This is a genomic window from Gemmatimonadota bacterium (assembly GCA_009838845.1).
Taxonomy (GTDB): Bacteria; Latescibacterota; UBA2968; order UBA2968; family UBA2968; genus VXRD01.
The window spans coordinates 1-55250 of record VXRD01000019.1; the positions used below are offsets into that span (position 1 = coordinate 1).

A 55250-nucleotide genomic window follows, 5' to 3' on the forward strand; every position below is an offset into this window, starting at 1 on the left:
TGTGGATAAGAGTCACATCTATTGAAGGTATATTTTAGTTGTCCCGAAATGAATAGAATTATTCCCGGTGAGGAGCGTATGGCGAGACCAAATGTTGTGCTGATTATGGCAGATGATATGGGGTTTGAGTGTTTGAGTTGTTATGGGAGTACGACGTATGAGACGCCGGTGTTGGACGATCTGGCAGCGCGGGGGATTCGCTTTTCGCATTGTTATTCGACGCCGCTGTGTACGCCTTCTCGTGTGGAGATTATGACGGGGCAGTACAATTTTCGGAATTACGACAGGTTCGCCTATTTGAATCCCAAAGAAAAGACGTTTGGCAATTTGTTAAAGGATGCGGGGTATGCTACGTGTGTTGCGGGCAAGTGGCAGTTGAGCAAGGATAATAAGATGCCGGCGCATTTTGGGTTTGACGAGCATTGTTTGTGGAATATGACGCCGCTTCCAGAAGATCCTGCACGCGTTGCAAAGGGGCGATATGCAAATCCGCAAATTGAACGCAATGGGGAATGGTTGCCAGACGATTATATCGAAGATCGGTATGGTCCCGATATTTGTTGTGATTATTTGCTGGATTTTATTGAGCGACATCGGGATGTGCCTTTTTTTGCTTATTATCCAATGATTCTGGTTCACGCGCCTTTTGTTCCCACGCCCGATAGTCCGGAGTGGCGGGATAGAACTCGCAGGGATGAGAGAGATACGCGCTATTTTGCCGATATGGTGGCGTATGCGGATACGCTGGTGGGACGGATTGTGGAGAAGCTCGAGGCGCTCGATTTGCTCGAGAATACACTGGTGATGTTCACGAGTGATAATGGTACGCATCGCACGATTACGTCTCAGCTTGAGGGTGGTGTTGAGATTGTGGGTGGTAAGGGTACGATGCCCGATGCGGGGACACATGTGCCTTTTATTGCTTTTTGGAGGGGTGTGGCGCCAGAGGGTGTGGTATTAGATGATCTGGTGGATTTTAGCGATTTTTTGCCGACGCTGATGGATTTGGCCGATGCGCCCATTCCAGAGGGGATGCCGTGTGACGGGCGCAGTTTTTTGCCTCAGTTGCGGGGCGAACAGGGCGATCCGAGGGATTGGATTTTTTGTCATTACAACCCGCGTTTTGGTTTTGGGCAAGATCACGCGGGACAGTTTGCGCGAGAACATCGGTTTAAAATTTATCACGATGGGCGGTTTTACGATGTGCCGGCAGATCGGCTGGAAGAGCACGATATTGTTTTGGGGCAAGGCGATGCCGATTCTGAAGAGGCGCGCGAACGCTTGCAAAAGGTGTTGGATATGATGCCGGAATTTATTGATGATTATGTTCCGGAGCGGTGATATTTTTTTTAAAGGAGGGTTTAATGTCTGATTCGCGTCCCAATATTCTCTACATTATGTCTGATGATCATACTGTGAATGCCATCAGTTGTTATAACGGATGGCTGAATGAGGTGGTGGATACACCGAATATTGACCGCATCGCTCGTGAGGGGATGCGGTTTGACAATTGTATTTGCAATAATGCGCTGTGTTCGCCGAGCAGGGCGAGTATTATTACGGGGCAATATAGCCATAAAAATGGGGTGTTGCGGTTGAATCAACCGCTGAGTGACGATCACCCCAATTTCGTGCGGCAGTTGCAGGCTTCTGGATATCAAACGGGTATTGCGGGTAAGTGGCATTTGGGGTCTGATCCGGATGGGTTTGATTATTGGGAGGTGTTGCCGGGGCAGGGGGCTTATTTTGATCCGTCGTTTACGCGCAATGGCGAGCCGACGCAGTACGAGGGGTACGCGACGGATATTATTACGGATTTATCGCTCAACTGGTTGAGGGCGCGCGATCCGGATAAGCCTTTTTTGATGCTGTGCCATCACAAAGCACCCCATGGTTTGTGGGAGTACGCGCCCCGTCATGCGGATTTGTTCACGGATGGGGATTTGCCCGAGCCGTCGAATTTGTATAAGCCGTTTGACAAGGTGTCCAGCGCGTTGGAGAATCACCACCGCACGATGCTCTCGCAGGCCGAGCGGATGGATGAGGGCGTCCGGGGAAGAGCGTGGCCTACGGGGCGGTTGGATACGACGGGGATGAATACGACGGAGAAGATTCAGGCGGCTTATCAGAAGTATGTGAAGGATTATTTGCGGTGTATTGTGGCGATTGATGAGGGTGTAGGGCGGTTGCTGGATTATCTGGATGAGGAGGGGTTGACGGAGAATACGATTGTGGTCTATACGTCTGACCAGGGTATGTTTTTGGGCGAGCATTCGTATTTTGATAAGCGGTTGATTCTGGAGGAGTCGCTTCTCATGCCTTATGTGATGCGGTATCCGAGAGCGATTGCACCGGGTTCGGTGAATGAGGATATTGTGGTGAATGTGGATTTTGGTGCGACGTATCTCGATTTTGCAGGGTTGCAACCCGATGCAGAAGTGCAGGGCAGAAGTTTTCGCGCGCTGTGCGAAGGGGATACGCCAGAAGATTGGCGGCAGTCGGCTTTTTATGCGTATTGGGATGGGCCGACCAAGCACTATGGCGTGCGTACGCAAGACTATACGCTCGCAGTACATCGAACCGGCGAGCGCGATTTGTTCGATTTGGAGAAGGATCCCTGGGAGATGACGAGTGTGTACGGCGATCCGGCGTATGCCGATGTGCAGGTAGAGGTAGAAGCAGATCTGGCGCGGTTGATCGCGGAGATCGATATCAGTGCCGAGGAATTGCCGCAGGAATGAAGGAAATGATGTCGGATGAACGGGATATTGTCGTATCAGATGAATGGGATGCGGGACACATGGGGTGCGGCTGGGGTTGCATATTTGCCGGGGCAATTGGACGCGGGATGAGTCAGCGGCGCTTTCCGGGGGGTATGGGTCGCTGATGGATGTGCTGAAGCGGGTGGATGTGGGGACGCTGTTTCTGGAGCTTTGCACCGAGCGGGCTGGTGATGTGGATGTGTTGAAAGCAGTTCCGGAAGATAAGCGCGTGGGTGTTGGTGTGGTGAATCAGAAGCTGGATTCGGTGGAGTTGATGGAAGATATTCAGCGGCGAATTTCAGCGGCGATCAATCTGTTTGGAGAAGCGCGCGTTTTGCTGACACCCGATTGCGGTTTTGCCACGTTCGCCGATAATCCCGTGGCTTCGGCAAATGTGGCGGAGGCAAAGTTGAAAGCTATTGTCGATGCGCGAGATTTGATTTGAGAGTGAAGCGGCGTATGATTTATACCACGATGGGGTAGCCAATGTCCTACCAAGATGCAATAACTATACTACTCTCTCTTTGAAGGAGAAAAATGTAATGCCAGCAACAATAGAAGCTACAGAACTACAATTATTGGACGTTTTCAGTGATAAGTACATCTTTAATATACCACCATATCAGCGTCCATATGCCTGGACGACTGAACAGACAGGCGAATTGCTTGACGACCTCTTGTATGCAATGGGTAGGATTGAACAGATGAATGAGGCTCCTCCCTATTTTTTGGGCAGCATCGTCATCATAAAAAAGGAAAAGGAAAACCCGTTAGCTGAAGTTATTGATGGGCAGCAGCGCTTGACTACACTTACCATATTACTCTGTGTGTTGCGTGAACTCTCAGATGAGAAGATAAAGAGGGATTTAGACGAGTTTATTTGGCAGGAAGGTAGCGAGATCAAAGGCACAAAAGACGTTTTTCGTGTTACTCCTCGAGAGCGCGATAGAGATTTTTTTCAAAAAAATGTGCAGAAGTCCGGTCAGCTTCGGAATTTTGTAAAAAAAGACACTACGAAACGGCCAGATAGTCAGCAGAGGATGTTTGAGAACGCCAGGCATCTATGGCAAGAACTACAGGATCTCGATAGTAAGCAACGTGACAGACTTGCACAGTTCATCAGCCAGCGGTGCTATCTCGTTGTCGTTTCGACATCTGACCAGAGCTCCGCCTACCGCATCTTTGCGGTAATGAATGACAGAGGCCTTGATTTATCTCCGACAGATATTCTGAAAGCGGAGATAATCGGGGCAATGGCTGAAAGCATCCGTCCTAAATATACAGAAGCGTGGGAAGATATTGAGGAGGATATTGGCCGCGATAATTTCAGAGATATCTTTACTCATATACGCATGATTTATATTCAAGACAAGGCCCGTGGAGAGTTAAGTGAGGAGTTTAGAGATGGCGTCATGAGTTGCCTAAAAAACAAAAACTTCATTGACGATGTGCTCACCCCTTTTGCCGACACTTATAAGAAAGTAACGAGAGCGGACTACAAAAGTGAATATGGGGCCAGTGCTGAGGAAATCAAACTTTCCCTTTATCTGAAACACTTGAGAAGACTCGACAACTCCGATTGGGTTCCGCCTGCTATGGCGTTCTTCAATAGCGGTCCAAATAATAATGATGCGTTGAAGTTTGTTCGTCGTTTGGAGCGACTGGCTTACGGAATGTTTATCATGCGGGTGAACATCAACGGGCGTATAAATCGATATGCGCAGGTTCTTCAAGCGATAGATACAGGGAATGACGAAAAACTTTTTGGGGAGGCACTTGAGCTTTCGCCTGAGGAGAAGGGGGAAATACTGAGGGTATTAGACGGCCCAATTTATTCTCTGCCACGAGTACCAAGGCCGCTTCTGCTACGGCTCGACAGCTTATTGGCCGGTGCAGGTGCAAGATATGATTATCCGACAATTTCTATCGAGCATGTACTTCCCCAGAATCCGGCCTTGAATTCGAGATGGGTTATGCAATTTCCCGATGAAGAAGAAAGGGCACAATGGACACACAGACTCGCAAACCTTGTACTGCTATCACGGCGAAAAAACTCACAAGCACAGAACTACGATTTCAAGCGGAAAAAGAACGAATATTTCCAGCAGGGCGATGTTACCCCCTTCGCTTTAACCACAGAAGTGGTAAATGAATTGGAATGGACTTCGCAGGTTTTGGATCAGCGCCAAAAAAGGCTAATTGACCGTTTGAAAAGTGAATGGCACTTGGATTGACATATAATTGAGGCACACTTTCCAAGAAGATAACCATGTCAAATGTTCTCAAGTTTATCACACAAGAAGACCTGCATGTGGATGAATTGCTTCGGGAACCGCCTGAGTGGATCAAGATTAGACGACGCACTGCGGAGATTCGTCTATGACGCTTGAGTATATCACATCTCTAATTGCAACTGGCGAGTCCGAGACGCTGGAGTTTAAGCAGACGACTGGACGCCGTCGCGAGGCTACTCAAACTGTTTGTGCTATGCTCAATCATCGGGGAGGACATGTGCTATTTGGCGTTACGCCGGGAGGAAAAGTGACTGGCCAGGAGGTGAGTGATCGCACGGTTGAGGATGTGAGTAGGGAGATCCAGCAACTCGACCCGCCAGCCTTTCCCGCAATTGAGCGAGTTCCTGTGGAAGGAGGTCGGGAGGTGATTGTGGTGAGCGTTAATCAAGGTCAGATGAAGCCTTACAGCTACAGAGGCATCGCCTACCGCCGGGTTGGAAATACCAATTTGACTATGTCGCGTGATGAGTACAATCAAATGTTGTTCGAACGGATGCACAGCGAACAACGTTGGGAGAATCAGCCTGCCACCGACTGGTCAGTTAATGATCTCGATATAGCTGAGATCCATCGCACGGTTGATGAAGCAATCCGCCGAGGACGCGCCGAGGATCCGGGGACACGCGATCCAGAGGCGTTGTTGCGGGGTCTTGGGCTAATCAAAGGCGGCGTATTATTGCGTGCCGCGGTTGTGCTGTTTGGGGCTACTGAGCGCATTGAGGCCGAAATGCCTCAGTGTCTGCTCCGGGTTGCCCGTTTTCGCGGCATTGATCGCACGGAATTTCTCGATAATCGACAGTTTCGCGGCAATGCTTTCACCTTGCTTACAAGAGCAGAGCGTTTTATGATCGAAAACTTGCCCATAGCGGGACGCATCATTCCAAATATCTTTGAGCGGGTGGATGAGCCGCTCTATCCACCGGTCGCGCTGCGCGAGGCATTGGCGAACGCGCTATGCCATCGGGATTACTCAATTGGCGGTGGCTCAGTGGCCGTGGCGATATACGATGACCGTCTTGAGGTGACTTCGTCTGGTTCGCTGCATTTTGGGTTGACTGCGGAGAAATTGTTTGAGACGCATGAGTCGCTGCCGTGGAATCCCTTGATCGCTGGTGTATTCTACCGACGTGGTATCATTGAGCAATGGGGACGCGGTACGCTCAAGATGGCGGAACTGACAACATCTGCCGGTCTGCCGCAACCCGAGATTGAGGATGTGTCCGGTTGCGTGACGGTGCGCTTTCGCCCCAGCCAATACGTGCCACCCCAGCGCGTGGGACGAGACTTGACCGAGCGACAACAGGCGATTCTCGCTCTGCTGGATCAGGCTGGTCAAGGTCTGGCACTGCGCGAGATATACGCCCAGATGAAGTTGCAGGCCAGCGAGCGGCAGGTGCGGAGAGATTTGAATACTTTGAGAATTCTCGAGCTGGTTGTGCCCAAGGGACATGGTCGCGGCGCACGGTGGAATCGTTTGTAATCCAAGTGTTTGCTAATGAACTGCTATCGTAGTTGTATTCTGTTCCGGTCTTATTCGGTCTTATTTGCAAGTTGATACGATATAAATATTTGTTAATAAAAGATTTGGCTTATTCGGTCTTATTCGGTCTTATTCGGTCTTATTTTCGAATTGATATGTATAATCATTTGTTAATAAAAGATTTGGCTCATTCTGGCTAATTTCAGTCTTATTAAGCGCGAGAAGGAGTGCGCGATGTCAAAATCCGATGTGCTCAGGTTTATCACAAAATCCGATGTGCAGGTGGAGGAATTGCCGTGGGGACCGCATGAGTGGATCAGTCGGGAGGGGTTGACCGAGGCGGATCATTTGTTGCTGGTGCGGGTGACGATGCCGCCGGGCAAGGCGCACGCGTTTCATCGCCATCCGTGTATGGAAGAGATTATTTATGTGATTGCGGGAACGGCGGAACAGTGGGTGGATAGGGGTTCGCGAATTCTGGGTCCGGGAGATGCGGCGCATATTCCGATGGATATGGTGCATGGGACGTATAATGCCGGGGATGAGGATCTGGTTTTTCTGGCGATTTTGTCTCCGGCTAAATTCGATGGTGAAGTGCTGGTCGATGTGTCGGGGGATGAACCGTGGATCAATATGAGAGGTTAGAGATGCCAAATACACGTCCGAATATTGTTTATATCCTCGCCGATGACATGGGCTATGGAGATGTGGGATGTTATAATCCGCATTCGAAGATCCCCACGCCGTATATGGATCGGTTGGCGCGCGAGGGGATGCGGTTTACGGATGCACATTCGCCTTCGGCGGTGTGTACGCCCACGCGATATGGGATTTTGACCGGGCGTTATTGTTGGCGCACAGAATTGGAGAGCCATGTGTTGTTCAATTACGAATTGCCGTTGATTGAACCCGAGCGTATGACGGTGGCTTCTTTGTTGAAGAATTGTGGATATCACACGGGGTGTTTTGGCAAGTGGCATTTGGGTTTGGGTTGGGGGGTGAAGGATGGTGAGGTGTTTGATTTTGATCAGCCCCTGCCGTGGCCGGGTGGATCACCCGATCCTGTGGAGGAAGATAAGATCGATTTTTCAAAGCCGATTGCGGGCGGTCCGATTGAGCTGGGGTTTGACAGGTTTTACGGGACATCGGGTTGTTCGACGGCGCAACCGCCTTATTGTTTTATCGATCAGGATCAGACGGTGGGTATTCCGAGTGTGCAAAAGCCGGTTGAGATGGCGGGTGGTCGGCGCGGTTTGATGGTTCCGGATTGGGACCACAAGGAAGCGGATCCGGCTTTTACGGAGAAGGCTGTGGCGTATATTGAGGAGCGGGCAGGGGATGAAGATACGCCCTTTTTTCTCTATCTGGCGGCTTCTGCGCCGCACGAACCGTGTACGGTCGCGTGTGTGCCGGAGTTTTTGCGCGGTGCGAGTGAGGCGGGTCCCCGGGGAGATATGGTCGCGCTGGTTGACTGGATGGTGGGGCAGGTGATGGATGCTCTGGATCGCTGTGGGTTGGCGGATGATACGCTGGTTATTGTGACGAGTGACAATGGGGCTTTGCCTGGCTGTAATGGTCGCACGTATGGTCACAAGTCCTGCGGTGATTGGCGCGGTTTTAAGGGGTTTATCTGGGAGGGGGGGCACAGAGAGCCGTTTATCGCGCGCTGGCCGGGTGTTGTTGCGCCCAATTCGGTTTGCGATGCGCTGGTCGGGTTGCAGGATTTTATGGCGACTGTGGCGGATATTGTGGGGGAGACGCTTCCAGAGGATGCGGGTGAAGATAGTGCGAGTTTTTTTCCCGCGTTGATGGGTGAGACTGAGCCAGTTCGAGATGATTTGATACACCATTCCTGCATGGGGGTGTTTTCGATTCGGCGAGGGGATTGGAAGTTGATTGTCGATTGTGATAATTCCGGAGATATGGGGCGCGGTGTGGATGGATGTGTGGGCACGGGTCCTGTGCCGGGGGCAAGGGGTCAGCTTTATCATATGGAAGATGATCCGTTTGAGTCGTATAATCAGTTTGGCAGAGAACCGGGTATTGTGCGCGAGTTCAGGGAGATGGTCGAGCGGTATATCGCCGATGGAAGGAGCGTGTGATGGCTTATTTGACGGTTGATGATAAAGAGGCGTTTCGAGAGAAGGGCTATGTGATTAAACGCGATGTGGTGACGCCCGAACAGATGGAAGCTGCGCGAGATGTGATCTGGGATCATTTGCCTGTGGATCGCAATGATCCTTCTACGTGGGTTGGGAAAGAGGGGTCTCAGGGGATGGATGGTCATGCGGCGTTTCACGCGTTGGTTTACGATTCGCCGTTGTACAGTATGGTTGAAGAGTTGGCTGGTAAGGGGCGTTTGGCGCCTTTGCATCCACCAGTTACGTCGGCAAATTTGCGGTTTCCGCAGGGTGGGGAGTGGGAAGAACCCAGGGGTAATCATATGGATGGGCACGGGCTTGGCAGCGGCGTTGTGAATAATTGGACGGTGGGTATTACGCTGTATCTCAATGATGTGAAGCCTCAGGGCGGGGGTACCTGCGTGTGGCCGGGGACGCATAAACACATGGCGGATTATTTTAAGACCCATTCGCGGGTGAGTCTGGGTAAGAAGTTTTACGATTTGCCGATTTACGAGGGCGAACCGCGTTCGACGAGGCCGCTGGAGATTCTCGATTGGGATGAGGAGGATTATGAGGAGATTTCTGGGCCAGCGGGGTCCGCGATGCTCTGGCATAGTCATTTGATTCACAGCGCGAGTATGAATTGTAGCGATGAGATTCGCATGGCGATTATTACGCGTTTTCGGTGGACGAATTGGGATGATCTCAAGTTTGAAGATCCGGATGATATGTGGGCGTATTGGGAGGGGATGTAGAAGTGTAAGGAGGTTTGTTTTGCGTTTGTGTTTTGATCCTGTTATGTGTCCAAAAGCCGTGTTGCCCGCTGCCTTGAAGATTGCGAAGGCAGCGGGTTTTGATGCTATGGTGTTGCATTGTGCGTTTACGGCGAGTTCGCCTTTTCATCCAGATGCGTCGGTGAGGATGATTCGCGATTATTTCGACGATGCGGATGTGGCGTTGATGGGGTTACATGTGCGCGATGATCCAGGTTCTAATTTTCGGCAGGTTGAGTGGGATGTTCATCTGGCGCGTGCGCTTCGCTTGCGGTGTGCGAGTTTTCTCTGTGGTGCGCGTTCCCGCGAGGCGCGCGAGGCTCTGGTGAGCGGTGTGCATGCGTTGCTTGAAAGTATTCCCGATGTGACGCTGAATATCGGGAATGGGGTGGATACGTGTTTGGAAAGTGCGGCGGATTTTGATGTTTTGATGCCCGATTTGCCCGCGCGCGCGCATGTCTGGCTCAATGCGATGGATGTTGATAACGCTGTTGGGATTGTGGATAAGTATGTGGAGCGCATGGGTGTGGTGACGGTTGGGGAGGATGATATGGATGTGGTCCTCGCGCTCAAGGCGAATGGGTATGCTGGTCCTGTGGTGCTCAATGCCGTGGGTGGTTCTGTGGCAGATCTGAGGATACGAGTAGAAGAGGTTTTGAATACATGAGTAGGGGCGACCCTCGTGGTCGCCCGTCACAACAAAATACATGAGGAGTTTTCTATGAATGTTATTCTGATTGTGCTGGATACCTGGCGCCGAGATCACGTGGGGTGTTATGACAATTCTCGAATTCACACGCCGAATATAGATCGTTTTGCCGAGCGGGGCGCGGTTTTTGAGAATGCGTATTTGGCTTCGTATCCCACGCTGCCGTGTCGGCGGGATATTGCGACGGGGCGATACGAGTTTCCGTGGCGGGGATGGGGCGGTATAGAGCCTGATGATGTGACGCTGGGTGGGACGGTGCATGAGGCGGGTAAGGTGTCTTATTTTTTTACGGATGTGTATCACCACTGGACGAGCAATCCGGGCAGTGGGTACTGGCGTCCGTTTTCGGGGTTTGATTTTGTGCGCGGGCAGGAGCGGGACCGGTATGTGACGGATTCGGATATTGTTTTTGAGAATCGGACGCTGGATTATCCGCCGCATAACAGGCCCGAGCAACCGCATTTTCGCAATGCGCAATATATCCGCAAGGAAGAGCGCGATTGGTTTTCGCCGCAGTTGTTTTCGAGGGCGGCGCGGTGGCTTCAGCACAATGCCGATCAGGAGTTCTTTTTGATGATTGATTCTTTTGATCCGCACGAGCCCTGGGATCCGCCACGCCACTATGTGAAGTTGTACGATGATTCTGAAGACGATGTGATGGAGTATCCGGTGGCGCCTTACGATTGGGTGGATGGCAATTTGACGGAGGCGGAGTTGAAGCGGGTGCAGGCGATTTATGCGGGTGAGGTGACGATGGTGGATCGCTGGGTGGGGCATTTTCTCGATCAGGTTGAGAGTATGGGGCTGATGAATAATACGATGATTATTCTCGCGTCGGATCACGGGACGCACAATGGCGATCACGGGCGTACGGGAAAGAACTGGGTGCTCTGGAATGAGATTACGCGGATTCCGATGATTGTCTGGCATCCCGAGTTTGGTCACGGGGCGCGTCCCGTGCAGTTTGTGCAGCCGGTTGATTATTTTCCGACTGTGGTGGAGGCGATGGGGTTGGCGGTGCCCGATGGGGTGAATTTGCACGGGCAGAGTTTGATTCCGTTTCTGCGGGATGAGGATGTGCCCGGGCGCGATGCGATTTTGTACGGTCAGTTTTCGGGGACGTGCAATATTACCGATGGGGAGTATGTGCTGTTGCAGGGGGTGGATGAGTCCAATCCGCCGGTGTATGCTTATTCGAGTATTATTGCGAATCGGAATCAGTTTGATTGGGGTGCCGATGTGCTTCGGAGCAAGCAGACGCCTGCGCGACATCCCGAGAAGCACAAGACGCGGTTGTATCACATGCCTTCGGACCCCGATCAGGAGAATGATCTTGCCGATAGTGATTCAGATGCGCTGGCTCGTATGCAGAGTTTGATGGTTGAGAAATTGCGCGCTATTGATGCGCCGTCAGAGTTGTTGGTACGGTTGGGGCTGCAAAAGGAGGGGTTATGGAACCGAATATTTTGATTATGATTGCAGATGATGCGACGTATCTCGATTTGTCGCTGTACGGGGGGCAGAATGTGGATACGCCGAATATTGATCGATTGGCGCAGGATGGTCTGGTTTTTAATCGGGCGTATTTGCCTATGGCGATGTGCAATCCGTGCCGCACGGCGCTTTATACGGGTTTGTATCCGGCACGCAATGGTTCGTGCTGGAATCATTCTGCCGCGCGTCCGGGAACGAGGAGTCTTCCGCATTTTCTGGGGGATCTGGGGTATCGCGTGGGGCTGTGTGGCAAGAAGCATGTGGGTCCCAATAAGAGTTTTCCTTTTGAATATGTGCCGGGTATTGAGGGGGGATGCACGCATCCCGATCCCGAGTTTGGCGTTGCGGGGATTCGCGCGTTTGTGGAGCAAGATCGGGATGCGCCTTTTTGTCTTGTGACCGGGCTTTTTGAGCCGCATGCGCCGTGGACGCTGGGCAATCCCGAGCATTTTGATCTGGATGCGTTGCAGTTGCCTCCGTATCTGGCAGATACAGAGGAGACGCGGGGTGATTATGCCAAGTATTTGGCGGAGATCGAGGTGCTGGATCAGGAGGTGGGTGAGATTCTGGCGGTGCTGGATGAGTCCGGGAAGGCGGATAATACGCTGGTGATTTTTACGTCTGAGCAGGGGTCGCAGTTTCCCGGGTGCAAGTGGACGAATTGGAATACGGGTGTTCATACGGGTTTTATTGTGCGCTGGCCCGGCGTGGTGAAGCCGGGATATACCGATGCGGTTATTCAGTATGAGGATGTCGCGCCTACGCTGATTGAGGCTGCGGGTGGTGATTCAGGTGCGATTGATTTTGATGGGTCGAGTTTTATGTCTGTGCTGTTGGGGGAGGCAGATGCGCATCGGGCGTTCGCGTATTTTATGCATAATAATATTCCCGAGGGTCCGCCCTATCCGATCCGCGCGGTGACGGATGGTACGTATCACTATATTCGCAATCTGACGCCCGAGGCGATCTATATTGAGAAGCATCTGATGGGGCAGTTTCGATGGCACCAGTACTGGCCGACGTGGGTTTTTGATACGACGTTTAATGAGCATACGCGGTTTTTGGTGGATCGGTACATGCGCCGCCCCCCCGAGCAGTTGTATCGCATGGATGAGGATCCCTGTGAGTTGAATAATCTGGCCGATGATTCCGCACACGTAGAGGCGCAAAAACGCCTGTCTGCCGAGCTCGATTGCTGGATGAAACAACAGGGCGACCCCGGTGCCGAGATTGACACAGAAGACCAATGGCAAGCGGCTAAAGAAGGTAGGCATTTTGAAATTCAGGAGAGATAACAATGTCTCGTCAACCAAATATTGTAGTTATTATTACAGATCAGCAGCGCACGGATACAATGGCGTGTTATGGCAATGAGTGGATTCAGTCGCCGCATCACGACGCGCTGGCTGCGCGGAGTTTTGTTTTTGAGAATGCCTATGTGACGCAGGCGGTTTGTACGCCGGCGCGGGGGTCGCTGATTACCGGGCTTTATCCGCATTCGCATGGGTGTGTGGTCAATGGGATTCCGCTGAGGGAGGAGACGTTGTCCATTGCGGAGATGATGCCCGATACGTACCGCAAGGGGTATGTGGGCAAGTGGCATTTGGGAGATGATGGCAACTGTCAGCACGGGTTTGACGAGTGGTGCAGTATTGCGGATGGGTGTGGGTATCACCAGTGGTTGCTGGATCAGGGCTTTGTGCCGGATGTGCCCAACAGGTTTACGCCCCAACAACGCGCGGAGATGCCGGCTTCCGCGCAGATTGGGGCTTATGTGGGCGCGGAGTCCGAGCGGTTTATTCGCGAGAATACGGAGCGGCCATGGCTGCTCGTTGCCAGTACGTTTGAGCCGCATCCGCCTTATCGGGGACCCTATGACGGGTTGTACGATCCGGAGGAGATTCCGGTGGGACCGACGTTTTTGAAGCATCCGGAAGGGCATTCGCTGTTTAATCGCGTGCGTTCGGATTTTTATCGCAATACCACGGATGCGCGGGTTGTGGCAGAAGATATGACGCGGGATGAGAATTGGCGGAAGTTGCGGGCGCAGTATTTGGGCAATGTGAAGATTGTGGATGATGCCATTGGGAAGATGGTGCAGGCACTGGATGAGACGGGTCAGATGGAGAATACGATTTTTGTGTTTACGAGCGATCACGGCGAGATGGCGGGCGATCACCGCATGTGGGAGAAGCGGGCGTTTTACGAGGAGTCGGCGCGGGTTCCGTTTTTGATGCATGTGCCGTGGTTGAGTGCGGAACAGACGCGGGTGGATGGGGTGTTTGGTCACGCGGATCTGGTTCCGACGCTTTTGGATCTGGCGAGTCTGCCGATTCCAGATCAGTGTCAGGGTGAGAGTGTGGCGGGTGCTTTGACGGGTGATCGCGATTTGAGGGAACACATGGCGTTTATGGAGTGGAATGGGATTGGCGACCGCAATTTGGGGAATCCGGATATCAATTTGGTGGCGACGCTGCCGTGGCGCTGTGTTGTGACGGGCGACCGGTGGAAGTTGAATTTGTGTGCGGGCGATCAGTGCGAGTTGTTCGATTTGAATACCGATCCTTTTGAGGAGAATAATTTGTTCGATGCGCCCGAGCACCGGGATCGCGTTCGCAATATGGCGGCGGCGATTCGCTTGTGGCAGCACGAGACGGGCGATACGGCACCTTTGCCGAGTATTTGAGGAGAATAAAAATGGGTTTTTCGTATTGTTTGAATACCAGCACGATTCGCAATGAGGGTGTTTCGGTGGTCGATGCCATCGATATTGCGGCGGATGCGGGTTATGAGGGGATTGAGCCGTGGGTGGCAGAAATTGATGCGTGGGTTGCAGGGGGTGGTTCGCTGTTTGAGATACGCGATAAGGCAGCGGATAGGGGGATTCAGATTGTCAATTTGATCGCGTTTTTTGAGTGGTCAGTGCCAGAGGATGAGGAGCGGGCAAAGGGGCTTGAAGAGGCGCATCGCTGTTTTGAGATGGCCGATGCGCTCAATTGCACGTATGTCGCGGCACCGCCTTTTGGGATTCGAGACCGGGATGTGGATTTGTTTTCTGTGGCGCGTCGCTACGGTGAGTTGGTGGATGAGGTTGCCGGGTTTCAGGCGAGACCCCTGCTGGAGTTTTGGGGTATTGCGCAGACTTTGGGTACTTTGGGCGAGGCTTTGCTGGTGGCGGCTGAATGCGGGCGGCCCGATACGGTGCTGCTGGCGGATGTTTATCATATGTATAAAGGGAGTGGACATTTTCACGGGCTGGAACATCTGGGTCCGGGCAAGTTGGGGTTGGTGCATGTGAATGATTATCCAGCGTCGCCCGGCAGGGATACCATAACAGATGCGGATCGGGTTTATCCGGGGGATGGTTTGGCGCCCTGGGCAGAGATTGTGGCGGGGTTTGAGAATGTGGGGTATGAGGGGATGTTGTCTCTGGAGTTGTTTAATCCGGGTTATTGGGAGAAGGGGTCTGTTGTGGTTGCTGAAGAGGGTCTGGCAAAGCTCAAGGCGTGTGTGGAATGAGTTCGAAAAATATTTTTGGCAATGCGCTGCCCGCGCGTGTGCCGTTTTATTACGGTTGGGTGGTTCTGATTTTTGCGGCGGTTGCGATGGTGGCGACGCTACCGGGCAGAAGTGTTGGTATTGGTTTGATTACGGAGCCTTTGATCGCGGATCTGGGTATTTCCCGGCTCGATTTTGCCAGGATGAATTTCTGGGCGACGATTTTTGGGGCGCTTTTCAATTTGATCTGTGGTGTAAGTATTGATCGCTTTGGGGTTCGCGCTGTTGTGACGTCGGTGTTATTTGTTCTGAGTCTGGTGGTTTTGGGTTTTAGCCAGATGACAGGTGCTGGTTTTTTGCTTTTGTTGCTGGTTTTGATGCGGGGTGTGGGGCAGAGCGCGCTGTCTGTGGTTAGTTTGACGATGGTTGGCAAGTGGTTTGTGCGGCGGTTGAGTGTTGCGATGGGTATTTTTGCCGTGCTTATGAGTCTGGGTTTTGCGGTTGCTATTGTTGTTGCTGGCGATGTTGTGCTCAAGCAGGGTTGGCGGGTTATGTGGTCGGGGCTGGGGTGGATTTTGATGGTTCTATCTGGTTTGTGTCTGCTATTTGTTCGTCGAGATCCGGAGGCGGTTGGGCTGGATACCGAGGTTGTAAAAGATGATGAGTCGGATGAGCCGGTGGTTGGTTTTACGCTCGTACAGGCATTGATGACACCGGCTTTTTATGTTTTTGCTATTGGGAGTGCGCTCTACAATCTGGTTATTGCGGGGGTGATGCTGTTCAATCAGTCTATATTGGGGGAGTTGGGGTTTGATGAGACGGTGTTTCAATATGCGATGGCGGTGTTTATGGCGACGGGGTTATTGGGGAATTTTACAGCGGGTTGGGCGGCGCGCCGATGGTCTTTGGGCAGGCTGATGACGATTGCGATGCTGGCGGTTGGCGTTTATTTGCTCGCGTTTCCGGAGCTTAAAACGCCGGGGCAAGCTCTGGTACATGCGGGGTTGTTGGGGTTTTCAGGCGGTGTGGTTTCGGTGATTTTTTTTACGGCGTGGGCAGATATTTTTGGCCGTCTTCATCTGGGTAAGATTCAGGGCGCGGCACAGGTGTTTGCGGTTTTGGCTTCTGCAACAGGTCCGTGGTTTATTGAATCTGTTTTTAGTTCTGCGGGGTCTTATGCACCCGCGTTTTACGCGCTGGCGCCAGCGGTGTTGCTGGTGGCTATTTTTGCCTGGTTTGTGAATATTCCCAGGCCAGAAGATGCGCCGGTATTAGGCCAGTAATTCAGAAGATTTTGGTTGTCATCGCGGCAGGGTTTTAGCCGCGATCCAGTCTCAAATAGTTTTTAGAGGGGTGTGTATGAAGTGGATCTTTATTTTTGTAGTTGGCCTGGCGAGTGCGGCGATGGCGCAGGATATGCCCTGGCGCTATGATTTTGAGGAGAGGTCTGGATCCTATCGGGCAGATGCGGGTAGCGAGGTGTCGCTTTCAGCGAGGCGTTATAAAGGGGGACAGCACTCCTTGAAGTGGTCATGGCAGAATAACGGGCGGCTTTTGTTCACGGATCCCGCGCCGGGACGCAATAAGGCACTGACCGGGTTTCGGGCGTGGGTGTATAACGAGGTGGCGCTCGATGAGGTGCTGACGTTTCGGTTTGGGACAGAGTCTGAATTGGCTGCAAATAATCCGCGCTATCAGTTTGAGTTTGGCTTGAATTTTACGGGCTGGCGGGCGATGTGGATCCATTTGCGGGATGATGCGCGGAACAGATCTTATGAGGGGTCGCGAAGTGGACGGGCGACGGCGTTTGAAATCAGGGCACCGAATAGCGGGGCTGTTTATCTGGATCTGGTGGAGTTGGTGGAGAGGATTCACCCCAGGCGGTCTCCAGATGCACAGGTTCCTTATGTCAATGCAGATAGAGCAGATAGGAGCCGCGAATATCGGTGGAGTCTGAATACATTGCCGGGTCCGCTTCCTACAGAGATAACTGATGATGAGAGACAGGCGTTTGAGACGATTGCGGCGCGATATGAGGCATGGGTTCTGGGTGATGGGGTGAAGGATGATGAGCGGGAGCCTGTGAGGATTCGGCTCAATGAACTTACAGCCTATATAAGGCGTGGGTATCGCAGTCTGGCGGATTACGAGATTCGACGCGAGGGTGATCGCATTCTGGGTAAACCCCTGTTTGCCGAGTTGTCGCCCTATGAACCCCTTTTTCAGAGTGTTTTTCAGGGTGTTTTGTTGCGTCTGGTGCTGGATTATCGGTTGAATGGCAATGAGGAGGCCAGAGATCGGACACTGGATGTGTTCGATTATTTGCACGATCAGGGTTGGGCAGATGGCAGTGGTGTTGGGGCGATGCATCACGAGTTTTTACGGGTTGCTGGCTATGCCCACGCGGTGTATTTGATGCGGGATGTTTTGCAGAGCAAAGGATTATTGGCGCGAGAGTTGGCGACGCTGAGATGGTTCAGTATGTTTGGCGAGTTGTATGAGGATCCGCAAGTGCTGGGCGCGAATGCGGATTTTATACGTTCGGTGGCGATGTATCGGCTGTTGTGCATTTTGATGATGGACGATTCGCCTGAGAAGGTGGCGAATATGCGTCGCTATATTGTATGGCTCAATAATGCACTATCTATTGCGCCTGGGTGGCTGGATACGATTAAGCCGGATTTTGTGGGTTTTCACCATCGAGGTATTTACGCGAGTGGGTATGCGCCAAATGCTTTTCACGTGGCTTCTGTGCTGGTGTATTTGTTGCACGATACGCCTTTTGCGGTTGCGGAGGAGAAGCGCGATAATTTGAAGCAGGCGCTGTTGACGTCCAGGATTATGGCGAATACGTACGATATTTCAATGGCTGTTAATGGTCGTTTTCCGCGGAATACAGCGGTGGCTACCAAACTTTTGCCAGCGTATATGTATGTGGCTTTGAGCTATTCTCCGGTGGATGCGGAATTATCGGGCGCGTTTATGCAGCTTTGGAAGCCGAAGTCGCAGTTGCTGATAGAAGATTTGTTTGAGCGGGTGGCTGTGCGGCTGATGTATTTACACACGCCGGGTGCGATGCAGATGATGGCGGATTTTGCAGAGGCGGGGTACGTACCTGCCGCTCCGCCGTCTGGGCACTGGACTCTGCCTTATGGCGCGCTGTCCATTCATCGGCGTGGGGACTGGATGGTGAGTATGAAGGGGTGGGGCAAGTACGTGTGGGATTACGAGTCGTCGGGGAGAAATAATCCGCTCGGTCGTTATTTGAGCTATGGTTCGATGCTGGTTTACGCGAATGGCGATCCTGTTGGCCGGGAGGCGAGTGGGATTGTTCGGGATGGGTGGGATTGGAGTATGTGGCCGGGTACGACGGTGATTCGCTTGAGTCATGAGCAGATCAAACACGAGGGGCGTGATCGCAATTTTTCGGATGAGACTTTTGTGGGTGGGGTGAATTTGGAGGGACAAAATGGTGTGTTCGCGTTGAAGTTGCACGATACGAGATTCAATACGAGTTTTCGGGCGGTTAAGACGGTGTTTTGTTTTGACGATTTATTGGTCTGCCTGGGGTCTGGTATTGAGAATGATGATGGCGGGCATGCGACTGTGACGCCGCTGTTTCAGGCGGCTATTTCTGAGGATCGTCCTACGGGGGTGAATGGAGCAAGTGTGGGTGCGATTCCTTATGCGTTTTCGGGGATGGCGGGGCAGACGACATGGCTGATGGATTCACGGGGCAATGGGTATGTGGTTCCAGATGGAGGCGAGTTGCGGGTGCAGCGTCAGGTGCAGATTTCTAAAAATTATGGCAGAGATAGCGGTGGTACAGGAACTTTTGAATTGGCGTATCTGGATCACGGTTCTATGCCTCAGGGTGCGTCCTATCACTATGCCGTGCTGGTTCAGAGGTCGCCGGATAAAGTAAGCGCGTTTGCGAATGCGCCTGAGTACGATGTGTGGCAGCGAGATCACGAGGCACATATTGTACATCACCGGGGGATGAAGGCGACGGGTTACGCGCTGTTCGATATTGCGACAAGGCCAGCGAATGGTCCGGTTGAGGCTGTTTCTTTGCCGAGTTTGGTGATGACCCGAGAAGTGGGTGATGGGTTATTGCTTTCGGTGGCTGATCCAGATTTTGGGTGGAGCTGGAAGATCCAGACGCCGCACCGTCAGGATGGTTCGTTGATTGTCAATCAGCCGAGTATGCCGCGGAAGGTAGAGGTGACAGTGCGCGGAAAATGGCGTTTGGATGGTGCGTATGATCTGGCGGACGCAATGGTTCAGTCGGATCAGACGGTTGTGTCGTTTATGTGTCAGGACGGCAAGAGCGTAGAGGTGAAGTTGGTGAGGGCAGATTAGGCGTTTGGAGATAAAAAATTAACCGCAAGGCTCTTGACTCAAATGGGGATATGGGATAAATTGGATCGTTCAATAAAACAAGCTATCAGCAAAAAAGCAGTGATGTTGTCTTGGGGTTGATGGACGAGGGATAAAAGCTGAAAGCTGATTGCTACCTGTTAGCCTTTTACTCTGTGTTTATCCGTGTTTATCTGTGGTTGCTTTTGACTCTTTTGTCGTTGTTTCTATTTTTTGGAGGACTGGATGATTTTTGAGGACGATGTGATCCTCGAGGATGAGGATAAAGAGGAAGACGGCGCGTCGAAGAACGGTATTTTGAACAAGGGACTGATAGATGCGCGTACGATTTTGATTTCCGATCCCGTGGATCACAAATTGACGGCTAAGGTGACGGCGCAGTTGCTGTTTTTGGATCATCAAGATTCGGAAGAGCCGATTAAAATTTTTATTAATTCGCCCGGCGGTAGCGTGTACGATGGGTTTGCGATTTACGATATGATCCGATTTATCCGCCCCAGGGTAAAGATTATCAGTGCGGGTCTGTCAGCCAGTGCAGCGACGGTAATTATGATGGCGGCAGATAAGGCAGATCGGCTGGCTTTGCCAAATTCGCGCCTTATGATTCATCAGCCTTCGATGCGGTTTCAAGGGGTGGCAGAAGATGTGCGGCGTACGGCTGAGGAGGTCGTGAAGATTAAGAAGAAGATTAACGAGATGTATGCCGATGAGACCGGTCAGCCACTTGAAAAGATTGAGGAAGATACGGATCGAGATTATTGGATGAGTCCCGATGAGGCTGTGGAATACGGGTTGATCAGCCGGGTTGTGAATGGGTTTGATGAGATAGATGAATGAAGTCAATTAAAAATTAGGAATTGATATGCACAGCGCGTAAGTCCGTCTCGCAGCGGACATTCTTATGGTATCCTAACTGTGCAGGCGACAGCATGGCGTATTACTATAGAAGCGATTTGCGCTGTGCCAGCCCCTCGGCGTCTGAGAGCGGCATTTTTTGCCTACTTTTTGTTGCTGGTGACAAAAAGTCGGTCGCCGAAGGCATGAAAAGCAATATATAGAAAAAAGCTATATACTTCGCTGTATCACAACAGTAGGAATTATGCACACTGCATCTATTTTTAAAAAGTCTCCTGAATTAGGAGACTTTTTCTTTTGTTTTGACTGAGATACTGATGAATACACTTAAAAACAAAAGTATTACTCCGCACTGGATGATGCGTCTTTTGGGCACGCGGAAGGCGACTATTTTAATTTCATCTGATGGTCTGATTTTGGAAAGAGCCGGTAAACGCTTTGCCGTATGCTCTGAAAATTTGACGCGAGAAGATGTATTACTTCGGGGGAGGCTGTTTTTTGAGCTGGTGTTGCCGACGGATCGCGGTGTGCAGCAGCTGAAGGGTTTGCGCAAGGCAGAGGTGGAGGGATTTTTCGACTGGTTGCAGGATTATTGGTATTGGTTGGCGGAGTCTCAAAAGTTCGCGTCAGAGGTGCGGCGGTGTGCCGCGGAGATTGATAGATTGCTGGATATGGGTTATTTGCGCAGTTCACGCTGGTTGAAGATAAAAGCGATGGCACGGGAAATGCTCGATCAGTTTCGCATGGTGCCGGCGGTGGGGTATTTGGATCGCGACCGCCATGCTGATTTCACGCTGGTGCAGGAGGTGGCACACTGGGGTGATCAAGAGGTGGAAGATTTTCGCGCGCAATATGTCAGTCGCCTCAAGGACCAGTTTTCGACCTTTTTTGATGGGGTGGAGAGCAATCCGCTGAGTGAGAACCAGCGCGATGCCTGTGTGATAGATGAGGACAATAATCTGGTGCTGGCTGGTGCGGGTACTGGCAAGACGAGTGCGATGGTGGGGCGCGCGGGTTTTTTGGTTGAGAGCGGGCAGGCACAGCCCGATGAGATTCTCATGCTGGCTTTTGCGAATAAGGCGGCACGAGAGATGCAGGAGCGGCTGGATGAGCGCGTGGACAAAAAAGGCGTTGTTGCGAGTACGTTTCACAAACTGGGCAAGGATATTATTGCTTCGGTCGAAAAAGCGCAGCCTTCGATTTCGCCTCTGGCAACAGATGGCGCGTTGCTGGAGAAGCATGTGGATCAGTGGTTTGAGAAGTTGCTTGAGATCTCGACCTATAGACAATGGGTTCTGGATTATCTGGGTTATTACAGGTATCAAGAGGTCAATCCCTTTGATTTTAAAACTCAGGGGGAGTACTTTGAATATATTTTTGCCAATGAGATTCGCACCTTAAAGGGGGAGATGGTAAAGGGTCTGGGCGAGTTGTGGATCGCCAATCATCTGTTTATGCTGGGTGTTGCGTATGAATACGAGGCGGATTATGAGCATGAGACGAGGGGACAGGATTATCGGCAATACCAACCCGATTTTTATCTTCCGGATTGCGGTATTTATCTGGAGCACTGGGGGATAGACCGCGATGGCAATACCGCACCCTTTGTGGGGAAGAAGAAGTATCACGCGGGGATGGATTGGAAGCGCAGAGTTCACGAGAAGTACGGGACGCGCTTGATTGAGACGTTTCACTACGAATATTCCGAAGGTTGCTTGCTGACGGGTTTGGGTAAAAAATTAACAGAGGCTGGGGTGCAATTTAATCCGCGTTCGCCAGATGAGATGCTGGATACGCTGAGGGAGTTTGGAGAGATTCGCGATTTGACACCGTTGCTCGCGGATTTGTTGAGGCGGTATAAGAGCCATTTGCCTCGTCCAGATCAACCGTGGAAGGAGATTGTCCAGGGTGGTCATTTGAGTTTGGTTCAGCAGCAGGCTTTGAAAATTGTGGTGCCGATTTATGAGAAGTATGAAGCGTTTTTGAAAGAAAATCGGCATATCGATTTTGACGATATGATTGGCAGGGCAATCGCGTATGTGAAATGTGGTCGTTTTGTTTCGCCCTGGCGATATATTCTGGTGGATGAGTTTCAGGATATATCCGAGCCGCGTGCGCGGTTGGTTAAGACTTTGAGAGAATCTGTTGATGTGTGTTCTCTGTTTTGCGTGGGGGATGATTGGCAGTCGATTTATCGCTTTACTGGTAGCGATATTCGGTTTACTACGGATTTTGAAGAGAGATTTGGGGCTACTAAAATTACGGTTCTGGATAAGACTTTTCGGTTCAATAATAGTATTTGCGATGTTGCATCCCTGTTTGTGACTGAGAATCCGGCGCAGGTTAAAAAGTCGTTGACTACACATGCGATGGTCAATCATTCCGCGGTTTCACTGTTGCGCGAGAAGAAGCGTCGCGGTTCAGAGGCGGATCTTGACGATCGGCTGAATCGTGTGCTGGCGCATGTCGCCGCGCGGGCGGAAGAGGGTAGTTCGGTTTATTTGTTGGGCAGGTTTCGTTTTAACTTGCCCAATGACACGCAGATGATGATGTTGAGGAAGCGGTTCCCCTCTTTGTCTATTGCGTGTAATACCGTTCACGGTGCGAAGGGTTTGGAGGCGGATTATGTGGTGGTGCTGGGGCTTGAACGCGGTCAGTACGGTTTTCCTTCGCAGAAGACGTCTCATTCTTTGCTCGAGGCGCTGTTGCCCGCGTTAGATCCCTTTCCATATTCGGAGGAGCGCCGTTTGTTTTATGTCGCGCTGACGCGCGCCAAACAGCGCGTGTATTTGATTGGGGATATGACGAATGCGTCTGAGTTTTTGGTCGAGTTGTTGAAGAATAAATATCCGCTGGCGCTGGACGATTTTGAGACCAGTTTGGAACAAGCGTCTTTTGAGCGTATTCGCTGTGTGAAGTGCAAGACGGGTACGCTTGTTGCCGTGCAGGGAAAGTCGTTTTACGGTTGTAGTAATTATCCGTTGTGCAATCATACTGAGAGCGGATGTCAAACGTGTGGCAATCCGATGCAGCGCGTTGGGCGATTTAAAATATGTCTGGATCCTGATTGTGATTCGTGGATGCCTGTTTGTCCAAGATGTGGCGCGGATATGGTTCAGCGCAAGGGGCGCTATGGGGCTTTCTGGGGGTGTAGGAATTTTCGCGGGGATGATGATATTTCTTGCCGGCATACGGAGAATAATATTTCTTTTTCTTCGTGAAAGGAGCGGGCGTGATGGTTTTGCCCAGTATGCGATTGGATGATAAGGTGGTGCTGGTGACGGGCGCGGGTTCGGGCATTGGGCGGGCGATTGCGCTGGCGGTGGCTGAGGTGGGTGCGGATGTGGCGGTGTGTGAGGTGCCACAGAAGGTTGATGCGCTGGATGTGGTGTGCAAAGCGGTTGGAGATTTGGGGCAACGGGCATTGCCATTGGCGTTGCAATTGCCGGATCAGGAGAGTATTGATGCGGCGGTGAGCCGGGTTATCGATACGTATGGCAGGGTTGATATTTTGGTGAATAATGCGGGTGTGAATATTCCCAGGGACGCGCTCGAGGTGACAGAGGCAGATTGGGATGGGGTGCTGGATGTGAATTTGAAGGGGTTGTTTTTTATGTCGCAGCGCGTGGCGCGGTCGATGGTTGAGACGGGTGGTGGCAAAATTGTCAATATTGCGTCGCAAAATGGGGTGGTGGGTTATTACAAGCGCGCGGCTTATTGTTCGAGTAAGGCCGGTGTGATAAATCTGACGCGGGTGTTGGCTGTGGAGTGGGCATCCCATCAGATTACGGTGAATGCCGTGGGTCCGACGTTTATTTTGACGCCGTTGACACAATCGACGTTTGACAATGAGGCGTTGCGCGAGGATTTGCTTTCTCGCATTCCTCTTGGGCGCGTGGGAAAGCCCGAAGATGTGGTGGGTGCGGTGGTGTTTTTGGCCAGTCCGGCTGCGGATCTTATTACGGGGCATACGCTGCTGGTGGATGGCGGCTGGACAGCGCTGTGAGGTGTGAAGTGAAAAGTGTGAAGGACCATACCTGTCATCGCGGCATGGTGTTGAGCCGCGATCCAGGAGGTTTTTAGTTGATGGTTAAAGGCGAATTGCTATGAAGAGTTCTAAAAATACAGGCCGGGGACCGCTGTTTACAGATCCCGATCCAGATGTTGCACGGGCGTTTTTTCGAGAGAAGAAGGGCGCGTTGACAGATAAGCTGATGTCTGTGTCTGATGCTGTTGCCGAGTTTGTGCACGATGGTGACTATTTGGCTTCTGGCGGGTTTGGTGGGAACAGGATTGCGACGGCTCTTTTGCACGAGGTTGTGCGGCAGGAGCGAACAAATCTGGGGTTTGCCGGTCATACGACGACGCACGATTTTCAGATTTTGGCAGCGGGTACGCGTACGGGGAAGCAGATTTTTTCGCGTTTGGATGCGGCATATATTTTGGGGTTGGAAGCGCGCGGTTTGTCGGCGCAGGCGCGGCGGTTGATGGAGAGCGGAGAGGTTGAGGTGTGTGAGTGGACAAATTACGCGCTGGCATGTCGGTTTCGAGCGGCGGCGACGGGTGTGCCTTTTGTGCCTGTTCGCAGTATGCTGGGGACCGATACGTTTAGAGAGAGTGCAGCTAAGGAGATCGCGTGTCCTTTTACGGGCAAACCGCTGACGGTTGTGCCGGCTCTGTTTCCCGATGTGGCGCTTATCCATGTGCACGAGAGTGATTTGTTCGGGAATTGTCGCATTCGGGGGATTACGGTGGCTGATTGGGATTTGTCGCGTGCATCCAAACATGTGATTGTGAGTGCGGAGCGCATTGTGAGTACAGATGAGATTCGCAGCGATCCAAATGCGACCGCGATTCCTGCTTTTTGTGTTGATGCGGTGTGTCATGTGCCTTATGGATCGTTTCCCGGCAATATGGCTGGGGAGTATTTCTCGGATGAAGAGCATCTCAAAGCGTGGTTGGACGCAGAGCGAGATGTGGAGGCATATCGCGCGTTTCTGGATAAGTATTTGTATGGTGTCGATTGTTTTGAGGACTATCTGGAGATTTGCGGTGGGGAAGAGCGGCTGGCGGAGTTGCGGCGGTTGGAGAATAGTGGTTAGCAGGCTGTAATACTGAGAGGGGAGGCCTATGTCTGATTATTATAACGCGATGGAACTGATGATTTGTGTGGCATCCCGATTGCTGGAGGATGAGGCGACTGTTGGGGTGGGCACGGGGGCGCCGTGTGCTGCGGCGATGCTGGCGCAAAAGACGCATGCGCCGGGGCTTTTGGTGGCTTTTGAAGCGGGTGGTTTGGCGCCGATGTTGCCCGCGATGCCCATTTCTGTGGGTGATTCGCGCACGACACACCGGGCACTTATGGCGACGAGTATGTGTGATATTATGGAGACCTGTCAACGGGGTGTGATGGATTACGCGTTTTTGGGTGGCGCTCAGATCGATGCGTATGGGAATTTAAATTCTACGGTTATTGGCGATTATAAAAAGCCGCGCGTGCGTTTTCCGGGTAGCGGAGGTGCCAATGATTTTGCGAGTTTTTGCTGGCGCACGCTGATTATTACACAGCACGATCGCCGTCGTTTTGTGGAAGAGATCGATTTTTTGACGACGCCGGGTTTTCTGACCGGGCCGGGCGCGCGCGAGGCTGCGGGGTTGCCCGAAGGCGGGGGACCTTATCGCGTGATTACGGATCTGGGTGTGATGAGTTTTGATGAAGATACATGTCGGATGCAGGTCGAGAGTTTGCATCCCGGTGTGACGTTTGATGAGGTGCAGAGAAATACCGGGTTTGAATTGGGTCGGGTAGATTCTCTTGAAGAGACTGTGCCGCCCTCAGAAGAGGAGTTGTGCATTTTGCGCGATGAGGTTGATCCCGATGGGTTGATTATTGGGAGATGATGCCAACAATTTCAAAACAAAGCCGTCATCGCGGCATGGTGTTGAGCCGCGATCCAGTGCGCTTAAATAACTTATCCCCCGAGCGCAATATTGTAGCTTTTTCCTTTTTCGGTTTGGAACGCTATTTCTCCCTGGCGTTCTGCGATGACCTCCCGGTCGTCATTGACTGCGCGCATCAATCCATTGTATAGCAGGCGGATGGGGTTGCCCAATAGGGAAGTTATGCGCGCGGATTTTTCTCCGTTTTTCCATTGTAAATCTACTATAAATCCCCCCCTTGCTCTCAGTCCTTCTGTGTTGCCTTCTGTCCAGGCGTCTGGCAGTGCGGGAAATAGCTCAATAGCCTGATGATGGCTTTGTAATATCATTTCCACAATGCCCGCGGCACCGCCCATGTTGCCGTCCATCTGAAACGGGGGATGGTTGTCGAATAGGTTGGGCAGTGTCGAGCGTATGAGCAGTTGCCTCACGTCTTCCCAGGCGCGATCCGCGTCTTTTAACCTCGCCCACACGTTGATGAGCCATGCTCTGCTCCAGCCCGTGTGTCCGCCGCCATGCGCGAGGCGGTGTTCAATGCTTTTGCGCGTGGCAGCCAAGAAGTCGGGTTGATCGACGAGTTGAAAGCCGGGATATACGCCGTAGATGTGTGAAATATGCCGGTGCCCCGGTTCTGGTTCTTCAAATTCTTCCGTCCATTCCATCAGGCGTCCATCAGTGCCGATTTGCGGTTCTGCGAGACGGGATAATGCACTTTTTATGTCGTCGATAATGGGGTCGTCGAGGGATAGGATCTCGGCACAGCGCAGACAATTTGTAAATGTTTCCCAGATGATCTGCTGGTCCATGCTCGGTCCCATGACGAGGTTGCATACGTCCTGCGTGCCCGGCGCGAGGAAGCGGTTTTCCGGTGAAGAAGAGGGACCGGATACGAGTTTGCCAGTTTTTGGATCTTCTGCCAACCAGTCGAGGAAGAACAGGGCGGCGTCCCTCACAACCGGCCAGGCCTGGTCTCGCAGAAATGTTTCTGAGCCGTTAAAATCCCAGTGTTCCATAAAGTGCCTGCTGTTCCATCCGCAGCCCATGGGCCACATGCCGTATTGGACCTTTCCCAATGGGTCGGTGAATCGCCACGCATCTGTTGTGTGATGCGCTGCGGTTCCGCGACAGCCATAGACTTCTTTTGCGGTTTGGCGGGCTGTTGTGCGCAGGGCGTCTGAAAACTCCAAATACGGTTCATGGCATTCGGGCAGGCCGACGAGTTCACAGAGCCAGTAGATCATCTGGATATTGATGTTGATGTGGTAATCGCTGTTCCAGGGGGCTTCGTATTCCTGGTTCCAGATGCCCTGTAGATTGGCGCATAAACTGCCCGGGCGCGAGCAACAGATTGTGAGGTAGCGTCCGAAGTTGAAGTAGAGTGCAACGAGCGCGGGGTCTGATGTGTGTTCGAATTCGGCGAGGCGACGGTCTGTGGGGATGTTGTCGTATTTGTCTTCTCCGAGAGAGAAGGCGCATCGGTCGAAGTAGGTGCTGTGATCCCGAATGTGTTCGCGTTTTACGCGGGGATATGGACGTGTACCACACGCTTCGATTGTGGATATTGCGGAGGCTTTCAGGTCGCGTGTCAGGGGCGTGTAGGGGTCGTCAAAGTTGTAGTCGGTATCGGCGCAGACGACTATTGTGACTGCGTCCGCATTTTCGACGACGAGGGCGTCGTTGGCACACTGGACGCGCCCGTTTTCGGCAATTGCTTTGATTCCTGCAGAGAATTTTACGCCGGGATGGGTTTCTCCGTGTCCCGCGCGTCCGGTTATGAGGAGTGTGTTTTCGGATATGCCCGACCACTGCGCGTTTTCTTCCCGATGGAAAGATATCCGACACGATATTGCGCCTGCTTTGTCCGATGCGATGCGACAGATGATTGCTCGGTCGATTGCTGTGGCAAATACTTCTCGGTGATATGCGACGTCATTTGCAACCCATTGCGTTGTGGCGATTGCAGAGTTTAGTGAGAGTTCGCGGCGGTAATCGGTGTGTTGTTCGATGCCGCTTTGCTCGATGAGCAGGTCGCCCAATGTCTGATAGCTGCGCGGTACTATGCGTTCTCCCATGACGCCTTCTTGCACGAGGTCCTGCGCTTCGGTGTATTGGCCTTCAAAGAGCAGTTGACGCGCGCGTGCGACGACCTGTTGCGCGCCCGGTGGTGATACGGGTACGGGAGGTCCCGCCCAGATCGAGTCTTCGTTCATTTGTATGCGTTCATTGCTTACCCCACCAAATACCATGGCGCCGAGTTTTCCAGCCCCCACGGGTAAGGCGTGATTCCAATCTTCCGCTGGTTCGTTATACCAGAGTTTCATTATTTCCTCCGCTGTTTTAGTTCCATAAATTCTCTGGTAAAATAGCAGGTGAATTCGGTTCTCGCAACTGTCTATTGTATCGTGTCAAATATTTGTGACTCAGGGTTCGTTGACACCCTTTTGGCTTTCGGATATATTGCACCAAAGAGCATTCTAATTTTTAAATTTGTGGACATTTGTTGATGCATTAAGGTCGGCCTGATAGACTTCCAAAAGGCCACGCATTGCGCGTCTGTGAGCAATGTTTCAGGGTTTATATGTGGGTACAAAAAGGTGATGTGCGGCTATTCGAATGCGTATATCGGAATGTGAAAGAAGTGGAATAACAATGGAACGATTATTGTCTTTTATTTTTTTGCTGATTATTGTGGTGGGTCCCATCTATCTGATCTTCTATATCCGCCAGAAAAATCGGCGATGCCGATACTGTTTGGTTGGGACAAAGAAGGTGCTGGGTCTGCCAGAACAGGAGGAGATTAATCGCCTCATAGAAAATGAAGAGATGCCGGGGACATCAGCCCATTATGAGTTGTGTTCAAAGTGCAAAAGGCTATACGATTGGAGATGGTTTGACGATGAACGCGTACACAGGCGGGACGGAGATATGCACGATAGACAGTGCGTTTGTGGGTTTGATTTGAAACCTCTGTGGGGTATAAAACCGGAGATTTCTAAAGAGGCATTACGCGCGATTCCCCTGGAAACGCTCAATGCATTATATGAAAAATATGGAAAATCGAGGTTGATCGAGAAACTCTACGATCCGCTTGATGATGACAATATTCTTTTTTTGTGTTCACAATGCAGACGAATTTATATGTGGCAGCCCGTAGGTGACTATCAAGTGTTACAGTGCATTTCACAAAATCATTCAAAATACGATCCAGACCCGTTTGTGAATCGTTCTTGATTTGATAAAAACCATATTACAATAATGGTAATTTGTTGAAAATGAGATTATTGGAGGAAACAATGCAGATATGGAGTGTGACTGAATTTAAGGCTCAGGCACTGGGAATTTTGGACCAAGTTGCTCAAACAGGCGAACCTGTGATCGTGACAAAACAGGGGAAGGCGATTGTTAAGGTGATACCTTTACCCTATGGTGCAGATATCTCAGAAGGTGCAACGGTTCAAGAGCCGGGTAAATTGAAAGGAACAGTACTGGAGGAAGTTGATATTGTATCTCCTTTGGGCGCGGATATTTGGGATGCTGCGCGATGATATATTTAATGGATTATTGGGATATGCGCAAACTGACGATAGTAATACCTCATATTCATATGGGCAAAATTCGGATCCGAGTTCTGATCTCATCTACAACAACCAGAGATCCAGAAGCCAGATCATCATCGTGCTGTCTGAGAGCAGCGATTACGATATTTTCCAGATGCTCCGGCAATATATCTCGCGCGCGAACCTGAAGCACACTTGGACCGGTCGCGTGAGATAGAGCCAGCATAGTGCCGAAATCCAGATCGTGGGTAAACACGATGTATTCATACCTCAGCGCCCAATCCATAATTACCCGGTCACTGTCTCGCGGATCCCCTATTGTGGACCAATGGACTGCGGACCATCCATGGCGCTTCAGAACGGGCACCCAATCGGGTGACAAATTCATGTCGATCAGAAGCTTCACACTCATGGAGTGACCAGTGCAACTTCCCGTTCTTCGACCCGCCAGGCTGCATAGGCCAGAGCTTGATCGATATCTTCGCGCTCGAGATAAGGATAGGCTTTTAGAATTTCCTCATGTGAGCGACCAGCCGCCAGGAGCCCCACAACAGTTCCGACCGTTACTCGCAGTCCCCTAATACATGCTTTGCCGCCCATAACAGCGGGATCAAAAGTAATTCTCGTGAATTTTTCCACGCGCTATCTCCTTCTATATCCGTATGATCGGGTATAAAAACGATTCATAAAAATAAAAGTGTAGCAACAGTGAAAGTTTGTCAACCGCATTTCAACAAAGGTTATGAACAGCATGAATCGTCCCTATGTGCAAATCGAGTCTGAGAATAAGATCTCCACGCTTCGACATCATTTGGAAAAGATGTTGCCGGAGTTTGAAGCGTTGCCGGGTGTTGTGGGCTTGACCTTGAATGGTGGCCTTTCACGGGGTTATGCAGATCATCTTTCGGAGATTGATGTAACCATCTATTTGACTTCAGAAGCTTTTGTGGATTGGCAATTGAGTAAGCCTCCGATTGCTGTTGGAATTACCAAATTGGCGGGGCAACTCTATGATGTCAAGTATGTAGATTTTGCTGCTGAAAGCGCGCGCGATTGGAATGATACTGAGTTGTGGGATGCATCGTATGCGGAGATTCTGTTTGATCCTGAGGATCTTCTCCATTCAGTTTTTGCTGAGAAATTGGCTGACCGACCTGAACCCGGTAAGGCGGGAAATTTGCTGATGAGTTGCTGGTGGTATTTCCGGCTTACGGGCGATAGTTGGATTCATCGTGGGGATGTTCTACAGGGTCACTATGTGTTCAATCAGGCTGTCACTGCGTTGGTTCAAGCACTTTTTGTAGCCAACCGGGAGTATATTCCACATGAGAAGTGGTTGCTGCATTTGAGCCGCAGTCTTGGGTGGACGCCAGAGAATTGGGAGGAGCGCTTACAGGCTGCGATGAGTACGGGAGATTTGACTGTGGAGAGTTTGAAGTCCCGGCAAATTACAATCGCGAGTCTGTGGCGGGAAATAGACAGGTATATTATTGAAAATTACTATCCACACCTGCCTGTTCATATGATGCAAAAGACAACGTATGAGAGGTTAAAATTACTGGCGAAAGAGGGGTCCATATCGAAAGGCGAATGGCAAATGAGAACGGGTTCGGGCGTTCCCGGAGGAGATCCATTTTATTCGATTTTTAAACTTGAGGACGATGAGCTGATTTTTGATCTGCAGGCATTGCTCGCAATTGATGAGGACGCTATGTATGACTGGCACTATGAAGTTCTGCGGGCTGTGAAAGAGGATCTTCAGAAGGGGTAGTACGGGGAAGGGGAGAGTATGTCTCCCCTTCCCTGTACGGGGAGAGACCGGGGGAGGGTTAGCTATAGTGAATTTACAGATTTATAAACGTCGAGTATCGGCACCTGTTTTTCGCGTGCAATACGGGCGCAGTCGTCGTATTCGGGAGTGATGCGTTGTTTGCCGCCGATGTCGGCGATTTTGACGCGGATGGGTCCATAAGGGGTTTGGACGGTGTCTGTGCGGCGTTCGAGGATGTGGCGTTGAACGGGCAGGCGGCGGATGCCGAGGGTGGTGGTTTCTGAAAAGATGAGTTCGGTGAGTTCGGTTTCTTTGTTGGGGTCGGCCAGGACAGTGAGTTGAATGCCCGGGCGGCCTTTTTTCATGATGACGGGGGTGAGGAAGGCGTCGCGCGCACCGGCTTCGAGCAGGCGGTCGATGAGGTAGCCGTAAATTTCAGGGGTCATGTCGTCGATATTTGTTTCGAGCAGGACGGGTAAATCTGTCCGGGGATCTGCGACGAGTTCACCGATTTCAACGCGGAGGAGGTTGGGTACCTGTTCGACATCGCGCGTGCCAGCGCCATAACCCGTGTTTTCTGTGCGTAGCTGAATTGTTTCGCCAATATTAGAGGCGAGTGCCGTGAGGAGAGCCGCACCGGTGGGGGTGACGAGTTCATACGGGATGTCTGTGCGTTCGGATGGAAAGCCTTTTGTCATTTCTACGACTGCGGGAACCGGGACGGGCATCGCCCCGTGTGCGCCCCGCGTGTGACCCGAGCCAAATCGGAATTTGGAGGCGTAGATCGCTTCGATTTCGAGGAGTTCGAGGCCGACGATAGCGCCGACGACATCGACGATGGCATCTACTGCGCCTACTTCGTGGAAGTGGACCGCTTCAATGGTGGTGCCGTGGATTTTTGCTTCGGCTTCGGCGAGTTTTTGAAAGACGCGCGCGGCTTTTTCTTTTGCAGAGGCCGATATCTCGCTGTTGTTGATGATTTCAAGAACGTCTTTCAGGTGCCGGTGGACGTGGCCTTCCCGAGCGTTGACGTCTATTTTGGTGCCGGCAATGCCGTGTTTTTCCACGCGACGCTGGGAGAGGGTGAATTCGCGCACACTGAGTTTGTCGAGTTCAGATTTCAGGACGGAAAAAGACAGGCCCGCATCGACGAGCGCGCCGAGGGTCATGTCGCCGCTGATGCCGGCAAAGCAGTCGAAATAGGCGACTTTCATGAGATAATCCTAAAAAAAAGACCGTGAGTATTCACGGTTATAGAACTTGTTTATCCGGGGAGGTGAGAAAAGAATCTACTCTGCTACTACCCCTACCGGCAATGCAGTTGTGACGATTGAACCGTTTTTGCGACCTAAGAGCGCGAGATACTGGTCGCGCTGCTGGTGAAAATACGCCATGTATTTTTCGGGGATGGGTTGACCTGCGGGGCGATTGATTTTCCGCGTTGGGTTGATCAGTTTGTATTTGCCATTTACTGTGGCGTAAAAATTGAAGTGCAAGTGTGGGCCTGTGGAGCGTCCGGTTGAACCTACATAACCGATGGTTTGTTTTTGGTTGACGCGCTGTCCCTTTCTCAGGCCCCGCGCAAATCCCCTCAGATGGCCATAGCCGGTTTTATAGCCGTTGCTGTGTTCGATTTCGATATAGTTGCCAAGCGGACCTTTGCGTCCGACAAAAGCAACCGTGCCATTGGCAACGGCCCAGACTTTTGTGCCGTATGGCGCGGCGTAATCCACGCCGTGATGCCGCGTGTATTTTTTTAGTATGGGATGAAATCTACGGTTGGTAAATGGGGAACTGATGCGGGTAAAGTTCAGGGGTTTACGCAGGAAGAGTGCCTGGAGTGTGCGACCTTTTGCGTCGTAGTAATTTCTGTTTCCTCTGGGGTCGGTGTAGAGAAATGCTTGAAAAGATTCTTTATCGCCTTCGTATTGGGCTGAGAGAATATCGCCATAGCGGACAAAGGCACCGGATTTGCCGTAGAGTTTTTCAACGACGAGCGTAAATTCGTCGCCTGTTCTGCAGTCGTTGTAAAAGTCGATATAGTATTCAAATACGTATTCGAGTTTGTCGCACAGAAGAGCCGGATTTTCACCGGTTTTTTGAAGCGCGCTCCAGATGTTGTCTTTTATGCGGCCGGATACGATAATGGCCTCTCGCTTCAATGGCAGGTTTTCTTGCCTGGCTTTGAGTTGGCCATTTATTCGTTCGACGATAAATTGCGTTTCGTGGTTGTTCTGCCTGGTGTATTTGAGGTGCTGAATGGTTGAACGGCTGTCGAGCACCAGTTCATAGCGATCCCCACGCCGAACGATATTGGGATTGAATGACGCGCGTTTAATATCTCTGTGTAGCACATCGATAAGTTCGAGAACTTCGGTGCGTGAGATATTTTCGCTCGTGAGGGCTTCGGTGAGATTTTCTTTGTTGGCGATATAGCCCACAATTCTGGTGGTTTTGGATTCTGGAGGAGGGGTAAGTGGGAGGATGAGATCTGCTTCAACTGGATCTGGTTTTGCGGGACTTTCTTCAGTCATTTTTGCGACGGGTTCATCTTTTGCCGGTTCTTTGCCAAGACCAAAGAGCATACTGACGGATATTAGTAAGCAGAAGAAGATCCATCTTTTGCGTGGCTTGGGGGATTTGGGCTGACCTTTATAAGCGCGAACCGGCATGTGGGGAGGGACCCTCGTGAACTTTGATGTGTTGCTGACTGAATGTGCGCCAAACAATAAACCATCTTGCTGTGTACGTCAACCGCATTATATTGGGGTCGCAAAATTGTGTCTGCTATATGTTGTAATTCGCGCGCTGTGACCTTGACGTTATCTGCAAGCCTGGGTAAATTGAGTTGTTGAAGATCAGGTGGGCCGATCGATAGCGAGGATATAATATACAATGAATGCTGAGAAAATAGAACTCAAAGGTTTGTTTCCCGAAGAATTGGCACAGCATGTGTCCGATATGGGCCTGGAGCGGTACAGAACCCGACAGTTGGTTGACTGGCTCTACAACAAGGGTGTCACGGATTTTGAGTTGATGACGAATTTGTCCAAAACCGTGCGCGCGCAGTTCGATGAGCAATTTACGCTTTTGAGATTAAATTGCGTTGGTGAATTGAGGTCTTCGTCAACAGATACGGTGAAGTTTTTGTTTGAGTTGCCCGATAAGCGACTTATCGAGAGTGTTTTGATGTGGGATGGCAAGCGTCGCACGCTGTGTGTGTCGTCGCAGGTGGGGTGTCCGCTCGATTGCCAGTTCTGCGCGACTGCGCGCATGGGGTTGATTCGCAATTTGACGGCGGCAGAGATTGTCGAGCAGGTGTTGTACGCACAGCGTTTTTTGCGTGCAGAGGGCGATGAGTTGACGCATGTGGTGATGATGGGGATGGGAGAACCTTTGCTGAATTTCGATCAGGTGATTCGAGCTATTCGATTGATCAATCTGGATTATGGGGCGGCCGTGGGCATACGTCGCATTACGTTGTCAACGGTTGGCCATGTGCCGGGTATTGCAAAACTGGCAAGAGAAAAACTCAAAATTGGATTGGCTGTATCGCTCAATGCGACGACCGATGAGCAGCGGTCAGAGATTATGCCGATCAATCGCAAGTGGCCTATTGCAGAACTCCTGTCCGCTGTGCGGGCTTATTACGATCAGGTCAGACGGTGGGTGACATTTGAATATGTGTTGTTGCACGGGTTTAATGATACAGCCGAAGATGCATACAGGCTGATTGACCTGATGCGAGATATTCCATGTAAAATCAATGTGATACCGTGGAATCCCATTGAAGATGCGCGCTATGAACGCCCCCCGCAGAAAGCAATTGATCGGTTTGTCGATATTTTGTCTCAGGCAAAATTGACAGCAACTGTTCGCTATAGCAAGGGAGATGATATTGCGGCCGGGTGTGGACAGTTGTATTGGGAAATGGAGAAAGGTGTGAAGTAGGTAGGGGACGGTCCCCGTGCCGTGCGTCATCGCGGCAGGATCCCTGCTCAACACCATGCAGGGACATGCTTTAGCCGCGATCCAGAAGGTTTTGCCTCTGATTTTCATCCTGTTTATCCTTTCATCCTGCAAATCCTGATTCTGCCTTTTTACTCTTGAAATATTTCCCTATCTGTTCTATGATAAGCATAACCACGAAGCTACCTGTTTTTTCTCCTCCATAATACAGTTTGGAGATGTTTTTTATGGACCAATTTGTTATCGAGGGTGGACATCCTTTGTCTGGAACTGTTGTTCCTGCTGGCAATAAGAATGCGGCTCAACCTCTTTTGGCGGCGACTTTGTTGACTGAAGAACCTGTGGTGCTAAAAAATGTACCTGATATTGGTGATATTGCCGTTATTGTCGAAATTTTGCGCGATCTGGGGGCAGAGGTTCGCTACTCGGGTGATCACGAACTGACTATTTGTACACGGGATGTCCTCAAGTCTGTGTTGCGGGCCGATTTGTGCCGGAAAGTGCGCGGCAGTTTTATGTTTGCCGGTCCGTTGTTGGGGCGATTTGGGAGGGCGACGATTCCGCGACCTGGGGGCGATCGCATCGGTCGGCGGCGGGTCGATACGCATTTGATTGCGCTGGAAGAACTCGGCGTGCGTTTTCATACCAATCACATTTATGATTTTGAGGCGCCCAGAGGCCTTGTGGGGGCGGATATTTTTTTGGATGAGCGCAGTGTGACCGGCACTGAAAATGCCGTGATGGCAGCGGTTCTTGCGCGAGGTACGACTATTTTGAGCAATGTGGCTTCAGAGCCTCATGTGCAGGAATTGTGTTTGATGCTGAACAGGATGGGTGCTCAAATTTCGGGTATTGGGACCAATGAACTGGTTATTGAAGGCGTGTCGAGGCTCAGTGGGACTACGCATACGATTGGTCCAGATTATATGGAGGTCGGCAGTTTTATTGGATTGGCAGGGGCGACCAATAGCGAGATACGCATTGTCAATGCTGCGCCCAAAAATATGCGCAAGAGTTTGATGGTGTTTCGGCGTTTGGGGCTGGAAGTTGAGGTCGATGGACAGGATATTGTGGTGCCGTCCTTTCAAAAGCTGGAAATTATGCCGGATGTGGGCGATGCGATTCCGCGCATTGACAACGATCCCTGGCCGGGTTTTCCACCCGATTTAATGAGTATTGCCATTGTGTTGGCGACACAGGCGCGGGGTACGGTGCTGTTTTTTGAGAAGATGTTTGAACAGCGCATGTACTGGTTGGACCGTCTCATCGATATGGGCGCGAAGATTGTGATTTGTGACCCGCATCGCGCTGTGGTGGTGGGGCCGTCAAAACTTTATGGCGAGCATTTGACGAGTCCCGATATTCGAGCGGGTATGGCGCTGATTATTGCGGCTTTGTGTGCCGAGGGTCAAAGTGTGATTAGAAATATCGAACAGATCGATCGCGGTTACGAACAAATCGATACGCGCTTGCGCAGTTTGGGTGCGCGTATTCAGCGGGTGACGGTAGAGGAGTAATGGTAAAGAGGTGATTTGATGTGACGAATGACCAGGATGCACGCATGGGCGCGCTGGAAATTGTGCGTCGTTTGCAGGCGCGGGGTTTTCGCGCTTTGTGGGCCGGTGGATGCGTGCGAGACATGTTGATGGGGCAGGTGCCCCGCGATTACGATATTGCCACAAATGCCGATCTCCAACAGGTGATCGGCATTTTTCCTCATGCACAGGTGGTTGGGGCGCATTTTGGGGTGGTGATTGTGCGGCTGGGTGATTATCATTATGAGGTGGCGCGTTTTCGCCGCGATCTGAAGTATTCCGATGGTCGACATCCCGATGGTGTGGTGTTCGTGGATGAAGAAGAGGACGCGAGGAGGCGCGATTTTACCATTAATGGGATGTTTTACGATCCCGTGGTAGATGTTGTGCTCGACTATGTGGGGGGACAGGCTGATTTAAAAAAAAAGGCGATCCGCACGATTGGCGATCCGCATGCCCGATTTCGTGAAGATCGATTGCGTATGTTGCGCGCGATTCGCTTTGCGTGTCGGTATCACTGGCCCCTTGAGGAGAAGACGCGAGAGGCTATTGGAGAACTGAGCGCGAGTATTGTATTTATAAGTCACGAGCGCATTCGCGATGAAGTTGTTAAAATTTTGACCGAGGGGGGCGCGCCTTTGGGGGTGCGCTGGCTGATCGATCTGGGATTGATGGCGGTTTTTATGCCCGAGGTTGTGGCTATGGATGGTGTGCCCCAACCGCCTCAGTTTCATCCCGAAGGCGATGTGTTGACCCATACGCTTATTATGTTGGGTTTGATGCAGAATCCCTCTGTAGAGTTGGCGATGGGTATTTTGTTGCACGATGTGGGCAAACCCCCTACTTATGAGGTGCGGGATCGCATTCGGTTTCACAATCATACAAAAGTTGGGCGCGAGATGGCCGAGGAGATTTGCAGAAGGTTGCGTTTTTCGTCGGAACAGATAAAGCATATTGCGGCGTTGGTAGCAGATCATCACAAATTTATGCATGTACAGGAGATGCGCTCGAGTACGTTGAAGCGCTTTTTGCGTACGGATCGGTTTGAAGATCACCTGGAATTGCACCGGATTGATTGTTTGTCGAGCCATGGTGCGTTGGACAATTATGCGTTTTGTAAGGCTGCGCTGGAGAATCTGGAGCCAGAACAAATCAGACCTGTTCCGTTGATTAATGGACGCGATTTGATTGCGATGGGACAAAAACCCGGTCCCGCGTTTAAGAAGGTGTTGCGGGCTGTTGAAGATGCACAGTTAGAAGGGCGTGTAACGCGACGCGATGAGGCGCTGAGGTTGGCTACACAGGTGTTTGAATCGCTTGGGTTGTAGTTCTGCAGTTCATCCTGCAACTGTTTGTCTGTTGAGATGTATAAGAGATGATATTTGAGATGTTTACTGGTTGCTGTTTTTTTCAGGAGGTAGGAGAATGTATAAACGATTGTTTGCAGGTCTGATGTTGATGGCTATGGGGTGGACGCCCGCCTGGGCGACGACTGTGAAGACGTTTGTTTTTGAAGAGATGTGCGAAACCGCGCAGACTATTGTATATGTCAAATGTCTCGCGCGCGATAATGCAGTTTTTGCCGATCGAGAGGGTATTTTTACCCAAACGCGGTTTAAAATTATGGAGGTGGTCAAAGGGCAGACTGATTCAGAAATGGTGCTGACTTTGCCCGGCGGTGAGTGGGAAGGACAGCGCATGTATGTGCCTGGTATGCCGCAGTTTGTGGTGGGGCAAGAGACTGTGCTGTTTCTTTCGAAGCGCGACGATTTTGGTTCTCCATGGCCGATGGGATTGGGACAGGGGTGTTATGCCGTGCAGGTGGGTGAAGGTGGAAATCGCCAGGTCAGACTCAGACATGTGCCTTTGCCTCCGGAGGTACGCAGCAAACCCGCACAAGCGCAAACATCGCACATGGAGTTGGGCGATTTTTTGACTGCGGTTCGAGAAGTGCTCAATTTGAACCAGCAAGAGGCACCTGCTGAACAGTAAGGGGTAATATGAATCTGCATTTTGATATTCGAGATATTTTTCGCTGTGTGCGACTGGGTTGGTCTGGGAAAAAAATTTGGGTTGGGCTGTTGGGGCTGGTCGCAGCTTGGGCGGGCTATTCGGCTTTGTTGCTTATCGCACATGTCCGCGCGGGCAGTGGGGACATGTGGCAGCGCTATGGTTTATTCCCTGGCGCAGCGATCGGTGAATTTGATCTGCCTGGCACGGGGTTGCACATTTTGGGCATGGTGTTTGCCCTTGCGGTGGTGTTTGTAACGACCAGTATGATGTGCAAGATCACTTTTCAGCAGCTTCGGGGCGATGAATTTTATTCGGTTGGCGATGCCTGCCGATTTGCAAGCGCGCGCTGGAAAACCGTGCTGTTTGGCCCCGTTGCCGTGCTTGCTCTGTTTGCCCTTTTTGTGGTTGGCGGCGTTGTGATTGGGTGGATTGCCGGCTGGATCCCCTCGGTGGGTGAGATAGTTTTCGCGCTGTGTTTTATTCCCATTTTTTTTGCGGCTTTGTTGGCTGTGTTTATCGGTCTGGTATTTGTTGTTGCTGTGATTATGTCGCCAGCTATTGTGGGTACAGAGGGGGTTGATATTTTAGATGTTGTGATACAGTCGTTTTCACTGACGTGGTCACAGCCCTGGCGATTGGTTTTGTATGCGGTGTGGATGATTTTTGCGGTGTGGGTTGGTTTGATGATGCTGGGAGCTTTAACCATGGCTGCGATTGGTCTGATTGCCTGGGCATGTGGTTTGTTTATGGATGTTAAACTGGCCAATCTTTTTTACGTGGCGTCGCACTATCTCTTGTTTGTCCCGGAGAAATGGGATGATTTGTTTGCGAGTTTGCCCGTGCCTGGGATACCGTCGGGAGCCGAGGTCTGGGGTGGTGGTATCCTCGGGGTGATGCTCATTGTGATTACGGGTATTGTGGTTGCTTATGTCCAGGCGACTTATGCGTCGGGACTGAGTTTGATGTATGTGGTTTTAAGACATCGCAAGGACGATGAAAATTTGCTTGCTCGGGATGATGATCTCGAGGTTGTGAGCGAGGAGGCCGGCGATAACACTGATTCCGAAACGGCATAGGTCAAATTTTCCCGTTGACTTGCTGCGCGAGGTGGCAATCCAGGCGCGGCTGGCCGAAGGTGCCGAGGGTGTGCGTCGCATTCTGCGAACGGTTTTTATGGCTGAGCAGATTCCCGTTCGCAATGTCGCCCAGGAGGTGGGGTTGCCCGTTCCCGTGGTTGCCGCTGTGCGGGGTGAATTGGAAAAGAGAGGTATTTTGACGCGAAAAGGTGGGGTTTCGCTCACGGGTAAGGGCCTGAGTGTTGTGCAATCGGAGTTGGGGCTTTCGTGCCGCAAACGCTTTGCGCGCCCGGGCGTGCCTCCCATACCTGTGGTTTTGAAAGAGGTGTGTGGTCGTTTTGCAGATATTGCTGAGAGGCGACCAGAGGTCGATGTCAAACTGGATCAGTCCCATGCAACGCCCGAAACTGTTTTAAGGCGTGCTGTGTATTTGTACGAACACGATGCTCTCGAAGGGCGCAATCTGCTCGTTCTTGGGGACGACGATCTGACGTCTGTGGCGGTGGGATTGCTGGCGCAGCATTTGGAGATTGTTCTCGGGCAGGTGGTGGTGTTGGAGTGCGATGGGCGGCTCGTTGATTTTCTCGGTGTAATCAGCGAACGCGAAGGGTTGCCTATCACTGTGATTGCACGCGATTTGCGCGAAGATATTCCGGGTGACCTGTGCGGGCAAATGGATGTGTTTTTTACCGATCCACCCTACACGTTGTCCGGTTTGTCGTTATTTGTTTCTCGCGGTGCTTCTGCACTGGTGCCCGAGGTGGGTAAGCAGGGGTTTGTCAGTTTTGGCCGTCGTTCACCAGATGAGACAGTACGGGCGATTGGTTCATTGATCGAGATGGGCTTTGCGCCTGTGGAAATCATACCGGATTTTAATAAATATGTCGGTGCCCAGGTATTGGGGGGGGTCAGTCAGATGATTCGTCTGATTTCTACCGGGAAGCCACAGCCTCTTGTGACTGGCACATATCACGGGGCACTGTACACGGCTGATCTCAAAAGGCGGCGACAAGGTGATCGGGCATCCCATTGATCCCACGTATGGCGAGTATTTGCGCGATGTGTTTTTGCGAGCAAATAAGCGGGCCTGGTGTTATTTTCCGCCCTTTCTCTGTGCTTTTAGTCTCGCACCCAATCGGATTGTGTGCGTCGATGAAATTGCGGGGAGTACGTGTCTGTTAGTAAAGCGTCCAGAAGGTGTTGACTTGCTGCTGCCACCTGTTCCCTGTGATGCTGATACGCTGAAGAGGGTTGTCGATAAACTTGCCTCTCATCAGGGTGGTCGTCTGCCGAGAATTTTGTGGTTAGATGCCTGTGATGCCAAATATGTAGATACCGACAAGTTTGCACTTCGCGATAAAGACGCAGAATACGTTTACGATCCATCGCAGATTGCTGCGGCTACAGGAAGGCGTTTCAGGGATGTGCGCAAGCGCGTGCGCCGTTTTGAGCGCGCCCACGCGTTCCGTTTTCGCGCTTTGACTGCGTGGGATGTGCCGGATTGTTTCGCGCTGTTGAAGCATTGGCGTCGGCGCCAGGGGCGTCGGCATCCCTTTTTGCTGGACTGGGGATATACGCGGGCAGCGCTCGATCAGTTTCATTTTTGGTCAGAAGATGTGTTGTGGGGGTGGTGTGTGGAGGTTGCGGGACGGATTGAGGCTTTTGCCCTGAGCGGAAAGATGCAGCCCGATTTGGCGCATTTTTTTGTTGCGAAGACCAATCCCGATTTGCCCGATTTGTCGTATTTTTTGCGATGGCGAGTTTATGGCGCGTTGTCTGCTTATCGCCGCGTAAATGACGCTGGAGATCTGGGTTTGTCGGGTTTGCGCCAGTTCAAGCAGAAATTTCGACCTGTGGATCAGTGGCGGGTTTTTTCAGCAGAACCCCTGTGAGGCATATTATGAACAGGTTGCTAATCGTTGCAATTTTGAGTCTATGGATTTGTGGATGCGAGACCACATCGCCCTCTTCTTATGTTTATTACGAGGTGGTGCATTCTCCAGAGCAAGTCGCGGTGGGAGATTCTCTGTTGATAGAGACCAGAGAGGGCGCGACATTTCAAGGGATTTTGTTGCGGGCAGATAAAGAAGAGATTGTGGTGACGACAGAGACGCAGGGTAAGATCCGGGTACTCTGGCGCGAGGTCTCCAAGGTGAAGCGCGTTATAAGGGCAAGGGCGCAGGAGTGAGTAAGCGATCTACTTCGTTGGACCAGGTGTTGGCAACGCAAAGGCCGTATTCTTTTTTTCCTCCTGTGGAAAGGGGACCTGTGAGGTGGGTATAGCGTTGGGTTGCTTTGAGGTTTTTGGGAATATAGTCGGTGTTCAAAAAGTGCAGTGCAAGGCCCGCGCGTTCTCTGTGTGTGGTATTTGCAAGTGTGCGATGTGCAATGCCAAAGTTGAAGAAGACGGCACCTCCGGCTGGCAATTCAATGGGGATGGCTCTTTCTTCGGGTACTGTGCAGTGGATGTGGTGGTCGCTGTTGGGGTCCCGGTCGTGGGCGTAAATTTCGCGGTGGCTGTCGGGTACGATGTGCAGTGTGCCGTTGGCGATGTTGGCATCGTGAAGGGCAACCCACATGCCAACGCCTTTGGCGGGATCGCTGATTTTGAAATACGCGTTGTCCTGGTGCCAGTCCGTGCCAATGCCCTGTTTGCCGGGTTTGAGAAAGATCTGGTCGAGGTGGAATACAAAGGGAGAGCCGATGAGTTGCTCGACAAGGGCGAGGACTTTGGGGTGAAAGTGCAGGGCGCGATAAAACGCGCTTTTGGGCGTGATGGGACAGATTTGCAGGTTGATTTGCGTTTGTGAATGGGTCTGCCCATCCCCGTCGGTGGCGACATTGCGGAGGAGGCCCTCGCGTTTGAAGCGGTCGAGTTCAGCGCGCATGGCGCGTATTTCCCGGCGGGTGAACATGTCCGGGACTATGGCGTAACCCGAGGTGCGAAAGCGGTCGAGTTGTTCTTGTGTTAGAGACATTTTCCCTCTTAAAATGTGAGTTCACCGGCAAAGTGACAACTCGCACGATGCCCCGGTTCGATTTCTATGAGCCGGGGTTCTTCTGTTTTGCATTTGTCCTGTGCATAAGGACAGCGCACGTGAAATTTGCATCCTGGTGGGGCGTCGGCGGGGTCTGGTACGTCGCCTTCGAGGGGGATGCGCTCGCGCTGATCGTCGGGGTCGGCGATGGGAACGGCGGATAGGAGGGCCGCAGTGTAGGGGTGAAGGGGATTCTGGTAGAGTCGTTCGGATGTGGTGATTTCAATGATTTGACCGAGGTACATTACTGCAACGCGGTCGGAGATGTGTTCGACGACGCTGAGGTCGTGGGCGATGAACAGGTAGGTGAGGTCGAAGGTTTCCTGGAGGTCTTCGAGGAGGTTGATGACCTGAGCCTGTACGGACACGTCGAGGGCGGAGACGGGTTCGTCTGCGATGACGAGTTTGGGGTTGAGTGCGAGGGCGCGGGCAATTCCGATGCGCTGGCGCTGTCCCCCTGAAAAGGCATGGGGATATCGCCGCAGGTGATCGGGGCGCAAGCCCACGCGGATGAGCAGTTGTTCGACGCGGTTTTCGAGTTCAGATCCCGATGCGATCTGGTTGATGATGAGGGGTTCGGCCACGATGTCGAAGACGGTCATGCGCGGGTTGAGCGACGAGAAGGGGTCCTGGAAGATGTATTGCAGTTCTCTCCGCAGGTCACGCATGTGTTCTTTGCCGAGGCTGCGCAGATCGAGTTGCTGGCCGTTGTGATGGAAGATGATTTCGCCGTCGGTGGGTTCTATCAGGCGAATGATGGACCGCCCTGTTGTGGTCTTACCGCAGCCCGATTCGCCGACCAGGCCGAGGGTTTCGCCCCGGTGCAGGGTGAGGTCTAAGCCATCTACTGCTTTGACATAGCCGACGACTTTTCGCCACAAGCCCTTTTTGATGGGAAAGTGGGTTTTGAGTCCGGTAACTTCGAGAAGAGGCTGATTGTTTTTCTCTGGCATGATGTCTGGTTCCATTTGCGAGGCGGTCAGTTTTCCAGCCAACAACTGACGCGATGGCCCGATTCTATTTCGAGGAGTTGTGGTTCTTCTCGGCACTTATCCATTGCATGCGGGCACCGCGGGGCAAAGGCGCAGCCTTGTGGGATTTCAAAAGGATCGGGGATTGTGCCTTCGATGGGTACCAGGCGGCGTTTTTGGCCTACTTGTGGAATGGAGTTCAGCAGGCCCCTGGTGTAGGGATGGCGCGGATCTTTGAAGACGGTGCGCGTGTCGGAGTATTCGACGATTTTGCCCAGGTACATCACCGCGACGTAGTCGGCCATGCTGGCGACGACGCCGAGGTCGTGGGTGATGAGCATGATCGCCATGCCGATGTCGGATTGGAGATGGCGCATCAGGTCCAGGATTTGGGCCTGTACTGTGACATCGAGGGCTGTCGTGGGTTCGTCGGCGATGAGCAAGCTGGGATTGCACGAGAGGGCCATTGCGATCATGGCGCGCTGGCGCATGCCGCCTGAGAGTTCATGGGGATACGCATCGACCTGACGGTCGGGACGGGGCAGGCGCACTTTGTTGAGGGCATCGATAGCGCGTTCACGAGCTTCTTTTTTGTCTGCGTTCTGATGCAGCATGATCGCCTCGGCAATTTGGTTGCCCACGGTGTGTACAGGGCTGAGAGAGGTCATAGGCTCCTGAAAGATCATGGCGATGTCATTCCCGCGAATGTCACGCATCTGCGTGCCTTTGGGATTGAGTTGTGTCAGGTCAATGGGATCGCTTTCGGGATCTTTGTGAAAGAAGATCTGCCCGTGTTCGATTTTGCCCGGGGGACTCGGGATGAGGCGCATGGTTGAAAAGGCGGTGATGCTTTTTCCACAGCCCGATTCGCCGACCAGGCCGAGGGTTTTTTCGGGCGCTATGGATAGGGATACGCCATCGACCGCGCGCACGACGCCATCGTCGGTGTGGAAATAGGTTTTGAGGTCGCGTATGTCTAAGAGCGGTTGGGTCATATCTTATCTGCTCGAATACGGGTCGGCTGCATCGCGCAGGCCATCGCCGAGGAAGTTGAAGGCGAGGACGGCAATGATGATGCAGACCCCCGGGATGAGGAGCCAGGGATAGAGACTGAGCGAGTGAATGTTCATGGCGTCGGATAAGAGCAATCCCCAGGAGGTCATGGGCGGTTTGATGCCCAGGCCCAGAAAACTCAATGTACTTTCGCCGAGGATGAATCCGGGAATGGCGAGGGTTGCAATGACGATGATGTGGCTGAACATGGATGGGAGCAGGTGCCGAAAAATGATGCGCCGATCTTTGGCACCGGCCACGCGGGCGGCCAGTACAAAGTCGGATTCGCGGATGGACAGAGTTTTGCCGCGTATTTCACGGGCGAGTCCGCCCCAGCCCACGAGCGCGAGTACGGTGACAATGCCCATAAAGACCAGATGCGAGGGCCATTCGGGAGGCAATATTGCGCTGAGGGCCATGAGAATGGGGATAGATGGAAATGCAAAGATGAGTTCGATGATGCGCTGGATGATGTTATCGATATTGCCGCCGTAATAGCCGGAGATCACACCGAGTGTGGAGCCGAGGGTGAGGCTGATGAATACGGCGAGCAGGCCAATGGTGAGGGAGATGCGGCCCCCTGCGATAATGCGCGAGAGCATGTCGCGCCCAAAGCGGTCGGTGCCGAGGAGGAACATGGGATTGTCTTTGCCGGTGCCAAACAGGTGAATGTCGGTGGTAAAGAGGCCATAGAATGTGTATTGGGCACCTCGCGCAAAGGGGTACACGGGATAGCGCACAGAGGCGTCTTCTGTATAGGTTTTGATACCGGTTTGCAGGTCAAAAGATTTTTTGATGCCATAGACAAAGGGCCAGTGGATGCCGTCTTGAGAGAATATGTGGATGCGCTGGGCGGGCAGGTGTACGTAGTTATAGTAGCGATGCGCCGGATCGTGTGGGGCAAGAAATTCGCCCAGAAAGACGCAGATGTAGAGAAAGATGACCACGCATCCACCGATGACGCCAGCGCGGTGTTTTTTGAAACGCCGCCAGATGAGCTGGCGCTGTGAATAGGTGGCGGTGGTTGTGTTTTCTACGACGAGGGTTTCTTCGCGCTCGTCGGGAGGTGTTTCGACGACACTACTCATAGCGAATCCTCGGGTCGAGCCATGCCAGGAGAATATCGGCTAATAAATTGCCGATGAGTAAGAAAGTGGCGGCTAAGAGCAGGAATGCACCTGCCAGATACATGTCTTGAGATGTGAGTGCTGTGAGAAAAATGGGGCCGGCGGTTGGCAGGCCGAGTACGATGCCAGTGACGACGGCGCCAGAGAGCAGGTTGGGCAGTTCGAGGCCCAGGCGGCTGACGAGGGGGTTGATGGCAATGCGCACGCCGTATTTGACGATGACTTTGCCTTCTTTGAGGCCCTTGGCGCGGCCGGTTTGGATGTGTTGTTGGCCGAGTATGTCGAGCAGGTTGCCGCGCATGATGCGGATGATGCCCGCTGTGCTGCCCGTGCCGATGACGATGATGGGGACCCAGATATGTTTGAGGAGATCGACGAATTTTGCCCATGTCCAGGCAGCGCCGATGTATTCGGGAGAGAGGAGTCCGCCTACGGATTCGGCTTCGAAGACGGCGACCTGAATGAACATGATGACCAGAGCCAGCAAAAAGTTTGGGGTGGCCAGGCCGATGAATCCGAGAAAGGTAAAGCCGTAATCGCCTATCGAATACTGTCGGGTGGCAGAGTAGATGCCAATGGGTATGGCGACGATCCAGGTGAAGATCAATGTGGAGAGTGTGAGTGTGAGGGTGAGTCCCAGTCGTTCGGCCAGGAGTTCCATCACGTCCATTTCGTAAGTGAAGGATTGCCCGAAGTCGCCTTTGCTGACGATTTTCCAGATCCAGTGGATGTATTGCACATAGATCGGATCGTTGAGGCCATAGCGTTCGCGCAGGGCGTCGATTTGCGCCATCGCGCTTTCAGATCCGAGTTCGCCCTGTTCGGCCAATTCGGCGAGGCGAGAGGTGAGCATATCGCCCGGCGGTGCTTGAATGACCACAAAGCTGACCATTGAGATCAGGATCAGCGTGGGGATCATGTGCAATAGACGGCGGATGATGTAGTTGGTCATAGGCTATTGCTTTATAAATATCTGTTCGTGAAACACGGGGCGACCCCAGCCGCGGTGTACGTCGGCAGCGCTGCCCTGCATGGGGACATTGCCGAGTCGCGTGCTGGCACCCCATATAGAGTAGGCGGATCCGACGACGATAACGGGTACGTTGTCGGTGTGGAGGTCGCGCACTTCTGTCATGTGTTCATGTACGGCTATGGGATCTACGGTTGTCAATACTTTTTTAATGCGCATTGTGGCTTCGTGCAACCACGCGGGACCTTCTTTGGAGGCGTTGCGGTGCCAAAAGGGGACGGTGGGTGCCATAATTGCCCAGTCATTGAGGCGACCGAGAGGGTCGGCGGGTCCTTCGAGGCCCCAGTGGTGTATGTCGTATTCGCCGTTGAGGCGGCGGGGCCATACAATGTCGCGCAGGGAAATGTTCAGGTTGGCTTTGATGCCTATGTCGCGCCAGTGTTCGGAGACGAGTTCAGAGACATCGACGCCGACGCCGGGGACGACGTCGATGTTGAGTTCAAAACGCGAGCCGTCTTTGAGTTCCCGCCAACCATCGCTGTCTGTGTCGCGGTATCCGGCTTTGTCGAGGAGATCGCAGGATTTGTCGGGGTCGAATTTGGCGTATTTGCGATAGGCGGCTTCTGAATAGTGCGGGTTAGAGGGCGCGAAGGAGTAGCCCGCGGGGTCGAGGAGGCCGTGATAGACGATCTGGTTGATTTCTTCGCGGTTGATCGCATAAGACAGGGCTATGCGTACGTCGCGGTTGCGAAAGGCTTCTCGCAGGGCGGGTTTTGGGGTGTCCCAGTTGAGGTAATAGGCTGGACCGCGGTCTGGGCCGGTGATCCTCAATTTGAATTTGCCCTTTTTTTCTTCGGTGCGCAGCGTGGGAAACATGTTGATGCGAGAGTAGCGTCCAAACAGGTCGAGTTCGCCGTTGACAAATTTGAGCAGGATAACCTGGGGGTCCTGGATGACGGTAAATTCGATGCGGTCTGCATAGGGCAGTTGGTTGCCCGCTGTGTCGATTTTCCAATAATAGGGGTTGCGCGCATAGACGATGCGCTGACCGCGAATCCATTCGACGGGGACCCAGGCGGATAAGCGCGGCATGCCGGGTTTCATGATGACCATGGCATTGGTGGCTTGTTCTCGAAATTCTTCATAGGTCGCTTCGGGGTTATAACGAGGGTGCAGGTGTGACAGGTGGTGTTTGGGCTGTGCTATGACATCTGAACACAGGGCGTGTAATACGCGACCGAGGGGTTTGGACGATGAGACTTCAAGGGTGTGGTCGTCGATTTTTTTCAGGTCGATGGGTTTGCCATCGACGACCCACACAGAGGGGGGGACGGGCTGGTTGTGGGGACGGGCATTGTCGTCAAAGGTCATGTCGTAGTACCAGAACAATATGTCGTCAACTGTAAATGGCACGCCGTCTGACCATTTGATGCTTTTGCGGATTTTGAAGATGGCGGTTCGGCCTTCGTTGTGAAATTCAAAACTCTCGGCGAGGTTGTGTACGATGCTGTCGGGCATGGGACGCAAAAATCCCATGAGGTTTTCGCTCAGTGTTTTATTGACGCCCGCTGTTTGGATGATGTCGCCCGTGAGTGCGCGCCGCAAGACGCCGCCGTATTGTCCGATGGTGTCCATGGGGACGACGATGAGAGGATTTTCGGGCAGGCGTTCAGATACGGGGGGGAGTTCCCCTTTTTTGACTTTTTCAGCGAGAATGGGGGCTTCATTAAAGGTGCGGTTGATCAGAATTTCCGGGTCGATTTGTACGGGTGCGCGCGTTTCGCGAATCGCCGCGTTGGATTGCGCGGCTTCACCTGTTTTTGCAAGATGCCCTGGGTCGGGTGCAAGACAACCACAGAAGAGTAAGGGGATGAGGAAGTAGGTTCGTTTCATAGGGGTTCTAAATTAAACAAAGAGCTTCGTTCATGCGAGTTTTTTTTCTATCACCTTGACGGATTGGCTGTTGTGCGAGTATATTGTTTTTATGATTTCTGATGAGATGAGAAGACGCATTGCCGCGCTCAATCGCCGCGATTTGAAACACGCAGATGAGGTTTCGGAAGCCGAGGGGCAAGTAGAGCCTGAAGTTCGGTCTGCCCGTGGAGAGAGGCGCGCGCCCGATCCCGGCGAGTTGCGCGTGATGGCTGCTGCGTCCGATGCGCGATTGCATCTCTCGCTGGACGAGGTGGCACAGGGCGAGGAGATTCATACGCCCGCAGGCACATTTTTGCTGATTGATCAGACTGTTCAAGAGGTTCTGCGCGGTGGTGGGCGCGCGTTTGGCGCGCGATACGAACGCGCGATTGGTGCGTTACATGAGGGCAATGTGCCGCATGATCCGTATGATACATTTCATTCTTTGATTGATGCACGCGCCGAAGATGTGATTTACGTCGATATTGAGACGACGGGGTTGACGGCTGGTACGCCGCTGTTTTTGATTGGGGTGTTGGGGCATTTTGATGGCGATTTGCGCGTTGTGCAGTTGCTGGCGCGAGATTATACGGAAGAGGCCGCGTCGTTGTCGCACTTCGTCACTATGTTGGATGCTTCACAGGTGATTGTAAGCTTTAATGGCAAGTCGTATGATTTGCCCTATATCCGCGACCGGTGTTTGTTTATGGGTGTGCCGTTTCGATTGCGACAGGCGCATATCGATATGTTGCATGTGGGGCGTCGTATATGGGGCAGGCAGTTGCCCAATTGCAAGTTGCAGACTCTGGAACAATATATTTGCCGTCGCACCCGACAAGGCGATATTCCGGGTGCGGAGATTCCCAATGCGTATCACCGGTTTGTCAAGTCGGGAAATGCCGTGCAAATGCGCGATATTTTACATCACAATGCGCTGGATCTGCTGACGACGACAGAGGTGTTGTTGCGTGTGTTGGAGGGGAAGGTGTATTTGTAGGGGCGACCCTCTGTGGTCGCCCGCAGGTGGTCATGCGGGACGGCACAGAGACCGTCCTCTACTACGCCTTATCTAATATGGCGTTGAATGTTGCGCTTGGTCGCATGGCTGCTGTTATTTTTTCGGTGTCTGGGAGATAATAGCCGCCCATGTCAACGGGTGGACCCTGTGCTGCATTGAGTTCGTTGATGATCGTTGTTTCATTTGCTTCGAGTTGTTGTGCCAATTTTGCAAATCGCGTTTGAAGTGCCGCGTCTTCGCTTTGTTGTGCCAGTGCTTGTGCCCAGTACAGGGCGAGGTAAAAATGGCTTCCGCGGTTGTCCAATTCGTGTACTACGCGCGAGGGCGATTTTCTGTTGTTTAAAAATATGCGGGTTGCCTCGTTTAGTGTTTCTGATAGAATGCTGGCTGTTTTGTTGTTGGTTTTATGTCCCAGGTCTTCGAGGGATGCGGCGAGTGCCAATATTTCTCCCATTGAATCCCACCTCAAATGCCCTTCTTCTACAAATTGCTGTACGTGCTTGGGAGCAGAGCCTCCTGCGCCGGTTTCGAAAAGGCTTCCGCCTGCCAGAAGGGGTACAATTGAAAGCATTTTTGCACTGGTTCCCAGTTCGAGAATGGGAAACAGGTCTGTGAGGTAGTCGCGCAAGACATTGCCGGTGACAGAGATGGTGTCTTTTCCATTTTTGGCGCGTTGCAGGGTTGCGCGCATGGCTTTTGTTGGGGACAGAATTTGGATGTCCAAACCGCTTGTGTCGCAGTCTTTCAAATAGGTATTGACTTTGTCGATTAAGTTTCTGTCGTGCGCCCTGTTTTCGTCCAGCCAGAATATGGCCGTTGATCCGGTTATGCGCGCGCGGTTGACGGCGAGGTTGACCCAGTCCCGTATCGGAAGGTCTCTGGTTTGACACGCGCGCCAGATGTCCCCTTTTTCTACTTCGTGATTGAGCAAGACCTGTCCCGAAGTATCGACGACGCGAATGCGGCCGTTTGCGGGTATTTCATAAGTTTTGTCGTGCGATCCGTATTCTTCTGCTTTTTGTGCCATTAATCCCACGTTGGATACATTGCCCATTGTGGTGATGTCGAAGGTTCCGTGTTCTTTGTGAAAGTCGATGATTTCGCTATAGATACGCGCATAAGAGCGGTCGGGGATGGTGTATATGGTGTCGCGGAGTTCGCCGTCGGGTCCCCACATTTGTCCGGATTCGCGGATTGCAGCGGGCATGGATGCGTCGATGATTACATCGCTGGGTACGTGTAGATTTGTGATGCCGCGGTCTGAGTTGACCATCGCGAGGTCCGGGCGATGGGTGTAACAGGCGGCAATGTCGGATTCGATTTCTGCGCGTTGCGATTCCGGCAGGCGCGCAATTTTTGTATATACTTCTCCAATGCCGTTGTTTGGGTCGATGCCGAGTTTATCAAATACAGCTGCGTGTTTTTCAAATACGTCTTTGTAATAGACAGAGACCGCGTGTCCAAAGAGGATCGGGTCGGATACTTTCATCATGGTGGCTTTGAGGTGGAGTGAGAATAAAATCCCTTTGTTTTTTGCATTTTCGAGTTGGGTTTCGTAAAATGCGCGCAATGCGCGACAGTTCATGACCATTGCATCGACGACTTCGGCAGCCTGAACGGGTATGTCGTCTTTGAGTATGGTTGTGTTTCCGTCGGTATCTACAAACTCGATTTTGAGAGTATCGTCTTTTGCCGATACGACGGATTGTTCACTGCCGTAGAAGTCCCCATCGCGCATGTATGCCACATGTGATTGGGATTCCGAGGTCCATTCGCCCATGGGGTGCGGGTTGTTTTTGGCGTATTCTTTTACGGCGGATGCCACCCTGCGATCTGAGTTTCCCTCTCGCAAGACGGGGTTTACGGCACTTCCCAGAACTTTTGCATATCGATCTTTAATTTCTCGCTCTGCTTCGGTTTGCGGTTCTTCTGGATAGTCTGGAATATCATATCCTTTTTCTTGTAGTTCGCGGATTGCTGCGGTCAACTGGGGTATGGAGGCGCTGATGTTGGGCAGTTTGATGATGTTGGCTTCGGGTGTTTTTGCCAGTTCGCCCAATTCCATTAGTGCATCGGATTGTTTCTGATTATCAGTTAAGTTTTCCGGGAAATTCGCAATTATTCTGCCAGCGAGAGAGATATCTTGTATTGTTACTTCAATGCCGGCGGGTTCTGTGAAGGTTTTGATGATTGGAAGCAGAGAGCACGTTGCCAATGCAGGTGCTTCATCGGTTTTTGTATAGACGATTGAGGCCATGATATTTCCTGAGTTTTTGTTGTGGCGGATTTTGAAGTCCGTATTATACGAGTATGGGAAGGCGAAAGTCAAGGAGATATTTGCAGGAAATTGGGAACGCGGATGAAGTGAGGAACGTTGTACAACTGGTCGCAGTTCAGACCAGTTCACGTTGAAGTATGAAGTGGGAAACAAGCGAGACATTAAAGGCAACTGTCATCGCGGCATGCCTAAAGCCGCGATCCAGGAAGTTTTTAGCTGACTGCTGATTTTATAGTTCAGGTGTTATTCCCAGAGAGAAGGAGACAAAGTATGAATATGCGGTGGATCATCGGTTTGTTTTTTGTCGGGTGTGTTATAGTACAACAGGTCTGGGCGGAGACATCATTGGGGTTGCCGGTTGAGGGTGTGCAGACGATTGTGTTGCGCAATGAGGTGGGTAAGAATCAGATTCAGTTTGTGAGTTCGGCACCGCTGGAGGAGATCCACGGTACAGCGTCGGAGATTTCGGGTGCGTTGATACTGGATCCGGCAAATGTGCAGGGTTTGACGGGGAAGATTGAGGTGCAGGTTGCGAGTATGGAGACGGGTATCGAGAAGCGCGACGCGCATTTGCATAGCGCGGATTGGTTGGATGAAAAACAGTTTCCGGTGATTGGGTTTGAGATTGCGGGGTTGAAGGATGTGTCTGTGGAGGCAGGGGAAGATAGGGCTGTGATTAAGGGATTGGCAATGGGGACGTTTTCACTGCACGGCGTGGCGAAGAAGATGGAGATTCCTTTTGAGGCGACGTATTTGCTGGCGTCAGAGCAGACAAAGAAGCGCGCGTTAGGAGATTTTTTTGTGGTGAAGGGCGAATTTGAGATTGCGTTGAAGGATTTTGATATTGCAGGTGCGCGCGGGCTGGTGGGTAACCGGGTTGGGAAGAAGATCGATTTGAAGACGAATTTTTTTGGTTCGACGATGAGAGGTGAGAAGGATGAAGTAGGAGGTGTGAAGTAGGAGGTGTGAAGTAGGAGGTGTGAAGTAGGAAGTGTGAAGTAGGAAGTGTGAAGTAGGAAGTGTGAAGTAGGAAGGGTGGATTTCTTACTTCTTACTTCTAACTTCTTACTTCTCTTGGCCGCGATCCAGTGCTTGAGAACTGTGGATGGGAAAACTTGATATCCCATTCACAGTTTTTTTTATAAAAATGCACTAATTCTGAAAAAAATTAAAAAATAAGAGATATTCGGAAGGAATAAGAGATATGCGGAATCTTTTTGGGTTGAACTTATAGACGCGATGGTGTTATCATAAAAAAGCCGCTGACAAGACCAGGACAAGTCAACTGTCAGCGGCAGCAAATATCTCAAGCTGATAACTTGAGAAGGTTAAACAAAGGTAGCGACCTGAAGCGCGATTGTCAATGTGAATATAATGTTCAATCGAAAAGAGAAAAGTGAACAATGTTTTTACTTCTCAATTCGATATTCAGCCTGACTTTTACTCAATAATAACTTCTATATGGAATAAAAATAATACTTTATAGAAATTATCATTTTAAAATTCCATATTGGCACACATGTTGCATGTATCTGTTTAAGCAGTGGATAATCTGTTTTGAATCGTGTGGAAAGTCAGGCTCTAAGCCTCAAATATTTAGACAGCATTTTATCGCACCGGAGAAAAATATGAACAAACAGAAAATACTGATTATAGATCGCGACCTCAGCATTCTATCGACCCTTGCAGGATTCCTGAGCGATGAACCTTATGACATAAGTACGGCGGAAAATGGAAAAGAAGGGCTTAAAATTTTGAGACGAGAGAAGATTGATCTGGCTGTTGCTGAAAAAGATATAGCGGGTCTTGATGGGATCGCACTTTTGGAGCGCGTTGCAGCAGAGAAAATTCAGACAAACATCCTGATCATGGGAAGCGTTGTGCCTATGGAAGTAACGAAAGAAATACTCACAGCAGGTGCTGTGAGCGTATTGGATAAACCGATTGTGAAGGACAAATTTTTGGCAGAGGTAAAAACCTGTATCCTGCTGAATGAGGTGAGATACAAGGTATCGCGGACCAGTGAAGCATCCCGTTCACTGCCCAGATCCTTTCAACGGCCATTGAACACTGGCCGGGAGAAGGTTTCGCAAGAGAAGTTGGCATCATTTTTGGAGGAGCATTACAGAAATCCAGACCTGAAATTTGAAGACCTCACGAACCATTTTAAGATCTCTCTATCGCAGGGTCATGCGCTGTTCAAAAAATATTTTGACAAGACCTTCCGTGAAAAACTGAGAGAGGTCAGAATAGCGCAGGCAGAGCACTTTTTAACGGGATCATCACTATTTATGTATGAAATTGCACCCCTATGTGGGTATCGCGGATCAAATCGTTTCTCTGAGGATTTCAAGAGGATACATGGCATTTCTCCTACCCAGTACCGCAAATAATTTATGCGTGGGGAAATTCAGGCGTTTTCGGAAGATGTCTGAGTTGAATGTTCATTTGCTTGGTCGAAATTCACTTTTAACAGTAGGCTGAATGAGTTATGGCACATAGTGAAAAGATTGTAAAATTCAATGGCTATCCACAAAAAGATGTGTCTTTTGAAAACACAGAGGCGCGAGAAGCCCTCTCAACTTCGGGGATTGGTTTCCGGTTTGTGCGCTATTTCTTGCTCACCATTTTGTGTGTTGTGGGAAGCATGGT

46 protein-coding genes are annotated in these 55250 nt (G+C 51.6%); 34 read left to right on the forward strand and 12 right to left on the reverse strand.

Going from position 1 to position 55250, the window contains the following annotated elements:
- Positions 1-48: 48 nt before the first annotated feature.
- The 20 genes from F4Y39_02580 (at position 49) to F4Y39_02675 (ending at position 26269) form a co-directional block, all read left to right on the forward strand.
- A complete protein-coding gene (locus F4Y39_02580; protein MYC12594.1) occupies positions 49-1341 on the forward strand; it encodes a sulfatase-like hydrolase/transferase in 1293 nt (430 codons plus the stop codon).
- Positions 1342-1364: 23 nt separating this feature from the next.
- Positions 1365-2741, forward strand: a complete 1377-nt coding sequence (locus F4Y39_02585; GenBank protein ID MYC12595.1) for a sulfatase — start codon at positions 1365-1367, stop codon at positions 2739-2741.
- Between the two features lie 43 nt (positions 2742-2784).
- Positions 2785-3207 (forward strand): hypothetical protein, encoded by a 423-nt coding sequence (locus F4Y39_02590; GenBank protein ID MYC12596.1) that lies wholly within the window; start codon positions 2785-2787, stop codon positions 3205-3207.
- A 97-nt stretch (positions 3208-3304) separates the two neighbouring features.
- Positions 3305-4996 carry a DUF262 domain-containing protein gene (locus F4Y39_02595; GenBank protein MYC12597.1) on the forward strand — a complete coding sequence of 564 codons (1692 nt, stop codon included), beginning with the start codon at positions 3305-3307 and terminating at the stop codon, positions 4994-4996.
- 145 nt (positions 4997-5141) lie between these two features.
- A complete protein-coding gene (locus F4Y39_02600) occupies positions 5142-6536 on the forward strand; it encodes an AAA family ATPase (GenBank protein MYC12598.1) in 1395 nt (464 codons plus the stop codon).
- Positions 6537-6770: 234 nt separating this feature from the next.
- On the forward strand, positions 6771-7181 hold the full coding sequence (locus F4Y39_02605; protein ID MYC12599.1) for a cupin domain-containing protein: 411 nt from the start codon (positions 6771-6773) through the stop codon (positions 7179-7181).
- Between the two features lie 2 nt (positions 7182-7183).
- Positions 7184-8638: an arylsulfatase gene (locus F4Y39_02610; protein ID MYC12600.1), complete on the forward strand. Its 1455-nt coding sequence runs from the start codon at positions 7184-7186 to the stop codon at positions 8636-8638.
- Complete coding sequence (locus F4Y39_02615; protein ID MYC12601.1) at positions 8638-9414, forward strand: phytanoyl-CoA dioxygenase family protein; 777 nt, start codon at positions 8638-8640, stop codon at positions 9412-9414. The genes F4Y39_02610 and F4Y39_02615 overlap by 1 nt, the downstream gene beginning before the upstream one ends.
- A 19-nt stretch (positions 9415-9433) precedes the next feature.
- A complete protein-coding gene (locus F4Y39_02620) occupies positions 9434-10099 on the forward strand; it encodes a hypothetical protein (GenBank protein ID MYC12602.1) in 666 nt (221 codons plus the stop codon).
- 54 nt (positions 10100-10153) lie between these two features.
- Entirely contained in the window at positions 10154-11611 is a 1458-nt protein-coding gene (locus F4Y39_02625) for a sulfatase (protein ID MYC12603.1), read from the forward strand.
- Positions 11593-12930: a sulfatase gene (locus F4Y39_02630; GenBank protein ID MYC12604.1), complete on the forward strand. Its 1338-nt coding sequence runs from the start codon at positions 11593-11595 to the stop codon at positions 12928-12930. The genes F4Y39_02625 and F4Y39_02630 overlap by 19 nt, the downstream gene beginning before the upstream one ends.
- A gap of 2 nt (positions 12931-12932) precedes the next feature.
- The gene (locus tag F4Y39_02635) at positions 12933-14321 is read left to right on the forward strand and encodes a sulfatase-like hydrolase/transferase (GenBank protein ID MYC12605.1); all 1389 of its coding nucleotides are present in this window, start codon (positions 12933-12935) and stop codon (positions 14319-14321) included.
- An 11-nt stretch (positions 14322-14332) separates the two neighbouring features.
- Complete coding sequence (locus tag F4Y39_02640) at positions 14333-15154, forward strand: sugar phosphate isomerase/epimerase (protein MYC12606.1); 822 nt, start codon at positions 14333-14335, stop codon at positions 15152-15154.
- Entirely contained in the window at positions 15151-16416 is a 1266-nt protein-coding gene (locus tag F4Y39_02645) for an MFS transporter (protein MYC12607.1), read from the forward strand. Before F4Y39_02640 ends, F4Y39_02645 begins: the two co-directional genes overlap by 4 nt.
- Positions 16417-16492: 76 nt before the next feature.
- Positions 16493-19495: a hypothetical protein gene (locus F4Y39_02650; protein MYC12608.1), complete on the forward strand. Its 3003-nt coding sequence runs from the start codon at positions 16493-16495 to the stop codon at positions 19493-19495.
- Between the two features lie 243 nt (positions 19496-19738).
- Positions 19739-20350, forward strand: coding sequence for an ATP-dependent Clp protease proteolytic subunit (locus tag F4Y39_02655; GenBank protein ID MYC12609.1), 612 nt, complete (start codon positions 19739-19741; stop codon positions 20348-20350).
- 335 nt (positions 20351-20685) lie between these two features.
- Complete coding sequence (locus F4Y39_02660; protein MYC12610.1) at positions 20686-23589, forward strand: AAA family ATPase; 2904 nt, start codon at positions 20686-20688, stop codon at positions 23587-23589.
- A 29-nt stretch (positions 23590-23618) separates the two neighbouring features.
- The gene (locus F4Y39_02665) at positions 23619-24374 is read left to right on the forward strand and encodes a 3-oxoacyl-ACP reductase FabG (protein MYC12611.1); all 756 of its coding nucleotides are present in this window, start codon (positions 23619-23621) and stop codon (positions 24372-24374) included.
- 100 nt (positions 24375-24474) lie between these two features.
- The gene (locus F4Y39_02670; GenBank protein MYC12612.1) at positions 24475-25470 is read left to right on the forward strand and encodes a CoA transferase subunit A; all 996 of its coding nucleotides are present in this window, start codon (positions 24475-24477) and stop codon (positions 25468-25470) included.
- 28 nt (positions 25471-25498) lie between these two features.
- A complete protein-coding gene (locus F4Y39_02675; GenBank protein ID MYC12613.1) occupies positions 25499-26269 on the forward strand; it encodes a 3-oxoacid CoA-transferase in 771 nt (256 codons plus the stop codon).
- Positions 26270-26340: 71 nt separating this feature from the next.
- On the opposite strand, the gene F4Y39_02680 is transcribed toward F4Y39_02675, so the two are convergent.
- Positions 26341-28629 carry a glycoside hydrolase family 95 protein gene (locus F4Y39_02680; GenBank protein ID MYC12614.1) on the reverse strand — a complete coding sequence of 763 codons (2289 nt, stop codon included), beginning with the start codon at positions 28627-28629 and terminating at the stop codon, positions 26341-26343.
- 328 nt (positions 28630-28957) lie between these two features.
- Here F4Y39_02680 and F4Y39_02685 point away from each other — a divergent pair, with 328 nt between their 5' ends.
- Complete coding sequence (locus F4Y39_02685) at positions 28958-29539, forward strand: hypothetical protein (GenBank protein MYC12615.1); 582 nt, start codon at positions 28958-28960, stop codon at positions 29537-29539.
- 41 nt (positions 29540-29580) lie between these two features.
- Positions 29581-29853 (forward strand): type II toxin-antitoxin system Phd/YefM family antitoxin, encoded by a 273-nt coding sequence (locus F4Y39_02690; protein MYC12616.1) that lies wholly within the window; start codon positions 29581-29583, stop codon positions 29851-29853.
- A gap of 55 nt (positions 29854-29908) precedes the next feature.
- Here F4Y39_02690 and F4Y39_02695 read toward each other — a convergent pair whose 3' ends face one another.
- Together F4Y39_02695 and F4Y39_02700 are read right to left on the reverse strand one after the other, a co-directional pair.
- On the reverse strand, positions 29909-30271 hold the full coding sequence (locus F4Y39_02695; protein ID MYC12617.1) for a hypothetical protein: 363 nt from the start codon (positions 30269-30271) through the stop codon (positions 29909-29911).
- 2 nt (positions 30272-30273) lie between these two features.
- Positions 30274-30504 carry a DUF433 domain-containing protein gene (locus F4Y39_02700; protein MYC12618.1) on the reverse strand — a complete coding sequence of 77 codons (231 nt, stop codon included), beginning with the start codon at positions 30502-30504 and terminating at the stop codon, positions 30274-30276.
- 103 nt (positions 30505-30607) lie between these two features.
- Between F4Y39_02700 and F4Y39_02705 the strand changes: the two genes are divergently transcribed.
- Positions 30608-31636: a DUF4037 domain-containing protein gene (locus tag F4Y39_02705; GenBank protein ID MYC12619.1), complete on the forward strand. Its 1029-nt coding sequence runs from the start codon at positions 30608-30610 to the stop codon at positions 31634-31636.
- A gap of 62 nt (positions 31637-31698) precedes the next feature.
- On the opposite strand, the gene larC is transcribed toward F4Y39_02705, so the two are convergent.
- Entirely contained in the window at positions 31699-32850 is a 1152-nt protein-coding gene (larC, locus tag F4Y39_02710) for a nickel pincer cofactor biosynthesis protein LarC (GenBank protein MYC12620.1), read from the reverse strand.
- Between the two features lie 75 nt (positions 32851-32925).
- Positions 32926-34308: a M23 family metallopeptidase gene (locus F4Y39_02715; protein MYC12621.1), complete on the reverse strand. Its 1383-nt coding sequence runs from the start codon at positions 34306-34308 to the stop codon at positions 32926-32928.
- Between the two features lie 223 nt (positions 34309-34531).
- Between F4Y39_02715 and rlmN the strand changes: the two genes are divergently transcribed.
- From rlmN to F4Y39_02755, 8 genes are all read left to right on the forward strand, one after another.
- Positions 34532-35587, forward strand: a complete 1056-nt coding sequence (gene rlmN / locus F4Y39_02720) for a 23S rRNA (adenine(2503)-C(2))-methyltransferase RlmN (GenBank protein ID MYC12622.1) — start codon at positions 34532-34534, stop codon at positions 35585-35587.
- Positions 35588-35832: 245 nt separating this feature from the next.
- Positions 35833-37122 carry a UDP-N-acetylglucosamine 1-carboxyvinyltransferase gene (gene murA / locus F4Y39_02725; GenBank protein ID MYC12623.1) on the forward strand — a complete coding sequence of 430 codons (1290 nt, stop codon included), beginning with the start codon at positions 35833-35835 and terminating at the stop codon, positions 37120-37122.
- A 44-nt stretch (positions 37123-37166) separates the two neighbouring features.
- Positions 37167-38468, forward strand: a complete 1302-nt coding sequence (locus F4Y39_02730) for a CCA tRNA nucleotidyltransferase (GenBank protein MYC12624.1) — start codon at positions 37167-37169, stop codon at positions 38466-38468.
- A gap of 97 nt (positions 38469-38565) precedes the next feature.
- A complete protein-coding gene (locus tag F4Y39_02735; protein ID MYC12625.1) occupies positions 38566-39132 on the forward strand; it encodes a hypothetical protein in 567 nt (188 codons plus the stop codon).
- Between the two features lie 8 nt (positions 39133-39140).
- Positions 39141-40229 (forward strand): hypothetical protein, encoded by a 1089-nt coding sequence (locus F4Y39_02740; protein ID MYC12626.1) that lies wholly within the window; start codon positions 39141-39143, stop codon positions 40227-40229.
- 31 nt (positions 40230-40260) lie between these two features.
- Positions 40261-41262 (forward strand): putative methyltransferase, encoded by a 1002-nt coding sequence (locus F4Y39_02745; protein ID MYC12627.1) that lies wholly within the window; start codon positions 40261-40263, stop codon positions 41260-41262.
- On the forward strand, positions 41189-42121 hold the full coding sequence (locus tag F4Y39_02750; GenBank protein ID MYC12628.1) for a DUF2156 domain-containing protein: 933 nt from the start codon (positions 41189-41191) through the stop codon (positions 42119-42121). Before F4Y39_02745 ends, F4Y39_02750 begins: the two co-directional genes overlap by 74 nt.
- A gap of 8 nt (positions 42122-42129) precedes the next feature.
- On the forward strand, positions 42130-42417 hold the full coding sequence (locus F4Y39_02755) for a hypothetical protein (protein MYC12629.1): 288 nt from the start codon (positions 42130-42132) through the stop codon (positions 42415-42417).
- Here F4Y39_02755 and F4Y39_02760 read toward each other — a convergent pair.
- The 6 genes from F4Y39_02760 to F4Y39_02785 are packed head-to-tail and all read right to left on the reverse strand — an operon-like array spanning position 42392 to position 49281.
- Positions 42392-43207, reverse strand: a complete 816-nt coding sequence (locus F4Y39_02760) for a phytanoyl-CoA dioxygenase family protein (GenBank protein MYC12630.1) — start codon at positions 43205-43207, stop codon at positions 42392-42394. The genes F4Y39_02755 and F4Y39_02760 overlap by 26 nt on opposite strands.
- An 8-nt stretch (positions 43208-43215) precedes the next feature.
- The gene (locus F4Y39_02765) at positions 43216-44220 is read right to left on the reverse strand and encodes a dipeptide ABC transporter ATP-binding protein (protein ID MYC12631.1); all 1005 of its coding nucleotides are present in this window, start codon (positions 44218-44220) and stop codon (positions 43216-43218) included.
- 26 nt (positions 44221-44246) lie between these two features.
- Positions 44247-45233, reverse strand: a complete 987-nt coding sequence (locus F4Y39_02770) for an ABC transporter ATP-binding protein (protein ID MYC12632.1) — start codon at positions 45231-45233, stop codon at positions 44247-44249.
- A gap of 3 nt (positions 45234-45236) precedes the next feature.
- Positions 45237-46379 carry an ABC transporter permease gene (locus F4Y39_02775; protein ID MYC12633.1) on the reverse strand — a complete coding sequence of 381 codons (1143 nt, stop codon included), beginning with the start codon at positions 46377-46379 and terminating at the stop codon, positions 45237-45239.
- Entirely contained in the window at positions 46372-47370 is a 999-nt protein-coding gene (locus F4Y39_02780) for an ABC transporter permease (protein ID MYC12634.1), read from the reverse strand. Before F4Y39_02780 ends, F4Y39_02775 begins: the two co-directional genes overlap by 8 nt.
- A gap of 3 nt (positions 47371-47373) precedes the next feature.
- Entirely contained in the window at positions 47374-49281 is a 1908-nt protein-coding gene (locus F4Y39_02785) for an ABC transporter substrate-binding protein (GenBank protein MYC12635.1), read from the reverse strand.
- Between the two features lie 91 nt (positions 49282-49372).
- Between F4Y39_02785 and F4Y39_02790 the strand changes: the two genes are divergently transcribed.
- Entirely contained in the window at positions 49373-50299 is a 927-nt protein-coding gene (locus tag F4Y39_02790; GenBank protein MYC12636.1) for a hypothetical protein, read from the forward strand.
- Positions 50300-50360: 61 nt separating this feature from the next.
- Here the strand turns inward: F4Y39_02790 and F4Y39_02795 are convergent, their stop codons facing one another.
- Entirely contained in the window at positions 50361-52577 is a 2217-nt protein-coding gene (locus F4Y39_02795; protein MYC12637.1) for an NADP-dependent isocitrate dehydrogenase, read from the reverse strand.
- A 291-nt stretch (positions 52578-52868) separates the two neighbouring features.
- Here F4Y39_02795 and F4Y39_02800 point away from each other — a divergent pair, with 291 nt between their 5' ends.
- Positions 52869-53558, forward strand: a complete 690-nt coding sequence (locus F4Y39_02800; protein MYC12638.1) for a YceI family protein — start codon at positions 52869-52871, stop codon at positions 53556-53558.
- Positions 53559-54124: 566 nt separating this feature from the next.
- The gene (locus tag F4Y39_02805) at positions 54125-54991 is read left to right on the forward strand and encodes a response regulator transcription factor (protein ID MYC12639.1); all 867 of its coding nucleotides are present in this window, start codon (positions 54125-54127) and stop codon (positions 54989-54991) included.
- The last annotated feature ends 259 nt before the right edge of the window (positions 54992-55250 follow it).

What these genes read in the sequence shown, in the direction of transcription:
- F4Y39_02580 (MYC12594.1), top strand. Translation starts at nt 49, where the DNA reads ATGAATAGAATTATTCCCGGTGAGGAGCGTATGGCGAGACCAAATGTT.
- F4Y39_02585 (MYC12595.1), top strand. Translation starts at nt 1,365, where the DNA reads ATGTCTGATTCGCGTCCCAATATTCTCTACATTATGTCTGATGATCAT.
- F4Y39_02590 (MYC12596.1), top strand. Translation starts at nt 2,785, where the DNA reads ATGGGATGCGGGACACATGGGGTGCGGCTGGGGTTGCATATTTGCCGG.
- F4Y39_02595 (MYC12597.1), top strand. Translation starts at nt 3,305, where the DNA reads ATGCCAGCAACAATAGAAGCTACAGAACTACAATTATTGGACGTTTTC.
- F4Y39_02600 (MYC12598.1), top strand. Translation starts at nt 5,142, where the DNA reads ATGACGCTTGAGTATATCACATCTCTAATTGCAACTGGCGAGTCCGAG.
- F4Y39_02605 (MYC12599.1), top strand. Translation starts at nt 6,771, where the DNA reads ATGTCAAAATCCGATGTGCTCAGGTTTATCACAAAATCCGATGTGCAG.
- F4Y39_02610 (MYC12600.1), top strand. Translation starts at nt 7,184, where the DNA reads ATGCCAAATACACGTCCGAATATTGTTTATATCCTCGCCGATGACATG.
- F4Y39_02615 (MYC12601.1), top strand. Translation starts at nt 8,638, where the DNA reads ATGGCTTATTTGACGGTTGATGATAAAGAGGCGTTTCGAGAGAAGGGC.
- F4Y39_02625 (MYC12603.1), top strand. Translation starts at nt 10,154, where the DNA reads ATGAATGTTATTCTGATTGTGCTGGATACCTGGCGCCGAGATCACGTG.
- F4Y39_02630 (MYC12604.1), top strand. Translation starts at nt 11,593, where the DNA reads ATGGAACCGAATATTTTGATTATGATTGCAGATGATGCGACGTATCTC.
- F4Y39_02635 (MYC12605.1), top strand. Translation starts at nt 12,933, where the DNA reads ATGTCTCGTCAACCAAATATTGTAGTTATTATTACAGATCAGCAGCGC.
- F4Y39_02640 (MYC12606.1), top strand. Translation starts at nt 14,333, where the DNA reads ATGGGTTTTTCGTATTGTTTGAATACCAGCACGATTCGCAATGAGGGT.
- F4Y39_02645 (MYC12607.1), top strand. Translation starts at nt 15,151, where the DNA reads ATGAGTTCGAAAAATATTTTTGGCAATGCGCTGCCCGCGCGTGTGCCG.
- F4Y39_02650 (MYC12608.1), top strand. Translation starts at nt 16,493, where the DNA reads ATGAAGTGGATCTTTATTTTTGTAGTTGGCCTGGCGAGTGCGGCGATG.
- F4Y39_02655 (MYC12609.1), top strand. Translation starts at nt 19,739, where the DNA reads ATGATTTTTGAGGACGATGTGATCCTCGAGGATGAGGATAAAGAGGAA.
- F4Y39_02660 (MYC12610.1), top strand. Translation starts at nt 20,686, where the DNA reads ATGAATACACTTAAAAACAAAAGTATTACTCCGCACTGGATGATGCGT.
- F4Y39_02665 (MYC12611.1), top strand. Translation starts at nt 23,619, where the DNA reads ATGCGATTGGATGATAAGGTGGTGCTGGTGACGGGCGCGGGTTCGGGC.
- F4Y39_02670 (MYC12612.1), top strand. Translation starts at nt 24,475, where the DNA reads ATGAAGAGTTCTAAAAATACAGGCCGGGGACCGCTGTTTACAGATCCC.
- F4Y39_02675 (MYC12613.1), top strand. Translation starts at nt 25,499, where the DNA reads ATGTCTGATTATTATAACGCGATGGAACTGATGATTTGTGTGGCATCC.
- F4Y39_02680 (MYC12614.1), bottom strand. Translation starts at nt 28,629, where the DNA reads ATGAAACTCTGGTATAACGAACCAGCGGAAGATTGGAATCACGCCTTA.
- F4Y39_02685 (MYC12615.1), top strand. Translation starts at nt 28,958, where the DNA reads ATGGAACGATTATTGTCTTTTATTTTTTTGCTGATTATTGTGGTGGGT.
- F4Y39_02690 (MYC12616.1), top strand. Translation starts at nt 29,581, where the DNA reads ATGAGATTATTGGAGGAAACAATGCAGATATGGAGTGTGACTGAATTT.
- F4Y39_02705 (MYC12619.1), top strand. Translation starts at nt 30,608, where the DNA reads ATGAACAGCATGAATCGTCCCTATGTGCAAATCGAGTCTGAGAATAAG.
- larC (MYC12620.1), bottom strand. Translation starts at nt 32,850, where the DNA reads ATGAAAGTCGCCTATTTCGACTGCTTTGCCGGCATCAGCGGCGACATG.
- F4Y39_02715 (MYC12621.1), bottom strand. Translation starts at nt 34,308, where the DNA reads ATGCCGGTTCGCGCTTATAAAGGTCAGCCCAAATCCCCCAAGCCACGC.
- rlmN (MYC12622.1), top strand. Translation starts at nt 34,532, where the DNA reads ATGAATGCTGAGAAAATAGAACTCAAAGGTTTGTTTCCCGAAGAATTG.
- murA (MYC12623.1), top strand. Translation starts at nt 35,833, where the DNA reads ATGGACCAATTTGTTATCGAGGGTGGACATCCTTTGTCTGGAACTGTT.
- F4Y39_02730 (MYC12624.1), top strand. Translation starts at nt 37,167, where the DNA reads ATGGGCGCGCTGGAAATTGTGCGTCGTTTGCAGGCGCGGGGTTTTCGC.
- F4Y39_02735 (MYC12625.1), top strand. Translation starts at nt 38,566, where the DNA reads ATGTATAAACGATTGTTTGCAGGTCTGATGTTGATGGCTATGGGGTGG.
- F4Y39_02740 (MYC12626.1), top strand. Translation starts at nt 39,141, where the DNA reads ATGAATCTGCATTTTGATATTCGAGATATTTTTCGCTGTGTGCGACTG.
- F4Y39_02755 (MYC12629.1), top strand. Translation starts at nt 42,130, where the DNA reads ATGAACAGGTTGCTAATCGTTGCAATTTTGAGTCTATGGATTTGTGGA.
- F4Y39_02760 (MYC12630.1), bottom strand. Translation starts at nt 43,207, where the DNA reads ATGTCTCTAACACAAGAACAACTCGACCGCTTTCGCACCTCGGGTTAC.
- F4Y39_02765 (MYC12631.1), bottom strand. Translation starts at nt 44,220, where the DNA reads ATGCCAGAGAAAAACAATCAGCCTCTTCTCGAAGTTACCGGACTCAAA.
- F4Y39_02770 (MYC12632.1), bottom strand. Translation starts at nt 45,233, where the DNA reads ATGACCCAACCGCTCTTAGACATACGCGACCTCAAAACCTATTTCCAC.
- F4Y39_02775 (MYC12633.1), bottom strand. Translation starts at nt 46,379, where the DNA reads ATGAGTAGTGTCGTCGAAACACCTCCCGACGAGCGCGAAGAAACCCTC.
- F4Y39_02780 (MYC12634.1), bottom strand. Translation starts at nt 47,370, where the DNA reads ATGACCAACTACATCATCCGCCGTCTATTGCACATGATCCCCACGCTG.
- F4Y39_02785 (MYC12635.1), bottom strand. Translation starts at nt 49,281, where the DNA reads ATGAAACGAACCTACTTCCTCATCCCCTTACTCTTCTGTGGTTGTCTT.
- F4Y39_02790 (MYC12636.1), top strand. Translation starts at nt 49,373, where the DNA reads ATGATTTCTGATGAGATGAGAAGACGCATTGCCGCGCTCAATCGCCGC.
- F4Y39_02795 (MYC12637.1), bottom strand. Translation starts at nt 52,577, where the DNA reads ATGGCCTCAATCGTCTATACAAAAACCGATGAAGCACCTGCATTGGCA.
- F4Y39_02800 (MYC12638.1), top strand. Translation starts at nt 52,869, where the DNA reads ATGAATATGCGGTGGATCATCGGTTTGTTTTTTGTCGGGTGTGTTATA.
- F4Y39_02805 (MYC12639.1), top strand. Translation starts at nt 54,125, where the DNA reads ATGTATCTGTTTAAGCAGTGGATAATCTGTTTTGAATCGTGTGGAAAG.